We start from the raw sequence: 57,671 nt of genomic DNA on the forward strand, positions 1-57,671 counted from the left end.
GAGAAGTTAAGCCCGCCTGCGCAGATGGTACTGCAGTTATGTGGGAGAGTATGTCGTCGCCTTTCTTTTGAAAAACCCTATCCAAATCGGATGGGGTTTTTTGTTTTTGGACCTTTTCTGTTTTTTCAGATGCAAACCCATCATAACACTTCTTTAATTTGATTGGCTTCGTTTAAAGAAGTTGTTTTTTATTCTGAGGCTCTTGCTTTTCTTTTTGCAAACAAGGCTTTAAAGCGCTTGAAATGTATCGTAAAACATAGATTGGGTTGTGGTTTGTTTGCTGGATTTAGTTTATGTCTTAATTAAGTTTTATTTTTGGTTCATTAAGAAATTAGAAAGTAAATGAAACAGCTAATTCAGATTATAAATGGTTTTCAAGAATTAGATTTGGAAACGGAACTTGCTATTAAGAAAAGCTTTGTTGAAGAGACTTTCAGGAAAGATGAATTTCTTATAGAAGAAAGAAAAATTTGCGATAAAATATATTTTATAAAATCTGGCGCAATTAGAAGATTTTGTATTGAAGATGGAGAAGAGGTTACAAAGTGGATTTACACCGATAACCAATTTGTAACTTCAATGAGTAGTTTTTTTGAACAGAAACCATCTTTTGAGAATTTTCAAACTTGTGAAGAAACAATTGTGTATTCTTTGTCTTATTCAGGCGAACAAAAGTTATTGGAATATCCAATATTTGTACAGTTTCATATCAAGCAACTTCGATATTATCTTTCTAAAATAAATGAGTTCAATCATTTATTTCGTTTAATGACTGCAGAGAAAAAATACCTATTCCTTTTAGAATCATTTCCTCAAATTATTAGAAAAGCTAAACTAAAACATATTGCCTCATTAATTGGTGTAACTCAAGAAACTTTAAGCAGGATTCGAGCATCAATTATTTGATATTAGGTCAATAAAAAGAATGTAAAGTTTTTCAATTTTTGCAGTTAATTAAAAAAAGTCAAAATTGAAAGATACTTTTATTCATAAGAATGCTGTTTTAGGTAATAACATTTTTGTAGGAAACAATGTTGCTATTGCCGAGGATGTCGTTATTGGTGATAATTCACAAATAGGAAATAATGTTACGATTTTAAGTGGAACAAGAATTGGTGAAAATTGCCAGATTCATTCAAATGCTGTTCTGGGTGGTGTGCCTCAAGATTTAAAATATAAAGGTGAATATGCTCTTCTAGAAATTGGAAATAATAATATAATCAGAGAGTTTGTCACTATTAACAAAGGAACAGTTTCTAAAGGGAAAACAGGTATTGGAAATTCTAATCTCATAATGTCAAATGCTCATATTGGGCATGATTGTATAATAGGAAATAATTCTATTATAGGATTTATTGTCGGAATGGCTGGCGAAGTAATTGTTGAAGATTGGGTAAACATAAGCGGGCTAACTGCTATACATCAGTTTTCGGTTATTGGAGAACATGCTATGATTAGTGGTTTAAGTCGAGTAGTTAAAGATGTTCCGCCTTATATAATTGCTGCTCATGAGCCTTTGCGATTTGCTGGAGTTAATACTGTCGGTTTAAAACGTAGAGGATTTACTTCTGATAAAATTGACGAGCTTCGATTAATCTATCGGGTTTTATTTCAGGAAAAAAGAAATACTAAATTTGCTTTAGAATTAATTGCCGAAAAATTCTCAGAAACTATAGAGCGCGATAAGATTCTAAATTTTGTCAAACAATCGAAAAGAGGAATTGTAAAAGGTTACGAGTATTAAGTCTCTAAATGCCTATATTTATAATAAAATTTAAATGAGTTTAATATGACAGCTTATAGCGCAAATTCTAAGGTTGATTTTTATTTTGAAAAGGCTGAAAAGTGGAAAGAAGAATTAGAGCAAATGCGTGAAATTGCTTTAGATTGCCAGTTGGTTGAAGATTAAAATGGGGAAGTCCGTGTTATACTTTTGACGGAGCAAACATTGTTTTGATTCATGCGTTTAAAGAATATTGTGCTTTTTTGTTCTTTAAAGGTGCTTTAATGAAAGATCCAGATAAAATATTAATTCAGCAGTCAGAAAATGTGCAGGCGGCACGACAAGTTCGATTTACAAATGTTCAAGATGTTTTGGGTATAAAAGAAATCCTGAAAAAATATATTTTTGAAGCGGCCGAAATTGAACAATCGGGTCAAAAACTAGAACTGAAAAAAGTTTCTGAATTTGAAATCGCAGCAGAACTTCAAAATAAATTTGATAGCGATTCTCATTTTAAAAAAGCATTTTATGGCTTAACACCCGGAAGACAGCGCGCTTATTTGCTTCATTTTTCTCAACCAAAACAATCTAAAACAAGAGAAGCAAGAATAGAAAAAAATATTCCGCGAATTTTGGATGGAAAAGGATTGAACGATTAAAATATTTTAGCGATAAAAAGAAAAACTCCTTTTATAGAAAAGGAGTTTTTTGTTTTGTGATATTAAGAAATTTGCTGTTCGAGCGTATTTTTCTTTCGGATAGAAATTATTGAGTGGAGTAAGACCGAAGTCATAACCAGGGTAATTCCGATATAAAAAGAAAAATTGACCGACTGTCCTTCATTAAAAAACAAAAAGGCTAATATTATAGAATATATTGGTTCTAAGTTGAATGTTAGATTTATGGTAAATGCTGGAATCTTTTTTAGTGATTCTGCAAACATTACATAAAGCGCAACGGTACAACAAGAAGCTAAAATTAATAGATAGAAAATGTCAGTAAGGTTTGGAATAAAAGTTTGGTCCGGAAAGTTGTAAAAATAGAATGGCAGAGCAAGTCCTAATACCAAAGTTCCTCCGAGCATTTGATAGAAGTTGATTAGTTTACTATCGTAAAATTGAACTAATCTTTCGTTGTAAATTGTATATAAAGCTGCAAATGCTGAAGAAATTACACCTAGTAAAATTCCAAGCTGATAAGAAGAATCAAAATGAAAAATGAGACTTATACCTAACAAAGTCAGCATACTTAATAAAACTTGAACGAGATTGAATCTTTTTTTATTGAGAAGAGGTTCAAAAAAAGCAGTAAAAAAACTCGTTAAGCAATAACATACAACTCCAATTGAGATGTTAGAATATTTAATGCTGGCATAAAAGAAGATCCAGTGAATGGTAATTAATACTCCGGCTTTAGAGATTTTTGCTATTTCAGAAAATGACTTTAGCATTTTAAGCTTGTATATTTTTAGAATAAAAAATAGAATAATAGAAGCAAATAAAACTCTGTACCAAACTAAGGTAATTTCGTTAAGAGAAATAAGTTTTCCGAAAACGCCAGTAAAACCAGCAAGTAAAACTGCAGTGTGCAGTATCAAATAAGATTTTTTCATATAAAGTTGTCTGTCCTTTTTTTGAAGGATATATTTTGAATTTTAATAATTGAATTGAGGTATCAACATAATAAATCGGACTGAGAATATTCAGTCAAGTTGTCAATACTAAAGACGTATTATTTAATTCAAGGAGGAGGAAGACAACCTTTTAAACTCATGATAAAATTTAGTTTTTGCAAACTTATAAAAAGGCTAGGAGTTGAAAAAGTTTAAAAAGTTATTTAAATGTGAAAATCGATACATTTTGTGGAAGAATGAAAGGAATCTGATTTTGATTTGAATATTTATTTATAGAAATTGCATCGTTACCAAATCGCCTAGTAAATAATATTATAATGAATACGAATCAATCGCCTACAGGAGTTCTTGAAACAAAACAACATTTTGAAATTTTAGACGGATTACGTGGTGTGGCAGCTTTTGCTGTCGTAATATTTCATTTTATGGAATGGATTTTTACAGATCCAAGTCAAAATTTTATTGGACACGGATTTCTAGCGGTCGATTTTTTCTTTTGTCTTTCTGGATTTGTAATTGGATATGCTTATGATGACCGTATTACAAAAATGGGGCTTCGAAAGTTTTTTATGGCAAGAATTATAAGATTACATCCTTTGGTCATTGCAGGATCGATTTTAGGATTATTGGCATTTTTATTCGATCCCTTTGGAGGTCATTTGGAATTATACAGCACAGGAAAAATTATTTTGACATTTATTTGTTCCTTATTTCTTATTCCGTTTCCAGTTATTGCCGACCGCGGATTTAATTTATTTAGTTTTAATGCACCGGCTTGGTCGCTGTTTTGGGAATACATTGCCAACATTGCCTATGCATTTGTACTTTGTAGAACTCGTAAAAACGTATTGATTGTTCTTACTTTACTTTCTGCTGGAGGAATCTGTTATGTAGGTTATAGTTCTGGAAATTTATTAGGAGGTTGGAGTGGTCCAACATTTTGGGATGGTTGTGCTAGAATATCGTATTCTTTTTTAGCAGGATTACTTATTTATCGTTCAAATTGGATAATTAAGAACAAACTTGGCTTTGGCGGATTAATTGTTTTGTTGCTTTTGGCTTTCATCATGCCATTTTCAGAATGGAATTGGATCTCAGAACCTTTGGTTGTATTGTTATATTTTCCGCTACTAATTTCTTTGGGAGCTGGAGCAGTCTTAAAGCCAGGGCTGAAAAAGGCATGTATTTTCTCTGGAAAAATATCTTATCCCTTATATATGACGCATTATGCGGTTTTATGGATGTTTGGTAATTATTTGACCAATTATAAGCCAGACACAATGCAACTGACTTTTGTTGTAATCACCTCTGTGGTTTTGCTTGTTGGTTTTGCTTATTTGGTCATGGTGGTTTATGATATTCCGTTAAGAAATTATTTGAACATCAAAAGAAAAGAAACATTGGCAAAGCAATAATTATAAACTCGAAATAATAAAAAAACTCTGTTAGAAATAATAGAATTTTTTTATTTGTTCAAATTGATCTCGATTTAGAACAAGAACGATTCAGTATAAATAAACGACAATTCAGTCAATAAGAATTGATTCTTTTGTGCGAGAAAAATACTTTTACATCAAAATAAATATAACCAGAACTATGAAGAAAATTTTAAAAATCGCCAAAATTACATTTATTGCCCTTTTTGCTATTGTTTTAGTTTTTATTGCTTATTTATACATTAGTAGTAAAATATTTTTAGAATCTAAAAACGAATCTAATGTTAGTTATTTGTCAAAGAATAATGTTCAAGTTTCGGGTTCAATAGATGAAAAATTGTTTGATGCCGATTTTTATAAATCACAAGTTTTCTTGTTGGGAGAAATTCATGGTTACGCAGATAATCAAACTATAGATAAAGAAATGCTTTTCTTTTTGAATAAGAAAGCAGGAGTGAAATACTATATTGCAGAAATGGATAGCTTGGTAGCTAAAAGATTAAATTCCTTTTTGCTTGGAAAACAAAAAAATGAGACAGCTTTAAAAGAAGTTGTCGAAACTATCAAGCAGAGAATTCCGCAGCAATCTAGCCAAGAATTATTTGATAAATGGAATTCAGTTTATGATTACAATCAAAACTTGGCAGATTCTTTAAAGATTACAGTTATCGGAGTTGATAAAAACTTTGATGATGAATCTAAAGGTTCGAGAGATGTTGCAATGGTTGCTAACTTTAAAAATGCTATCAATAAAATGAATATTGAAAACGAAAAGTTTTACGGACTTTTTGGATTTTTTCATGCTCTTCAAAAGAAAACAGAATCTGGGAGAGAAACTTTTGCACAAGGATTAAAAGAATCTGGAACTAAAGTTACAAGTTTTGTGAGTTACACGATTGACAGTGAAATGTATCTTCCTAAAAATCCTCAATTTCCAACTCCAGAAGATGAAAAAGTGGATTGGCTAAATGCAGACGGACCATTAATGCTGGTAAAAGGAATTAATGATTTGAAAGAAGTGAGCAAACCAAATGCGATTACGCTTTTTAAACTTGGTGCTAAGAATTCACCATATTTGAAATCGCAAAACTTAGTGACCGTAAAATCTAGAGCTTTTGGTGAAAACATTGTTCCTTTGAAAGATGCCTCGGCAAATGATTATTTCCAATACGTATTTTTATTAAGAAATTCTAAGGCGCTAACAAAATTGAAATAGTTTTGTAAATGAAAAATAGAAAAACCTTCAATATTTATTTTTGGAGATTTTTTGTTTTTCTCAAAGTTAATAAGGTTCTTCTTGTGTGAAAACATAGTAAATTAGCTTCTTAATCTTACAAAATATAAAAGAACTTGAAAATTAATAGTGTACTTAAGTATTTGTTTCTCTTTTTAACTGTTCATGCATTTGCGCAAAATCCATCTTTTAAAATTAAATATTCTGAGCAATTGGCGGTTTTTGTTTTCTTAGAAAATTTATCTGATTATTATCCAGATAATGTTTTTAAGACAGAATTTCAAAAATCAAAATACAATGTTGAAAAGTACAAAAGTTTGATTTCAAAATTTGATCAATTGTCTATTTCGTATAGTTTTCGGTTTGAAGATTTTCCGTATGGTTCAAAGAAAACCATGCAGACTCAGGATATGCTGAAAAAGAATTTGATTGAAACAGATCATTTAAATGATTTCAAGCTTCGGTCTGTCGGAATGATTTCTAATAAAACTTTAAGTGATTTGGGAGAATGCATTTCAGAATTTACCCCAATTTATAACGAGCTGATTTACAATCCGAACAAAGAACAATTTGAAAAACAGCTAAATGAGATTATCAAATATTCTCATGAGCATCACATTGAAGATTACTTTAAAACAGGATTAATATTTTATGATTCTAGTTGGGATAATTCAATTCCGTTTGAAGCGGCTTTTTATCCGTTGCCTAATTCGAAAGGATTTACGGCTTCTGCATTTTGCAATAATTTTGTTAGCGCCATTCAAACCGATTTAAAATCGCATAAAGATTTGTTTAGTGTAATGATGCACGAAACCTATCATATTGTATACGACGAACAATCTCTTGAAGTTAAAAAAGCAATTGATACTTATTTTAAAGAAAACAAGTCGAAGTGCAGTAACTACGCTTATCAGCTTATGAATGAGGTTTTGGCTACCGTTTTGGGAAATGGTTATGTTTACGAAAAATTGGATGGCAAAATTGATGAAGGCGAGTGGTATAATAATAAATATATCAATTTGATGGCAAAAAAGATTTATCCATTAACCAAAGAGTATATTGAAAAGAATAAGCCGATTGATAAGAATTTTATAGACCAGTACATTCAGCTTTATGAAACCAATTTTCCAGATTGGATTAATGAATTGAATAATATAATGACGTATCGCTATGTGATTACGGAAAATGGAAAAGATTTCAATACAATAAATAAGGTGTTTCGCTATCGTTCGAGAACGGAGTACGAAGATCAAATTACAGAAAGCAGTATCGAAAAAATACAGAATACACCGTTGACCAAAGTGGTAATTATTTCAAAAGAGAGCAAAGAAAAAATAAAGCTCTTAAAAGAGAGGTTTAAAGAATTGAAAAATTGGAAGACAAATCCAGATAAAGAATTTGCAGAGAAAATTTTTCTAGACGATAAAAGCCAGTTGATAATTATAAACCAGAAGGAATCTGATTTGGAAACGTTAATTAAGTTGGTAAAGTAAAGTAAAAAAAATTCGTATATTTGCAACAATAAAGTATTTACTATGCTCTATACTTTGTTGTTTTTTTAATAAAAATAAGAATTATGCTTATAAACGAACTATCAAAAAAAACAGGACTGTCAATTCATACTATTAGATACTATGAAAATTTAGGAATGATAAAAGGATTGACTGATGAAAATGTAAAATCTAACAATTACAAGCATTACGACGGTAATACTATCGAACGTTTAGAAATTATTATGGAGGCAAGAGAAGTTGGTTTTTCTTTGGCAGAAATAAAAAAAATATTGACCAGTTGGTTTGAAAGTACGGAATCCAAACCAGAAACATTGGAACTTTTTCAAGCCAAAATAAAAGAGATTGATAATAAAATGAGATATTTTAAGCAGACTAAGAATCTTCTTGAGAAAATATGTGATAAAATACAAAATGATGATTTGTAGTGAATTATAGATTGTTGAAAATGAAAATCTATAGAAAACTCCTTAAGGAATTAAGGAGTTTTTTTTATGCCTTTATAGAATGAAAGTAAAGAATATAGTTATAAGGTTTAAAAAAAAATAAAACGGGAATGTTATTTTTTTGTGTAGAATATAAGAAAATAATAGAAGGTTGTACAAATAGTCCTATATTCGCTTTTAGATCTAAAGCTGGGTTCTAGAGAAAAAATCAGTTGTGTTTATTTAGATAATAGATTGGTTTTAGGATTCATTTGATTAGATAATGTACAGAATAAAAAAACAAATAATAACCAAAATTCAAATTAGAAAACTAAATTATGCAAGAAGAAATAACCAAACATTCAACCAAAATTTATAAAGCTGTGAAAAAATCAGAACACACATTGGGTGAGAAAGTAAAAGAAATCATTATAGAAATATGTATAATCGTTTTTGCTGTGACGCTTTCAATATCGCTACATGGTTGGAGTGAGCATAAACATCAGCAAAAAGAAGTGGATGCATTTCTTGCTAATTTAAAGAATGATTTGAAGAGTGATGTAGAAAGTATTGGTACTGAAGTAGGAGCATACCAAAAGACAAATTTGGAATATGAAAAAATTTTAGGATTAACGACTTCTCAATTAGACAGTATTTATAAGTCTAAAAATAAAGTAAATTTTCCGATTCATTCACATGGACAATCATTGCATATTGGTAATTATGAGGGTTTTAAATCAAGTGGTAAACTGGGTTACATTGAAAATGAAGAATTGAAACAGAAAATCTTAAACTATTACCAGATATTTGTGCCAGCAGCTAACGAAGTTGATAAATTGTACAACGATTTTCTGTTTAAGTGTTTTGATAAAGAAATAGAAAATGCAGATAAGCCAGAAAAAGAATTGTATTCAGATCCAAAGTACAAAAAGACACTAGCCTATCTTGTTAAACTAGGTAAGAATAATATAAGAGTTTATAACGAAAACACTAAACCGCTCGCAGTTGAACTTATTAAGGAAATTGAAAAAGAGTTGGGTAAATAAAAAATACTATTAACCTGAATGTAGAATTTTAAAAAAAAAAACTCTTTAAGAAATTAAGGAGTTTTTTGTTACTCGATATTTTGTGAAGGTTTCAATTTATGAGAGTATGCTTGGGTAAAAATATCTTTCAACTTAAATTAATTATGCTTAATGAAAAGAGTGACTCTTTTAATAATTCCTTTATTTCTTCAGAGCTGTTTTTGTCCTAAAAAACATCAAATGGAATTTGATACTATTGATAAAACCATCAGAGTTATTTCTAAGGGGTATTATATAGAGAATATAAAGATTGTGGAATATATTCCGAAAGAAGGATATATCGAATTGATTGATTCAAATTATATTGAAATCAATAAAAGTGGAAAAATTATAAACGATAAAATTGAATTGCTAAACAGTAATAAGAATTATAAAATTACTGGAAAGCCAATAAGTGAAATTTTGTCAAAAAGAAACATTGCCTTTTACATTTGGATTGTGAATCCGAAACTTAAAAAGAATGACACTAATTATGGTGCACTTGCTGAATTTATTATCGATAGTACAAGTAAGAAAAGTATTGTTTTTGAATCAAATGGTGGTTGTAAATAGGAATTATAAAGTTTGATTTTTAGAATTATAATTTTTCACGGTGAATATAAAGCATAAAAAAACTCCTTAATTTCTTAAGGAGTTTTTTTGTGGGCGATGAGGGGTTCGAACCCCCGACCCCCTCGGTGTAAACGAGGTGCTCTGAACCAGCTGAGCTAATCGCCCTATTTTACTAGGTTGCTATCATTTCTGATTGCGAACGCAAATATACGTTTGTTTTTGAGTTCTGCAAAGAATTTTTAACTTTTATGAGTTTTAATATTCTTTATAGCCTTCATATTTAAAAGAAAACTCCTTAATTTCTTAAGGAGTTTTTTGTGGGCGATGAGGGGTTCGAACCCCCGACCCCCTCGGTGTAAACGAGGTGCTCTGAACCAGCTGAGCTAATCGCCCTATTTTACTAGGTTGTTATCATTTCGTGATTGCGAGTGCAAATATACGCTAGTTTTCGATTTCTGCAAAGAAAAATGAATAAAAAATAAAACTTTTTAGAAAATAACTTATATCTATTTGTTTATGAATTTGTTATTAAAAGGATTTTTTTAAGTTTTTTTCTAAATCAAAAGTATATTTTAGTCCAAAGGCAATTCGGCAACGACAAAAGTGCTACCGCCAGCGTAAATAAAATCATTTTCTGAAGCATTTTTCTTTGCTTCCGCGAAAGCGATTTCCACAGAATCGTATTTTTCTCCTTTTAAATCGAAAGTTACGGCTGCATTTTTTAGAGTTTCGGCAGGAAGACCTCTCGACGAATTCGGACTGCAGAAATAATATTGTGCTTCTTTAGGAAATAATGGCAAAATAGAATCCAGATCTTTGTCATTTACAACACCCAAAACAATATGAAGATTATCGAATTTTTCATTTTTCAACTGATTCATCACAACCGATAATCCGTGTTTGTTATGTGCCGTGTCGCATATAATTTTTGGGTTTTCTCCCAATTGTTGCCATCTTCCTTGTAAACCCGTATTTTTTACAACATGCAACAAACCTTCTTTCAATTGCTCAATCGAAACTTTAAAATCGGTTTCATTATTTAAGATTGAAATTGTCTGTTGAACCGTTTTTTTATTGTGAAACTGATAATCTCCAATTAAATCAGATAGATAAATCTGATCAATTAAATCGGATGCAAAAGAAATCGGTGCGTTGTTTTCTTCGGCTTTAGCCAAAAAAACCGGTTTCGTTTCATCATTATATTCACCAATAACAACTGGAACATTTTGTTTAATAATACCAGCTTTTTCGCCTGCAATGGCTTCCAATGTATTTCCTAAAAACTGAGTGTGGTCTAAACCAATATTGGTAATTACCGAAACCAGTGGCGTAATAATATTTGTTGCGTCTAGTCTTCCGCCTAAACCAACTTCGATAATAAAAATATCTACTTTTTCAGAAGCAAAATAATCAAAAGCCAAACCAACCGACATTTCGAAGAAACTCATATCATTGGCTTCAAAAAACGATTTGTGTTTTGCTATAAAATCGATGACAAATTCTTCTGAGATTTCCTTTCCGTCGATTTTAATTCTTTCTCTAAAATCTTTCAGATGCGGCGAAGTGTATAAGCCTACTTTGTAACCCGCTTCTTGTAGCACCGAAGAAAGCATATGCGAAGTAGAACCTTTTCCGTTTGTTCCCGCAACGTGAATGCATTTCAGCTCATTTTGCGGATTGTCAAGATGAGCAGCCAATATTCTAATATTCGTTAAATCTTCTTTGTACGCAGATGCACCTTGCAATTGGTACATTGGAAGCTGATTAAACATCCAATTGGTGGTCTCTTGATAGTTCATTTATTTTATATAAAATGGTTGTTGATTGAAATAAATTTCGATTTTTGTAGTTTAATATTACAGCGAAAATTATCTTTATTGCAAATTTCAAATATTTTTTAGAATTAATTATTAAAAACCAGAATTAATATATGTTTAGTTTTATTCAATTACAAACAGATACAATCGCAAATGCTTCAAATGTAGTGGTCGAAAAGATTGCGGCACCGCAAAATGAAATTTCAATGTTTGGCTTCATCATGAAAGGGGGAGTTTTTTTAATTCCGATCGCGATTTTATTGTTTTACACTATTTACCTGATTTTCGAACGTTATATGTACATCAGCCGAGCGTCAAAAATTGACGGTAGATTAATGCAAGATATTGGAGATAAATTACATTCTGGAAATATTGAATTGGCTAGAACAATTGTAGAAAGAAATAATACTGCAGCTGGAAATATTTTAAAGGAAGGCGTTTTGGTAATTGGAAGACCAATTGCCGAAATTGAATCTAATATGGATCGCGCAGCCGACATTGAGATTGGTGAAATGGAAAGACATTTAGGACATCTTGGACTTATTGCCGGTATTGCGCCAACCTTAGGTTTCATCGGAACAATTTCTGGGGTAATTAAAATTTTCTATAGCATTTCGGTTACAGAAAATATTAGTATTGGAAACATCTCAGGAGGTTTGTATGAAAAAATGATCAGTTCTGGATCTGGATTAATTGTGGGAATTATTGCTTATAGCGCTTACCACTTATTGAACGGGAAGATTGATAATTTTGCTTTAAAAATTCAGAAACAGATTTTAGAATTTGTCAATATAATTCAAAGAGCATAAGTTATGTCTATTAAAAGAAAAAGAAGATTTCACGCCGAAGTAGCGACTTCATCTTTGAGTGACATTATGTTTTTCCTGTTGTTGTTTTTCTTAATTATTTCAACACTGGCAAATCCAAATGTAATTAAGATGACGTTGCCAAAAGCTAAAGCGAATGAAAAAACCAATAAACAGTTAATCAGTTTATCGGTTACAGAAGATAAGAAGTTCTACATCGACAAAGAACAGGTTGATTTTGAAAACCTGGAAACAAGTTTAATGTCAAAAATAGGAACAGATAAAGAACAAACTGTAGTCGTGCGAATTCCGTTTAATCTGCAAGTACAAGATCTAGTAGATGTTTTGCAAATAGGAGTGAAGAACAACTTAAAATTTGTAATTGCTACAAGTCCGAAATAGATTTAATGATTAATAAAGAAAGACTAAATTACTTATTAGAGAAAAAGAAATTTGCTGATTCAGAATGGGAAAAGAGAGGTTTAAATCCTTCAGATAATGAATTGTGCGAATTAATGGAATCTAAATTTAATGAATGTTTGCATTCTCTGATTTTGTTGATAGAAAATAATGCTTTTCAAAGTAAACTGAAATTAGAATTAAAAAGATCTTTAAAGAGTTTTGATAAATCTATTTTTGATACTGAAGAAAGAGAATTTATCTGTGATTATTTTGATGAAATAGCTAAAATCATTGAAACAGATTTTAAAAATGAATTGAATAAGTGGCTTTATGGTTCATTGTTAAATTCTTTTATTAAACTATCAAGTTTTATAAAAGGTAAGGAAAAAGTTGTTGATATTTTATCGCAAGAATGCACCAAATGCCATGCAAGTTTAGAAACCTTTATTTTACAAAAAGAAGAGGGAATTCCAGATTCTGATTTTTTTATTGTTAGATGTAAATCCTGCAGGGAGTTTAATTTAATTGATATAGGTTCAAATATCAAACAATTAAGATTTGGTGAATACGAATTAGAAGAACAACTTTCCAGAAATCAATATGATTTAGATGGAGCAAAAATAAGGTTAAAACAATTGCAGTTTTTTAGAAAATAAAATAATAAAAAAGGCTTTCAGATTTCTGAAAGCCTTTTTTATATAAACAGATTTTAGTGTAAATCCGTGAAATTCGTGTTTTAATCCAAACTGAAATTATAAATAATTTTCCCAACTTGTTTGGCAGGAGCATCACTATCAGATTCCCATTTGGTATTCATTGCAGCAATTCTCGCTTGATCCAGTAAGCATTTTGCAGTATTTGTAGTTCCTTTTATTCCAGGTGTTGCGCTTATTGTTTTCCCGTTTTGGTCAACGCTTACTTCAACCACTACTTTTCCTTCTTCATTACAAGTGTATTTTGGTGCAGGTTTAGAAAGCGCTTTTCTGTTTCCTAAAGAATATCCAGATCCACCGCCAGAACCACCGCCGCTTCCGGCTCCGTAACCGCTTCCAGTTCCAATTCCATTTCCGGTTCCGTTACCGCCTCCAGTTCCTCCACCTGAACCTCCAGATCCGTAATATCCGTTTGAGTTCAAACTTCCGCCAGCTTTTCCTTTGTTTCCAGCAACTTTATCGTCTCCGTCTCCTCCTTTGTTAGAACCTTTCATAATGCTAGCTAAAGCATCGTTTGTAGAGTTTGAAACTTTCGGCTTTTCAGGAACAGGTTTTGTTTCTGGTTTTACAGGAGTTGGTTTCTTTGGTTTTTCTTTTGTTGGAATAACTACGTCATTTTCTGCCGTTGTGTTTTCCTGAGTAATAACCGCATCGTCTGGATCTGCTTTTGCTGGAGCAGTTTTCGCATTGTTTTTTACTTCCAGAACTTCACTTTTATAATTAGCTCCTCTTCCTAAATCGCTATCTCCAAAGTTTACCGTTACGCCTCCGCCACCACTGCCACCATCAGCTAATGCAACGTTGTTTTCTGGATTATAAGGAGGCCAAAAACGTATAAAAAACAGCAATGCAATGATCACCACATATATTGCAGTAGTAATTAATAAAGATTTCTTTTTGTCTGAAGAAATAGTGAAACTCATTGAATTCTGAATTTTGAAATGTATTATTTTAAAAACGTTTAAAAGTAGTAAAAATTGTTTAGAATGAAAGTGCTGCGGGTAATTTAACCGCAAAGTTCGCTAAGGTTTACGCAAAGAAACGCAAAGTTTTTTTTGAGCAAATCTTCGATTGAAGTCCGCAAAGTAATCTGTACAAAGCTTTGCGAACTTAATATATAGATCTAGCTTGCGCTTTAATAAAAATAACTTAGCGTGCTTTGCGGTAAAAAAGCTTGGAATGGTAACGCTAAGTTCGCAAAGATTTACGCAAGGTTCGCAAAAAGTTTTGTTTTTAAATCTCGCAAAGTCACAAAGTCACAAAGTCACAAAGTCACAAAGTTTTTCTTTTTTAAGTTTCTTTGCGACTTCGCGACTTTGCGAGAAATAAACCAGCGTTCTTTGCGTAAATCTTTGCGTGCTTTGTGGTTAAAAAAAAAACGAGCCAACAATAATGTGGCTCGTTTAGATTGAAATATAAATAAATTTACACCAACTGTTTCAAAGCAATTTCAAAAGCAGTTGCGCTAATATTTGTTTTTGATGCGCTTAAAGCGTGAGCTTTTACAATAGCATTTTTAATTGTTTCTGATGTATCATTAAAAATAGCCTCGTCTGTCATTTGCACTTTTTTCTCCATGAAGTAAGCAAAAACTCTCGCCATTCCGCAGTTTGAAATAAAGTCAGGAATCAAACTTACTTTTTGGTCTACTTGTTCCATGATAGAACCAAAGAAAATTTCTTTGTCAGCAAAAGGAACATTCGCACCGCATGAAATTACTTCCAATCCGTTTGCGATTAAGTTGTCAATTTGAGCCTGAGTTACCAATCGTGAAGCTGCACAAGGAGTGAAGATTTCAGCACCAATTATCCAAATTTTAGAATTGATTTCCTCAAACGGAATCATATTATCGGCAACTAATTTGTTTCCGTCTTTATTTAAAAATAACGTTTTAATTTCCTCAAAAGAAAAACCTTCTTCTTTAATTAATCCGCCATCGCGATCAATGATTCCGATAACTTTTGCGCCCATTTCAGCCAAATAAAAAGCTGCGGCAGAACCTACGTTTCCAAAACCTTGAACGATTGCTTTTTTACCTTTTATTTCTCCGCCATAAGTCGCGTAAAAATGACGAACAGCTTCAGCAACGCCAAAACCAGTAATCATGTCGGCAACGGTATATTTTCTGGTTACGTCTGGTGAAAATTTAGGATTCTCAATTACTTTAATTACACCTTGACGTAATTGTCCAATTCTATTGATTTTATCTGCTTCTGTAGGTTTGAAATGTCCATTGAAAACACCTTCTTGAGGATGCCAAACGCCACATTCTTCTGTCATTGGAATAACTTCGTGAATCTCATCAACATTCAAATCTCCTCCAGTTCCGTAGTAGCTTTTTAATAACGGAGAAACCGCTTTGTACCAACGCTGTAAAACACCTTTTTTGCGAGGATCGTTCGGATCAAAATTTATTCCAGATTTAGCACCACCGATTGCAGGTCCAGAAACTGAGAATTTAACTTCCATTGTTTTTGCCAAAGATAAAACTTCGTTCATGTCTAGGCCTTTTCTCATTCTAGTTCCTCCACCAGCAGCTCCTCCGCGAAGTGAATTAATTACTGTCCACCCTTCGGCTTCTGTTTCTGAATCTTTCCAATTGAAAACAATTTCAGGTGCCTTGTTTTCAAATTGTTGTAATAAATCTTTCATTTTGTTGAGATATGTTTATTTTGCGTAAATGTATAAAATAGAATAATGCGAATAATGTATTTTGCATCAAATTTATAAAACAAAAAAGAAAAGCCGAAAACTATTCCGTTTTCGGCTTTGAGATTATTCAAAAAATTAAGACTTATTGTCCTAATAAGTGTTTTCTAAGTGTTTCGTCAACTGGTTTGTCAGAAAGCCAGATTCCGAATAATGCTTTTTTGAAATCAAATCCTGGAATTTTTCCTTTTAGAACTTCATTTTTAGAAACATAAACATTTTGATCTAAAGGATTGTAGGCTAAGATAAAAACGTCTTTTTCTGTAATCGCATCACTTAAAAAGCTTTTCAACTGCTCAATTCTTGGACGTAATTGTTCTAATTGTGGTCCGGCAGATTTTTCGAAACCGGTGTTCATGGCTTTCGTTAGTTTATTAGAAGAAACCATCGAAGAAGTAATTTCTATTCGAATAGCCATTTCGGTCTCACTGTCAATGATGAATTGAGGATCTTGACTTAGTTGAGATAAATACAATGCTTGCACGTAAACTTCCATCCACATTTTTGATCGTCCACCTGCGCCATTAAGTTGTAATTGTTTGCCTTGAAATTCTATTTTTCTAGGCACACTTACACCATTAACTTCGATCTGAGTTTGTGCCGAAACGGTCGAAAATTGTATGCTTAAAAGGAGTGTAAGGAATAGTAAAATCTTTTTCATGTTCTGTCAATTATTTATTTTTTGGGTAAAAATAATGTTAATTTATCAATATTTAAGTGTTGTTTTGAATGTTTTTTTTTGAAAAAATTTATGTTTAATTTTTGTATTACATTAAAAATCAAATTAGTAAGACTAGTTTTACGTACTTTTACGTGTTTTAAGAATTGTTTAACTGTTGGTCCTTAAAAATTAGTCAAATTTTCGTGATTTTCGTTACATCATAACATTTTCAGATTTTAGAAATTTCTTGCATAATTAGAGTTGATTCGCTTTAAAACATAAATAATTACGAAAACGTTATCGTAATCATTGCTGATCTATTAATTTTGTATGCATGCATTGTAAATTACACTTTTAAAAAGTATCTTTGGAAGCCTTTGCTTTGAAAAATCGGCACCGAAAAAAACAAGAAAAACATAAAAAACCATCAACTAAATTGATTTTTGAAATTGGGTTGAAAAAACATTTAAAGTATACTACTATGGATTTTAATCTTACCGAAGAACATTTAATGATTCAACAGGCAGCAAGAGATTTTGCTCAAAATGAATTATTGCCTGGAGTTATTGAACGTGACGAAAAACAAATCTTTCCGACAGAGCAAGTCAAAAAAATGGGCGAACTTGGATTTATGGGAATGATGGTAGATCCGAAATATGGAGGAAGTGGCCTTGATGCCATTTCGTATGTTATTGCAATGGAAGAAATTTCTAAAGTAGATGCATCTGCTTCTGTAGTTATGTCTGTAAATAATTCTTTAGTTTGTTGGGGATTGCAGGAATATGGAACAGAAGAACAAAAACAAAAATATTTGCCAGGTTTGGCATCTGGAGAAATTCACGGAGCATTTTGCTTAAGTGAGCCAGAGGCAGGAAGTGATGCAACTTCTCAGAAAACTACAGCGATTGATATGGGAGATCATTATTTGGTTAATGGTACCAAAAACTGGATTACAAACGGAAATACTGCTTCTGTATATTTAGTAATTGCACAAACACATCCAGAATTAAAGCATAAAGGAATCAATGCTTTGATTATGACGAAAGATATGCCAGGTTTCTCAGTTGGTCCAAAAGAGCAAAAAATGGGGATTCGTGGTTCTGATACTCATTCATTAATGTTTTCTGACGTAAAAGTTCCAAAAGAAAACAGAATTGGAGAAGATGGTTTCGGATTCAAGTTTGCAATGAAAACACTAGCAGGAGGTAGAATCGGAATTGCTTCTCAGGCTTTAGGAATTGCTTCTGGAGCGTATGAATTGGCTTTAAAATATTCTAAAGAGCGTAAAGCGTTTGGAACTGAAATTTGCAATCATCAGGCAATTGCTTTTAAATTGGCAGATATGGCTGTAAATATTGAAGCAGCGCGTCATTTATGTATGAAAGCGGCTTGGGATAAAGATCAGCACAAAAATTATGATGTGAGTGGGGCAATGGCAAAATTATTCGCTTCGCAAGTTGCAATGGATACTTCGGTAGAAGCCGTTCAAATTCATGGAGGAAACGGATATGTAAAAGAATATCATGTAGAACGTTTAATGCGTGATGCAAAAATCACTCAAATTTACGAAGGAACTTCTGAAATTCAGAAAATCGTAATTTCAAGAGCCGTTATTGCTGGATAAAATTAGGTTATCAATAGATTTGAAACCCTTTCGGCTTTTAGTTTGGAAGGGTTTTTTTATGAATATTCTATTACTTTTCATAAGTTTATACCTTTAAGAGATTTTTATTCTCATTTCATTACTAAAATCAATCATTATGAAAAAACTGTACTTTCTAATTCCCGTTGTTTTCTTAGCTTGTAAATCGAGTACTTCTAGTTTACCAGTAAAAGATTCAAGCTCAAAGCCAATTGAAATAACTTATAAAGTAAATGAAACTGAGATTTCCAATTTCTTAAAAACACTTTCATCAGATGAAATGGAAGGCCGCGAAACAGGTACAAAAGGAATAGAAAAGGCAGCTGTTTTTTTGGAAGATTTTCTAAAGAAAAACAACATCAAACCTTATTTCAAAACCTATCGTGACACCTTAACAAATTTCAAAACACCAGCTTTTAATATTGTAGGAGTGATAGAAGGAACAGATCCTGAATTGAAAAAAGAGTTTGTAGTGCTAAGTGCGCATTATGATCATATCGGAATTGAAAAGAAGGATCAAGCAGATAAAATTAATAATGGTGCAAATGATGATGCTTCGGGAGTAACTTCTGTCGCGGCAATGGCTAAATATTTTAGTGAAACTAAAGCAAACAAGCGCAGTATCTTAATTGTATTTTTTGCTGGAGAAGAAAAAGGTTTGTTGGGTTCAAAAAGTTTAGTTCAGAAATTGAAAGACCAAAATTTTAATCTTTATACACAGCTTAATATCGAAATGATTGGAGTACCCATGAAAAGAGATTATCTAGCTTACATTACTGGTTTTGATAAATCGAATATGGCATCTAAAATAAATGAATACACAGGAAAAAACACAATCGGATTTTTGCCTAAAGAAGCAGAATATCAATTGTTTTACAGATCAGATAATTATTCGTTTTACGATGTTTTCAAAAAACCGTGTCAATCAATAAGTACATTTGACTTTGAAAATTTTGATTTTTATCACCATGTTTCAGACGAATTTAAATTAATGGATATTCCGCATATTACAGCATTTACTCAAGAATTGCTGCCTGCTGTAACCAAAATTGCAGTTTCGCCAACACAGGAAATTACCATGAATAAATAAGAGGTCTTTTTACCGCATTTGATTATTTTTGTTGCATGAAAAATATTATCGTTACAGGAACAAGCAGAGGAATAGGTTATGAATTAGCTTTGAAATTTGCTGAAGCCGGCCATCAGGTTTTGGCTATTTCCAGAAAAATTCCACAAACATTATTACAACATCAAAACATTACTTGTCTTTCAATTGATTTGGCATATGAAAATGCTTTACAAGAAGTAGATCAGTTTATTTCTTCTACCTGGAAAAAAGTAGATGCTGTTGTGCATAATGCTGGTGCATTACTTTTGAAACCTTTTGCAGAAACCACCCAAGCAGATTTTGAAAGTATTTATAAAGTGAATGTTTTTGCTGTTGCTAACCTAACCCGTATTTGTATTCCGTATTTGGAAAAAGGAAGCCATGTTGTGACAATCAGTTCGATTGGAGGAGTTCGCGGAAGTTTGAAATTTGCAGGATTGGCAGCTTATAGTTCCAGTAAAGGAGCAGTAATTACATTGACAGAATTATTGGCCGAAGAATACAAGGAAAAAGGGGTATCATTTAATGTTTTGGCATTAGGTTCAGTTCAGACCGAAATGCTGAATGAAGCTTTCCCAGGATATCAGGCACCAATTTCTGCTGAAGGAATGGCAACCTATATTTATGATTTTACTCTTAATGGAAATAAATATTTTAACGGAAAAGTATTAGAGGTCTCATCGACCAATCCATAATACAGCTACTATTTCAAACCCAAATCAATAACCTAAATTTATGAAAAGAAAAATTACTCTTCTCTTAGTTGCTTTATTTTTTGTTTCCTTTAGTGTGAAGATTACTGCCCAATCTTATAAATCTGAGGTGGTAAGTTTTTACAATTACATGTATCCAGAAAACTATCTACCTACAGGATACCATAGTTATAGTGTAAAATTGCATCTCTCTCCTGATTTAATTGTGGTATTTGTTGATGGTGAAAAAAAAGGTACCCGTCCGCCATTAGCTTTTAATGCGCTTTTTACAGAAAAAGATTTAATGAGATCTATTGTAGGTACAGATACAGAACCAGATGTGAAAGGATATCATATTCCGACCATAATAGAATTGGGCTACACCACTAGAGATGCAGAATCTAAAGATCATTTTATTATAGATATATCGATAAAGAATGTTGCTTACACGGCAACTATCACCGAAACTAAAAATGTAGATCCGCCTTTTTCTTATCAGATATTTTATAGATATGATGCAGTCTATAAAATTATAAATAGTGCTACAAAAGAAGTTGTGATGGAAAAATCTTTTAATATTAAAGAGCCAACAACTATATTGGGCGGTTTTGAAGGGTACAAAGTTGGAGGAAAAACTCGAGCTGAAGTAGCAAGTTATTTAACCGTGAATATTGATAGAGATTTGCTTTTTAATCAAGTAGTTAAAAATCTTCAAAGCAACTTGAGATCAAGATTGGTTTCTTGGATTGATGTCGCTTATTATCAAGAAGGTTATTATTTTTCAAGAATTTCGAAAGAAGATAAAAATCCAATATTTGCCAAGTTGAATCAAAATGTTGATGTTATTGAAAAATGGGCAAAAGGAAAGGAAGAGCCTGTTTTGGATGACGCTCTGATTGCTGCAAATACCGAATTTATCGAAAAAAATAATTTAGTTATTAAAGACGAATCAAAACTTTTTCAGGATGAAGTACGTTTAAAGAATTATCAGAACGTTCTAAAAAAGAAAAAAGTCCTTACCGATTTTATCTTAAAAATGGATCAATACAGCAAAGAGTTGGATCAAAAAGATAAAGGACAAAAAGTGGCTTTGTGGGCTTGTTACGTTAATATGGCTTCTAGTTTTGAACTTTTGAATAATTCGAAAAGTAGTTTAGAATATATTCAAAAAGCCTATGATTTAAAATATCAAGAAGGCAAGGTGAGAAACATTGAAGAAGAAGTAAAAGCAAGAGAAGCAAAAAGGAATGTCTTTTTTGATGCCAATGGTGAGATTAAAAAAGATGTAAATGAGAGATATTTTAAATATTTAACTTTATAAAAATATATTTAGAAGTATTTTTGGTTTCCATAAAATAACATCATCTTGAGCGATACATTAGCTAAATACATTCCAGAGCATGCGGTAAAACCCGTTTTTGATTTGATAGTGACCAATCAGGTTCATCTGAAAATTGTAAACGAACGTCAGACGCGTCATGGTGATTACAGGCGTGGGCCAAGTGGAAAACACGAAATCACAGTCAACGCCAGTTTGAATAAATATCGTTTCTTGATTACATTAATTCATGAAATTGCTCATTTGGTTGCTTTCGAGAAGTTCGGAAGAAACATCAAACCACATGGAAATGAATGGAAATATACTTTTCAGCGTTTGATGGTACCTTTTATAAGACCGGAAATATTTCCAGGGCAGATTTTGCCTTTGTTGGCAAGACATTTTAAGAATCCGTCTGCAAGTAGTGATACAGATACTACTTTGTCTTTGGCTTTAAAACAATATGATAAGGATAATGATAAAAGTTATGTTTTTGAAATTCCGTATGGAAGTATTTTCAGAATCAAAAACGGAAAAGTATTCAAGAAACTGGCCGTTCGAACCAAACGTTTTGAATGCATAGAAATAAGCTCAGGAAAAACGTATCTTTTCAATCCAAATGCAGAAGTGGAATTGATAAATGTTCAATAGAAAAAAAACAAATTCCAATACTTGGAAAAACCAATAAAAAAATCCCAAATTCCAAGTTTTACAATTGGAATTTGGGATTTTAAATATTTTGGAATTTAAAAGTTTTAGCCTTTCAAATAAGCTTCTCTTACTTTCTTAAACAGGTTAGAAGAATAAACGAATTTCACAATATCTTTGTTTTCCGTTCTAAAGATTTCCTCTTTATTTCCCTGCCATGCTTTGATTCCTTTTTTTAGAAAAACAATATTCTCACCAATTTCCATAACAGAGTTCATGTCATGCGTATTAATTACGGTTGTAATATTGTATTCTTTTGTAATTTCCTGAATCAAATTGTCAATCAGAGTAGAAGTGTTTGGATCAAGACCTGAGTTTGGTTCATCACAAAACAAATACTTCGGATTGTTTACAATTGCACGTGCGATCGCTACACGTTTCTGCATACCTCCTGAGATTTCCGAAGGGAGTTTTTTATGTGCTTCAACCAAGTTTACTCTTTCTAAAACAAAATCAACACGTTCTTTGATTTGTGCCTTTGTATTATTAGTAAACATTCTCAATGGAAAAGCTACATTTTCTTCAACCGTCATCGAATCAAACAATGCACTTCCCTGAAATACCATTCCGATTTCGGTTCTCAGTTCACGTTTCTCATCTTTATCCAAATCAGAATAAACTCTTCCATCAAATTCAATTGATCCTGAATCGGGTGTGTGAATTCCTAAAAGTGTTTTTAATAAAACTGTTTTTCCAGATCCACTTTGCCCTATGATTAAATTGGTTTTTCCAGTTTCAAAAACCGTCGAAACACCTTTTAAAACTTTACTATCACCAAATGATTTTTCTATGTTTTTTACTTCTATCATTATCCTAATAATAATTGAGTTAATATATAATTAAAAAGAATGATACAAACTGATGTCCATACAAATGAGACTGTACTTGCTTTACCAACTTCTAGTGCTCCACCTTTCATGTAATATCCGTGAAAAGAAGGAATTGTTGCCAATAACATCGCAAAAATTAAAGTTTTGATGAATGCGTACGTAATGTGAAAAGGAATAAATTCCATTTGGGCTCCAGCAATAAAATCCTGACTAGTTGAAAATCCGCCATAAGCAGAAGCAAGCCATCCTCCAAAAATACCCAAAAACATACTAATGCAAATTACAAAAGGATACATTAGTAAAGCTATAATTTTAGGGAAAACAAGATAGTTTAGTGAATTAACTCCCATAACTTCCAAAGCGTCGATTTGTTCCGTAACACGCATTGTACCGATACTTGAAGTAATGTAAGATCCCATTTTTCCGGCCATAATTACCGAAATAAAAGTAGGGGCAAACTCCAAAATTACAGATTGACGTGTAGCAAAACCAATTAAATATTTTGGGATTAAAGGATTTGTTAAGTTTAAAGCTGTTTGAATCGCCACAACTCCTCCGATAAAGAATGAGATGAAGCAAACAATTCCAAGAGAGTCGATAATAAGATCATCGATTTCTTTTAGGATTAGGCTTTTCATAACAGGCCATTTAGTCTGTTTGTTGAAAATTTCCTTCAGCATTAAAAAATATCTCCCGATTTGGGATAAATAACGAATTAGCATCATAATTTTTAAATATTGGCTAAATTAAGGATTAGTTTACAGTTTATCGTTTCGCTTTAAAGTTTTTTAATTTTTTTTAAGATTAAAAAAGCTTTTGTTTCATTTTCTGAAAACGATAATTTCTAATAAATTTAGCTTGTTCGGGGTTAACCAATAAAGGAGTTTTGGCTTTTTTTGCTTTCCAAAATCCTCTGATATAGTCTAAAAATAGAAATGGTTTTTTCTTCATCATAGCCAATTTTGCCGAAGCAATTGCCGTAATCCAAAAACCATATCCTAAAGTATAAAAAGCTTCGCCTTGTTTGTATCGAGCTGTTTTATTATAGTTAGCTCCAGTCGGTTTTAGATGTTTTACATGTAAAGATTGGTCTGTAACAATTTTCCAATCGTAAAATTTACATAGCAATTCATCAACTGTGTCCCAGCCCATTGCTGGACGTAGACCTCCAATTTGTTGGTAGGTTTCTTTTCTGTATGCTTTTAAAGCACCGCGAATATGGTCTTTATCAGTAAGATTTTCTAAAACCCATTCTCCGTTTTTATCGATATAACAAAATCCGCCAGCCATTCCGACTCTTGAATCTGATTCGAAATGTTTGATTATGGTTTCGAAATAGTTTGGAGGAAAAATTAAATCGCCGTCTATTTTTACAATGATATCGTAATTAGAATCTAAAGTTTCAAAACCTTTCTGAAAAGCCTGAATTACTTTGCTTCCCGGCATATGTATCGCATCTGAAGTTTTGTTTACAACAGAGATGTACGGATTCTCTTTTGCAAAACCCAAAACAACTTCTTCTGTTTTATCGGTCGAATTATCATTTACAACCACAATTTTTGATGGCAAAACCGTTTGAGTTACCAATGATTGTAAAGTCAGACCAATAAGATCTTGCTCGTTGTGTGCGGGTATAACAATGTAATACTTCATAAATTTTCAATTTAAAATTCCAATTTTTAAAATTCCAAATTCCAATCAAACTGGGTTCAATTGGAATTTGGGATTTTTTTTATTGGAATTTGCCGTTAGGCTCTCTCAGCCACAACAATATAATATCTTGGAGTGAAATATCTTAATAATGGTCTAATTCCAATCTTTTTTACTGGATGTGTAAATTGTAAACGGTCTGTTATTTTCCAGCCTGTTTTTTCTAAAAGCCAGTCCAATTGCCAGTCTTCAAATTCGTGATAATGTCTGTCCCACATATCCGTTTTAGAACGATATGCTGGCGAAAACCATAAACGTAATGGAATTGAAATTAGTAATTTATCACATTTAACGTTTTGTAAAATAGTATAAGGATTTAATAAATGTTCGAAAATTTCAAACGCTGTAAAAACTGTATAATCTTCTGTTTGTAAAGCGGTATGATCGTTGTCTAAATCTTCTCCTTTTGTGTTTTTTACCGTATAACCATTTTCTTCCATTATTTTAGAAAACGGATTTGGAACTCCAAAATCAAAAATGGTTTCTGATGTGCTAACATGCTTTTGTAAAAACTCTAAGGTAAGCTTGAATCTTTTATTCGGAAACGTTTTTTCGTACATAGTCGGTGCGAACGAATTAATCTCTCGTTCTTGATTTTAATTAGGTCGCAAATATACTAAAAAAGTCCGCACCTTTTGGTACGGACTTTTTTAGTTTTCAGTATTCAGTCGCAGTATTCAGCTAGCAAAAACTGATTACTGTGACTGTAAACTGCGACTAATATCGGTAAACAAAAGCATTAATATTCATTCCCGCTCCAACTGAAGCAAAAATGACAACATCGCCTTTGTTGATTTCGTGATTTTCTATTTTTCCTTGTAAAATCAAATCGTATAAAGTAGGAACGGTTGCTACACTGCTGTTTCCTAAATCGTGAATACTCATTGGCATGATATCTTTAGGAGGCGTTTGTCCGTATAATTTGTAGAAACGTTCGATGATAGCTTCGTCCATTTTTTCATTAGCTTGGTGGATCAAGATTTTTTTAACCTCGCTAATGTCAATTCCGCTTTCGTCTAAACAGCTTTTCATGGCACACGGAACATTGCTTAAAGCAAATTCGTAGATTTTACGTCCGTACATTTTAATGTATTTAATGTCTGGATCTAAATCTGGATTGTATGATTTTCCGAAGAAAAGATAATTCGCTTCGTCATTGGCAAAGGTAGCGCTTTCGTAAGATAATAATCCTGATTCGTCTGTAGATGCTTCTAAGATAGAAACTCCAGCTCCATCAGAATAAATCATTGAATCACGATCGTGATCGTCTACAACTCTAGATAAAGTTTCGGCTCCAATTACCATTACTCTTTTTGCCATTCCAGATTTGATGAAAGCATTGGCTTGTAAAACACCTTCGATCCATCCTGGACATCCAAAAAGAATATCGTAAGCCACACACTTAGGGTTTTTGATTCCTAATTTGTTTTTTACGCGAGTTGCTAAACTTGGTAAAATATCAGTTCGATGTGTTCCTACTTTTACATCGCCAAAATTGTGGGCGAAAATAATGTAGTCTAAAGTTTCTGCATCGATTCCAGCATTTGCGATTGCTTTTTGAGCAGCAAAAAATGCTAAATCTGAGGCTGTATATTGAGGTTCGGCATAACGACGGTTTTCAATTCCGGTAATGCCTTTAAATTTTTTAATTACGACTTCGTTCGGGTAACCAAATGGAGTTCCATCTTCATTTAAAAAAATATGTTTGTCAAAATCTGTATTCTTAACTTCTAGGTTAGGAATGTAACTTCCAATACCAATTATCTTTATTTTCATTTTTCCCTTTAATTATCCGATAAATTTAGCGCTAATGTATAAATAATATTATGATAACTATCATAAAAAATAGTATGCATGCATATAATTATGAAATAACAATTTTTTTCAAGATATATTGTGTTTCTTCTAATGATTTTTTAATATTTCCTAGATTTCAAACGATTGAAGCGAATTTTTTAATCTAGATTTTTTGGAAATTTTATTATTTTCTAGAATTAATTTCACAAAAATCTAACAAAAAGTTATGTTTTTATAAATCCGAATCTTCTTTATAGTTTTGATTGCGTGAGGGATAGGAGCTGGCTACCGAAGTTTTAAAAAAGTTTCAAGTTTCAGGTTTCATGTTGCCTACATAACGTGAAACCTGAAACTTGAAACAAAAACAAAACCCGACAGGTTTAAAAAACCTGTCGGGTTTGACAATCTATATTTTATAAAAAACTAATTCTTAGCTTTCCATGTAAGCTTCGATAGGTGCACAGCTGCAAACTAAATTTCTGTCACCGTAAGCATCGTCTACACGACGAACGGATGGCCAGAATTTATTTTCAGCGATGTAATCTAATGGATACGCTGCTTTTTCTCTTGTATAAGGGAAATCCCAGTTGTCCGTAGTTAACATTGCTAATGTATGAGGTGCATTTTTCAATACGTTGTTTTTGTCATCAGCTGTTGCAGCTTCAATCTCTTTTCTGATTGAGATAAGCGCATCACAAAAACGATCTAATTCTGCTAAATCTTCAGATTCAGTTGGCTCGATCATTAAAGTTCCTGCAACTGGGAAAGAAACCGTTGGAGCGTGGAAACCGTAATCCATTAAACGTTTTGCGATATCACCCACTTCGATTCCGTTTTCTTTGAATGCACGGCAATCTAAAATCATTTCGTGAGCTGCTCTTCCGCATTCTCCAGTGTAAAGAATTGGGTAGTGACCTTCGAAACGAGATTTCATGTAGTTTGCATTCAAGATCGCGTGCTCGGTAGCACTTTTTAATCCTTCTGCTCCCATCATTGTGATGTAACCGTAAGAAATTAAACATACTAAAGCAGATCCGTAAGGTGCAGATGAAATAGCAGTGATTGCTTGCTCACCACCAACTTTTAAGATTGGGTTTGTTGGCAAGAACGGAACTAATTTTTCGTTCACACAAATTGGTCCAACACCAGGTCCACCACCACCGTGAGGAATAGCGAAAGTTTTGTGTAAGTTTAAGTGGCAAACGTCAGCGCCAATTGTAGCAGGATTTGTTAATCCAACTTGCGCGTTCATGTTTGCACCATCCATATATACTAATCCGCCATTATCGTGGATTAATTTTGTGATTTCAATAATTGAAGATTCGAAAACTCCGTGAGTAGAAGGATACGTTACCATTAAACAAGATAAATCATCTTTATGCTCAATCGCTTTTTCTCTTAAATCTTCTACGTCAATATTTCCTTCTGGAGTCGTTTTCGTAACAATGATTTTCATTCCAGCCATCGCAGCAGAAGCAGGATTTGTTCCGTGAGCAGAAGATGGAATCAAACATACATTACGGTGACCTTCGTTTCTTGACATATGGTAAGCACGAATCGCCATTAAACCAGCATATTCTCCTTGCGCTCCAGAGTTTGGCTGTAAAGTTGTTCCAGCAAAACCAGTAATTACATTCAATTGCTGCTCTAATCTTTTCAACATTATAAGGTAACCTTCAACTTGGTCAACAGGTGCAAAAGGGTGAATGCTGTTCCAGTTTGGCATTGATAAAGGCAACATTTCAGAAGCTGCGTTTAATTTCATCGTACAAGAACCTAACGAAATCATCGAGTGGTTCAATGATAAATCTTTACGCTCTAATTTTTTGATGTAACGCATCAATTGACTTTCTGAATGATGATTGTTGAAAACATCATGCGTTAAGAAAGAAGATGTTCTTTCTAATGAAGCTGGTAATTGACTAGCTTCACTTAATTCAGAAACAGAAACCGTTTCTTTTCCTAAAGCTTCAGCAAAAATCGCAACGATTTGGTTGATGTCTGCAATTGAAGTTGTTTCGTTTAACGAAATAGAAATCGTATCAGCATCAGGATAGAAGAAGTTTACTTTGTTTTTCTCTGCAGCAGCTTTAACTTTTTGAGCATCTGCTTTTACCAAAATAGTATCAAAGTAAGCTGAGTTAACTTGAGAAACTCCAATTTTATTTAAAGCCTCAGCAGTAGTAACCGCCGATGCATGAACTTTGTTTGCAATATATTTCAAACCTTCTGGTCCGTGGTAAACCGCGTACATTCCGGCCATAACCGCTAGTAAAACCTGAGCAGTACAAATGTTTGAAGTCGCTTTCTCACGTTTAATGTGTTGTTCACGAGTTCCTAACGCCATACGTAAAGCACGGTTTCCGTTTACGTCAACAGAAACTCCGATGATACGACCCGGCATAGATCTTTTGTATTCGTCTTTAGTTGCAAAATAAGCAGCGTGAGGACCACCGTAACCCATTGGCACACCAAAACGTTGTGTAGTTCCAACAACAACAGCAGCTCCCATTTCTCCTGGAGAAGTTAAAGTTGCTAATGATAAAATATCAGCAGCAAAAGCTACTTTAATTTCATTTTCTTTTGCTTTAGCAACAAAAGCGCTGTAATCGTTTACCTGACCGTATTTTCCTGGGTATTGTAAAATAGCTCCGAAAAATTCATTTGAAAAATCAAATGTTTCATGGTTTCCAACAACTAATTCAATTCCGATTGGAGTTGAACGTGTTTGAAGTACAGATAACGTTTGTGGTAAAATTTCTTCAGAAACGAAGAATTTATGTGTATTGTTTTTCTTTTGATCACGAGTACGAACGTCAAATAATAACGCCATAGCTTCAGCAGCTGCAGTTCCTTCGTCAAGTAAAGATGCGTTGGCAATTTCCATTCCAGTCAACTCAATAACGGTAGTTTGGAAATTCAAAATAGCTTCTAAACGACCTTGTGCAATTTCTGCTTGGTAAGGCGTGTAAGCTGTATACCATCCTGGGTTTTCAAAAATATTTCTCTGAATCGGCGCAGGAACGATAGTTGGGTGGTAACCCAAACCAATATATGATTTATATGTTTTGTTTTTCTTCCCTAATTCGCGAATGTGATTTGCAAATTCAAATTCTGTCATTGCAGGATCTAAATTCAACGGCGCTTTTAGACGAATATCATCTGGAAGTGTTTCATAAACAAGTTGTTCAATAGAATCAACTCCAATAGTTTTCAGCATGTGCTGAAGATCAGTTTCTCTTGGACCAATGTGTCTTAAAGCAAAAGCATCTGTTTTCATGTAGCTATTTAATGTTTTTAAATGAATGTGACTCGGCACTTTATGGGGCGAATAACATTTAAAAGTAAATGTGTTGTTTTTTTGTGGCGCAAAATTAAGTATTATTAATAATTTAATAGGTATTTTTAACTTCAATTTTTATCAAATTTATAACTAAAGAGTTGATTTGTTACCAATTGATTAGATTTGAGCTATGAAACTACTAAAACAAATATTCGATTTTTATTTAAACAGCAGTATTCACGTGGCTTTGTCATGTTATGCTTTGGTACGAATTACTTTTCATGTATTTCATATTCAGTATGATGAACCGATGGCACTTTTTGTTTTCTTCGGAACAATTGTAGGATATAATTTCGTAAAATATGATGCGTTAGTTCGTGTCAAGAAAAATCCGATTGGAACACAACTAAAAATTATCGCAGTTTTGAGTTTTATTTCGGTGATTTTAGTCGGTTATTATTTCTTCCATTTGAAAAGAATTACACAGATTGTATCCGTTGGAATTTTTGCTATAACGGCACTTTATACTTTGCCGTTTTTCCCAAATAGAAGAAACGCCAGAAACTGGGCAGGCGTAAAAATTTACATTGTAGCACTTTGTTGGGTTGGCGCGACTTTGGTTTTGCCTTTAATAAATGCTGAAATTCCGTTTACAACAGATTTCTTTATCAAATGTATTCAGCGTTTTATTCTGGTTTTTGTGCTGATTTTGGTTTTCGAGATTTTAGATTTAGCAAATGACGATCCGCATTTGCAAACCGTTCCGCAGACAATAGGAGTAAAGAAGACCAAGCTTTTAGGGTTTCTGTTATTGATTCCGTTTTGGTTTTTAGAGATTTTTGTTTCAACATTTAATATTCATGATGCCATTATAAACTTAATAATGGTCACAATGCTAATGTTATTTATTGCTTTCGCAAATACCAATCGTTCCAAATATTATACTTCTTTTTGGGTAGAAGCCGTGCCAGTTTTTTGGTGGCTGATGGTGGTTTTTCTCTAAGCTGAAAATATTTTGGGCGTGACCCCATTTAAGAAAAGGCCTTCACAATCTTTGCGCTCATTAGGCCTTTCCTTAAATGGCGTCGGGCTATCCGCGCTACTTCGGTAGCTAGCTTCTATCCCTCACGCAAACCTAAAACGAGAAGATTCATTTTTAAAAGATATAAAAACACAATATTTGAAGAAACATAGCCAATGGTTTCAACCATTGGGACGCAATGTTTCGCTTCGTATTTCGTATGGATTTTGAAAACGTTTCCCACGGTTGAAACCGTGGGCTATGTTTTAAATCGATTGTTTAAAAAATTGATTTTTTTGAGTTGCCTCCAGCTTTAGCTGAAGTTTAAAGAGATGCTTCCAATCTGGCTTTAGCCAAAACTCAAGTTTGGCTAAAGCCCAAGACATTCGATTAAATTTCTCCTCCAGCTAAAGCTGGAGGCAATTCAAAAATCAATATTGTATTTTTGAAACCTCTTTTAAAACTTTATTTCTTTCCAAAAGAAAATTTGTCAAATGTTTTTTCAAAAACAAAACATCAAATAATTTCCCGAAGATTCCAAACGGAGTTTCATATTGTAGTTTATCTTTCATGATCGTAATTCCATTTTCTTCTTCAAAAAAATGTTCATGTTTGAAAGATTTGAATTTGCCTTTTTCCATTTCATCCACAAAATAATCGTAAAGATTCATTGCGGTAATTCGGCTTTTGTGAGTTAGGTAAAATCCAAAATGTTTACCGCGCCAAGTTACTGTTTCGTTTAAATTGATCAAACCAGAAGTTATTCCTGCAATTGCTTTTTCTTTTGAATCACTTGCAGATTTTTGATGAATGTCGATGTTTCTTGAGGCATCGAAAACAGTTTGTTTTGGTGCATTTATTTTTGTGGTTAAATTTATTTCTGTCATTTTTCACTTAGTTAAACCCGACAGGTTTTTAAAACCTGTCGGGTTTCGTTACGAATCGTAGAGTTTAACTTTGACAAAGTTTTTACGCAATCTTGTCATTTCGACTGAAAGGAGAAATCACATTAGAAACTCTGCAAAGATTGGCAATTTACTTTACAGAATTCCGCGTGTGATTTGCTTCGCCTATTCGCTATCGCTCGGGTCTCGTTCCTCGAAATGACAAAAAGGAGTCAAATTAAATCTTTAAAAGCCTCATCAATATCTCCAAACTTAAATTGAAACCCATTTTCCAAAAGTCGTTTCGGAATCACATTTCTACTTTTCAAAACCAATTCGGTTTCAGTTCTGATAAAAAAGGAGCCAATTTCCAGTAAGAATTTATTCAGTGGAATTCCAAAAGGAAAACCAACAGCTTTTCTAAGTTTTTGCATAAAATTGACATTTCGAATTGGTTCAGGAGAAACCACATTTACAACACCAGTCATTTCTTTTTCAATAATAAAATCAACTGTATTTGCAAAATCTTCTTCGTGAATCCAACTCACAAACTGATTTCCATTTCCCTGTTTTCCTCCAAAACCAATTTTTGCCAAGGCTTTTAACGGAATCAAAGCACCACCGTTTTTTCCTAAAACAATAGAAGTCCGTAAAGCCGTTTTTAAAGTTCGCGGAGTTTCAGTTTTAAAAAAAGCTTTTTCCCAAGAAAGCGCCACATTGATAGAAAAGTCATTTCCAATTTCTCCGTCAACTTCATCCATTTGTTTGTCTAAAGAAAAACGATAAATAGTTGCTGTTGATGAATTCAGCCAGTGTTTTGGTGGATTCTGGCAATTTAAAACTGCTTTGTTGAGAACTTTTGTGCTGTCAATTCTAGACCATAGAATCCTCTTTTTGTTCTCCTTGGTATAACGGCAATCAACCGATTTTCCTGCGAGATTAATTAAAACTGTTGCGTTTTCTAATTCTTTTTCCCAGCCAGAAAATGTCTTGGCATTCCAGTTTACATATTTAATTCCGTCTTCAGTTTTTGAATTCCCACGGGTAAGAATTACAATTTCATCAAATTTATTTTTGAAATGATTTACTAAAACTTGTCCTAAAAAACCAGTTCCTGATGCTATAATGAGTTTAGTCATGTTGTGCGATTTTTTTTTGCCACAAATTGCACGAATTGGCACTAATTTTTATTTTCTAAAAGTGAAAAATCAATTCGTGAAAATTAGTGCAATTTGTGGCAAAATTTAATTAATTTAAAATTAAAAACAGAGCAATAATTCTATACAAAATCCAAGTGAAAGATAAATAAAAAGGAAGTTTTAAAAGTTTCACTCTTCTAAAATGTTCCAAAAACATAATGAAAACCGTTACTCCAAACCAACCTAAAATGATCATCTGTGGAAGTTGAAAAAATTGACCCAAAAGTAAAAGCGGCGTTAGAATTAAACTTCCCATTAAAGAAACCGTCATTAAATTTCCTGCATAATTGATAACAGTTTGTTTCTCCAATTTTAGAAGAAATAAAGCTTGAAAAACAATTTGTCCAAAAGCTAAAATTAATTCTCTTGTAATGGTACTTTTTGGAAAATTCAAAATCAAATTAGAATATCCGAATAAAACGAAAGTTGTTATGGTCAGAGCAAATCCGATAAATAGAAATCGGTATTTGTAATTGAAATCAGGTGTACATTCCAATTTGTTTTCTTCTTTTAGATTTCCTGGAATAATTACTTTTCGATTATAAGAAACAAAAGAATAGAGCTTTTTCAGAATAAAATGAATCGGTTTTATTGTTGCAATTTTTTCAATTAATGGAAAAGAAAAACCAACGACTTTTATCAAACTATCAATTCCGTAAATTACAGTTTGCGTTTTGTTATCAACTAAAGCTATTTCGTTTGGAGCACGTTTTAAATCCACAAAATTCTGCTCTTCTTCAGATAACTGGCAATAAGATTTTCTTCCGTTTTGATCTAACATGCCACTTTTTACAAATCCAGTAGTATATAAACTGCAAAGCGGACAATCTTCATCATAAAGCAAAGTTTGATTTTCGAGCGTTTTCATAATTTTAGGTTTTAAGATTGATGTTTTTAACACATAGAAACATAGCTTTTAGAAGATTAAAAAAGGCGTTTCACTAATTTTAATTCACATAGTTTATCTATGTGTGGAAACTAGTTTCTTTTATTCTCTTTTTGAGATAACAATCTATGTTTCTATGTGTTGAATTTTTTATGCGTTAAGCGTATAATTCTTCTTCAGCTGAAAACAATTGAAGCTTTCTTTTATTTTTAACCGTAATTTCAGATCCTTTTGCTAAGAACACAGAAACCGGTTTTTGATCTTGAAGAAATTTAAAATCACTTCCATAATTTTTTCCGAAATCAATATCAACTCGATGATTTAAAACTTCAAATTGTTCCCATCTCGGATGTGTCACTTCATATTCAAAAGTGGTTTCTTCATTGATTTTTGTATAACCAAAATAATGTTCGGTAATAAACTCAGCTTCAGAATCAATTTCTATTCGGCTCACATTTTTTTTGGTTTCAATTTCAATTGTATTCCATTCTTGATTGTTTTTCCATTGATAGATGAAAGTGTTTGTATCTTCATTTTCTACAATTTCATGTCGCATTTTTTGAGTTTCATAATGTTCTTGATACAAAGTATTCGCGATAAAAGTGATCGCTTTTTTCGGAACAATTTCTTTAATGAAAACAACACCGCGTTTCCATTCGCCGTTTTCAAAACGTTTGACATAAAATCTCAAATTCACTTCTTCAAAATTCACATGAAACGGAACTTTCAATCCTAAAACTTTCGTGTTTTTAAACATAAAGCCAACTAAGCTGACATAACATTTGTTATTCCAAATATCAATCTCAGTTCCAACGGGAACATATTTTTCTAAAACCTCACGGTCAATTTCATAATTGAATAAGGCTAAATTTTTCCATTCTGCTTTTAAGAAATTCATTTGTGTGCTTTTTTATAAGTTATCATAGAAAAGAAGATTGCAAGTACAATTGGAATTGGAACTAAAATATAGTAGATAATCTCAAAATTTAGAACTGTACCGTTTATAAGCCATAGTGCAAAAAAGAAACCAACTCCTTTTATGTAATGTTGTAGGTTTGTGTCTTTAGGATCGTCCATTAGCATTTTTATACCAAAAATAACTTGAAATAAGCCTGTTAGTATTAAGAATAATAAACCGCTTCCAATAAGATTTCCACTGCTTTCATTAGTTAATATTCCACATGCAACTAAAAATATTGGCACACCAACAAAAAAGTAATTGAGATAGTTAATGTTTTTCATAGTTATTGATTGTTTTAAACTTTCAGAAAAAAATGAAAGTTTGAATTAAATTTTTTTTATTTAAGTAATTTGATAACCATACGTCCCAGCCAGTTTTCGTTCATTTCTGTTATTTTGTCCAACATATTATCCACTTTTAAAACGAAATCATACAATTTTTCAGTTTGATCAACAAAGTGTTTTTCTTCTGCCGAATCCTTTACATCAATAGAGGAAACTTCTTTTAAAATTTTAAGAGTAGGTTTGATTTCTCTTTTGCTTCTTTCTCGCGAAATTTTTACGGCTAATTCGTCCAAATCTTTTTCGGCTGTAAAAAACTCTTTTCTTTCTCCGGCTTTAAATTCTTTGTAAACAATTCCCCAATCCATAAGCGCTCTGATGTTCATGCTTGCATTACCACGCGAGATTTGCAATTCTTCCATAATGTCTTCCATCGAAACTGGTTCATTCGAGACCATCAATAAAGCATGAATTTGTGCCATGGTTTTATTAATGCCCCATTGAGAACCTAATGCTCCCCAAGACTGAACGAATTTATTTTTTGCTTCTTTGAATTCCATGTGTCAAATGTAAGTAAAAGTTTTTAAACTTTCAAAAATATTTGAAACATATTTAACAAATAATAAAGTTATGTTAATTCGACCCGTCAAATTTTTGATTAAATAATGATACAGCTATTTTTGTAAAAATCACATTTTATGGAATTATACTACACATTTTCGGTACTAATCGTACTGGCTTCTTTCTTCGCCTATTTGAATTTAAGATTTTTAAAACTTCCAGGAACCATCGGAATTATGATTATTGCGATGCTAGTTTCTGTCGGAATTCGCCTTTTGGGAGATTCATATTTCCCTGCAACAACCAAACATTTTTTTGATTTAATCAAACAATTTGACTTCAATGAAATTTTAATGGGAGCCATGTTGAATTTCTTGTTATTCGCGGGAGCGCTTCATGTCAATATTTCGGATCTGAAAGAACAAAAAGTGCCCATAATGATTTATTCTACGATAAGCGTAGTCTTATCAGCTTTGATTATTTCAATGCTTCTTTTTTATATCGCTCCACTTTTGGGAATAAAAATACCATACATATTTTGCCTTGTTTTTGGAACCTTAATTTCTCCAACCGATCCAATCGTGGTTTTAGGAGTTTTAAAAGAAGCGAAAGTTCCAAAAAGAATCGAAACCAAAATTGTTGGAGAATCTCTTTTTAATGATGGAGTAGCGGTAGTAATGTTTGCTGTTGTTTTAAAAATGGCAACCGATCCAACTTTTGATGCGACTTTTGGCTCAATCTCTTTATTATTTATAGAAGAAGGAATCGGTGGACTTTTATTAGGTGCGGTTTTTGGATTTACTGCTTCAAGAGTTATGAAGAAAATCGACGATTATAAAGTTTCGGTTTTAATCACACTTTCTATCGTAACAGGAGGATTCTTAGTTGCCCAAGCATTGCACGTTTCTAGTCCGCTTGCGATGGTTGTTGCCGGATTAATTATCGGAAATTATGGTAAAAAAGTAGCGATGAGTGAAGTTACGAAAGACTATCTAGGAAAGTTTTGGGAACTAATCGATGAAATCTTAAATGCTGTTTTGTTCCTTTTTATTGGTTTTGAATTACTATTACTTCCAGATTTGAACAAACAATTACTAACAGGTTTTGTAGCGATTTTTATTGTACTGTTTTCAAGATTAACCTCAATAGTTTTGCCCTGGAAATTCTTCGACATCTTTAAGTTCTTCGGAATAAAATCAGCTTATAATAAAGGTTCATTGATGGTTTTGGTTTGGGGAGGAATTCGCGGTGGAGTTTCTATTGCGTTAGTTCTTTCTATGCCTGAAGGAGAATATAAAAACTTATTGCTTGAGGTAACTTATATTGTTGTTTTATTCTCGATTGTCGTTCAAGGATTGACTGTTGGGAAATTAGCGAAACGAGTTTTAGAGAAAGAGTAAAGAATATAGAGAAAAGAGCAAAGAAGAAAGATTTCTATTCTTTGTCTTAAAGTTACAACTGAAAACCCTGCAAGTTCTTTTGCAGGGTTTTGTTTTTTATCTCTTATCGTCTTTAGAATAATTAGATTCTCCATTAATATTAATTTCGCCGCCTAAATACTTCGGCTCGCGATTTCTTAAAACATCAAAAAAAGATTTACATCTCGAAAGACATTCTCTAAATTGAACATAATTATAACCTAAATATTCTCCTTGATTTGCAGAATAACCAACAGATTTTATACCTAATTTATTTCCGATGTAAATCGCTCGGTTTAAATGGTATTTCTGAGAAATTAAAGTGGCTCTTTTTATTTTAAAAATATGTTTTGCTCGGTACATTGTTGAATATGTATCGAAACCAGCATAATCAATAAAAATCTTTGTGGTGTCAACCCCGTGAGAATAACAGTAATTTTTCATTACCGTTAATTCATCATATTCTTCACGGCCATTATCTCCTGAAAGCAGAATTTTATTGATTCGTTTTGCTTTCCAAAGCATGATTCCTGCATCAAGACGATCTTTTAAATATTTGCTTGGTTGGTTTCCATTAATTCCAGCGCCAAAAATAATTCCAACATCATTTTTTGGGAATTTTTTTGCTGAATAATAAATCTTGGTTTTAGTAGAAGAGGTTACATTATAATTGATAGAAACAATTGTAACCAATCCGATAAGAATAAGATATAACGCTATTTTAAAGTATTTTTTCAAGATAATTTTTTGTAAGATTTGGATTTAAAAAATGCTAAGATAGTTAGACAAAATCAAATAAAAAAACCGAAGCATTTTTGCTTCGGTTTTAGTTTTAAGGTTTAAGACACTTAGCAACTTAGAAGCTCAGTATCTTAGAAACTTTTATAATAATCCCGCTCTCTTCAACAAAGCTTCAGGTTTTGGTTCTTGACCTCTGAAACGTTTGTATAGAGTCATAGGATGTTCTGTTCCTCCTTTAGAAAGTACATTATCTTTGAATTTTTTAGCGATTTCTTCATTGAAAATACCATTTTCATGGAAATATTCAAAAGCATCAGCATCTAAAACTTCAGCCCATTTATAGCTGTAATATCCAGAAGAATATCCACCTTGGAAAATATGCGAAAAAGCAGTACTCATTGCATTTTCTTTTACATCTGGATACAATTGCGTGTTTGCAAATTGTTCTGTTTCGAAAGTCTTCAAATCTGTAATGTTAGTTGGATCTTGTCCATGCCATGCCATGTCTAACAATCCAAAACTTAATTGGCGTAACGTAGCCAAACCTTCTTGAAAACTTGCACTTTCTTTAATTTTCTGAACATACTCAATCGGAATAATTTCTCCCGTTTCGTAATGATTCGCAAACAAAGCCAAAGCTTCTGGTTCGTAACACCAATTCTCCATAATCTGACTTGGTAATTCTACAAAATCCCAATAAACAGAAGTTCCTGATAAACTCGGATAAACCGTATCGGCCAACATTCCGTGTAATCCGTGACCGAATTCATGGAATAAAGTTGTTACTTCATTAAAAGTCAATAACGAAGGTTTTGTTTCTGTTGGTTTTGTAAAATTGCAAACGTTCGAAATGTGTGGTCTTTCGTTTACGCCGTCTTTTACATATTGTGATTTGAATGAAGTCATCCAAGCGCCGTTTCTTTTTCCTTTTCTTGGGAAGAAATCAGCGTAGAAAATCGAAACTAAATCATTTTTAGCATCTCGAACTTCATAAGTTGTTACTTCTTCGTGATACTTGTCGATGTCAAAAACTTCGGTAAAAGTTAAACCGTAAAGTTTTTTAGCAACGGTAAAAGCTCCGTCCAAAACTTTCTCTAATTGGAAATAAGGTTTTAGTTTTTCATCATCTAAATTAAAAAGCTGTTGTTTTAATTTTTCAGAATAATAAGCGCCGTCCCATTTTTCCAATTGTTGGATTCCGTCCAATTCTTTTGCGAAAGCAGTTAATTCTGCAAACTCTTTTTGAGCTGCAGGTTTTGCTTTTGCTAATAAATCATTCAAGAAAGAAAATACTTTTTCTGGACTTTCAGCCATTCTTTCTTCCAAAACAAAATGAGAGTGCGTTTTATAGCCTAATAAATTGGCTCTTTCATGACGAAGTTTAGCAATCTTTAAAACATTTTCTTGATTGTCAAATTCATTGTTTTGAAAACCTTTTGCACCAAAAGCGATTGCCATTTTTTTACGCAATTCGCGATTATCAGCATAAGTCAAAAACGGAACATAACTTGGATGATCTAAAGTGAAAATCCATCCCTCTTTTTCCTGATTTTTTGCTAATAATCTAGCCGCTTCGATTGTTCCTTCTGGTAAACCCGAAAGATCTTTTTCATCCGTTAAATGCAATTCGAAGTTGTTGGTTTCTGCCAAAACATTTTCGCCAAATTGTAAACTCAATTTCGATAATTCTTTGTCGATTTCTCTTAACTGATTTTTCTTGTCTTCTGGCAAATTCGCTCCGTTTCTAGAAAAGCTTTTATATTTTTTATCTAATAAAGTAGTTTGTTCCGGGTTGAGGTTCAAACTTTCTTTTTGATCGTAAACAGCTTTCACACGTGCAAACAATTCAGCATTTAAGCGAATGTCATTTCCGAATTCTGAAAGCCAAGGCGAAACTTCCTGAGCAATTTTCTGCATTTCGTCATTCGTTTCAGCCGAATTCAAATTGAAGAAAACGCTCGAAAGACGATCTAAAATATCGCCAGAATAATCCATCGCCACAATTGTGTTTTCAAAAGTTGGTGCTTCTGGATTGTTTGTAATCGCATCAATTTCGGCTTTAGCCAATTTAATTCCTTCCTGAAAAGCAGGAACATAATCTTCGATTTTAATCTGCGAAAAAGGTGCGGTGTTATGTTTGGTATTGAAATATTGTGTTAATACGCTCATTTTAAAATATAATGTTTAAAAATACTATTTAGAAAATCATAGTTTGAATTTCTCCGGACTCTGAAAATTATTCCAAAAACGAAGTAATTCTAGATTGTTGTTTTCGATTCTGTAAAAAAAGTGAAATGTGTTTGGTGATGACAATTTTGTAAACGTTCCTGTAATTCGTTTTGATAAATAAAACATTGTCATTTTGTAAAAGTGTAATTGTGGTATTTACTTTCTGAATAAAATTAAAAGCGACTTTTTCAGACCATTCTGCTTCCAAATAATCAATATTGTTCCAAAAGTCTTTTTTAGCTTGTGGAGCCCAAATTACATTCATTATTTAAAGTATTTAGAATAACGATTTTTAGTTTCCTCCATTACAACATCGTGTTGGATTCCTTCATTGTTTTCTAAAGAATAAATAGCCTCGTTAATCTTAGTTTTCTGCTCTTCTGAAAGGTTTTCTTTGGATTGGATAAAATCAACAATTTCCTGAATCAAGTCAGGATTATCAATGTCTAAAACAATTTTAGCCAACTCTATTTTAGAAGTTTGAATGTTCATTTCGCTTTTTTCTCAAAGTTAAGTTTTTCTTTTAGAAATTTTTATAAGGAATAGTTAATAATTCTGAGGCGGACTATTTCGCAAAGGCTCACAAAGAAAAAACACAGAGATTCACAAAATTTTGTGTACCTCTGTGCTTCTTCGTGTATCTCTGTGAAATTAATTTTTACTTCTTTAAACCTTCAGCCGCTTTATTAACCGCAGCTTTCAATTCTTCTTTATAAGTAATAATCGTGTCCAAAACTTTTTTGTCATGGCTTCCGATGATTTGTGCAGCTAAAATTCCAGCATTTTTTGCTCCGTTTAAAGCTACAGTTGCAACAGGAACTCCGCCTGGCATTTGTAAAATAGATAAAACTGAATCCCAACCATCAATTGAATTGCTTGATTTTACTGGAACTCCAATTACAGGAAGCGGAGACATTGATGCTACCATCCCTGGTAAATGTGCCGCACCGCCTGCGCCGGCAATAATTACCGAAATACCGCGATTGTGTGCATTTTTGCTGAAATCGAATAATTTCTCCGGCGTTCTGTGCGCCGAAACGATATCTACTTCAACTTCAACATTGAATTGTTTTAATATGTCGATTGCATCTTGCATAACTGGCATGTCTGAGATGCTTCCCATTATAATAGCTACTTTGCTCATTTTTTTTTATTTGTTTCAAGTTTTAAGTTTCAAGTTGTTACTGAGACTTAAAAATATATTTTAGTTTTAACTGATTACTGTGACTGCGACTGTGACTAAAACTGATCACTAAAATTACTGACCACTGATCACTCTAATTGTGTTCTTAACTTCTTGTGCAATTCTTCTCGCTTCTTGCATATTCTCATTTACGATCGTCACGTGCCCCATTTTTCTAAAAGGACGTGTTTGTTTTTTACCGTAAATATGTGGCGTAACGCCGTTCCATCCTAAAATGGTTTCGATGTTTTCATACACAACATTTCCAGAATATCCTTCGGCACCAACTAAATTTACCATAATTCCGGCCACTTTACTGTCTGTGTTTCCTAACGGAAGATCTAAAATAGCACGTAAATGATTTTCGAATTGTGAAGTATAACTTGCTTCAATAGAATAATGACCAGAGTTGTGCGGACGCGGAGCAACTTCGTTTACCAAAATTTCGTCTTCGTTGGTTTGGAACATTTCAACTGCTAAAAGTCCAACGTGATTGAATTTTTCAGAAACGTTTAAAGCAATTGTTCTTGCTTTTTCAGCTACTTTTTCGTCGATTCTTGCTGGGCAGATTACGTATTCCACTTGATTGGCTTCTGGGTGAAATTCCATTTCTACAACTGGATAGGTTTTAATTTCTCCTGATGGATTTCTACAGACAATTACTGCCAATTCGTTTTTGAACGGAACCATTGTTTCGGCAATACATTCCACATTTGGAAGATTATCCAAATCTGAAATCTGGCGAATTACTTTTACACCATTTCCATCATAACCAAATTCGGTGCATTTCCATACAAATGGAATTGTGATTTCATTATTTCCAACTGATTTTTGCAATTGCGCTGGATTTTCAAAACGTAAATAAGACGCAGTTGGGATATTACTTTCTGTATAAAAGTCTTTTTGAGTTCCTTTATTCTGAATTCCTTTTAAGGTTTTTGGAGATGGATATACTTTTACGCCTTCGTTTTCTAATTGCGTTAAAGCCTCAAGGTTTACCAATTCGATTTCGAAAGTCAAAACATCGACTTGTTTTCCGAAATTGTAAACTGTATCATAATCCATTAAATCACCTTGAAAAAATTTGTTGCAAGCAAATTTACTAGGCGCTTCGTCGCTCGGATCTAGCACGTAAGTTTGTATATCAAATTTTCTAGTGTCGAACAAAAGCATTTTGCCTAATTGTCCGCCACCTAATATTCCTAATTTAAAATCAGAAGAAAAATAATTCATTTTGAGTTGTGTTTTTGCAAAGATACTTTTTAATCTTTTTTCCGCCAAAAATTCATTATGAGCTAGTTTTTTTCGCCACGAATTCACGAATTATATTTTTACACACAAAGCGAAAAAGAAAATTCGTGAATTCGTGGCGATAAAAAATCTATTTTATTTTCTTCAAAACTTCTTTGGCGACGGCTTTGTACGCTGCTGAATGATCTCCGAAATCTTTGTCAATTATTACTTTTAATTCGGGATGAATCCAGTCGTAGTAATTCCCTAGAATGTATAAAGTTCTTATAGAATAAGCTTTTGTGGCGACTTTGGTGTCATTTATAAGCCAATCAAAAGACGCTTCAATGCAATCTTGAAGATTTTCTTCGGAGAGTTTGATGCAGTTTTCGTTTTTCTTATAATGCGATTTTACGAGAAGCTGCGTCACTTTTGCAATTGGACGAAGCGAACTTTCATCTTTTAGAACCTTTAAATTTGAACAGAAAAAATCAAGATGAGGTTGCAGCCAAAGCAATTCTTCGTAAGAAACAAATTCTAAAATCCAACAGGCTTTATGATTGTTTTTGTCTGAAGGTGTAAAACAGATTGAAACTAATTCGCTAAAAAGCGATGGATTTTCCAAAACATCTTGTGCAGCTTTTAGACGGTTTTCTCTATAAGCATTGACGTAATCCAGTTTTTTTTGTAATTCAGACGGCATCGTTCAGCAAGGTTTAAATACTTAAGCTAAAATACATAATTTAATGAGATAATTCCGTAATAATTTATAGGTAACCCTGGATAATAAAATCTTGGTTGAGCATTTCCGACTCCAGTTGCATTGGTTAGAATCATGGATGCATATTTTTCGTTAGTGACATTGTTTATTCCTGCGTCAAAATGTGCTTTTAATCCTGATAAGATTTCAAATTGATAACCTGTTTTTAAATTTAATAACGAATAAGAATCTGAAAAATTGGCATTTGAATCATTCATCGGAATTTTATCTGTGAATTGAAAATCAGCTGAAAAGTAAAATCCTGAATTGGTATTCAAATTAAAACCTGCGCTGGCTGTATTCGCTGGAACTCCAGTTAATTTATTTCCAGAATAATCATTTCCGTTGTCGACAAATTCTTTGAATTCATAATTTCCTATGGAAGTGCCAACATGAGAATTCAAATTAAAAGTTCGATTGATGGTCCAATTGTGTTTTAATGCAATTTCGATTCCTTCATGAAAAGTTTTTCCAGCATTTACACCTTCGTATTGATCGTCTCCGATTCTTTTGGCAACCAATAAATCTTTAATTTCCATTCTGTAAACCGCAATTTCAGCATACAGTTTTTTACTGAAAAGATGGAGTTTGCTTCCTAATTCAAAATTGTAACCCGTTTCCGGTTTTATGTCTTGATTAATATTTCCTGTGCTAGTTAAAGTTTCTTCGGTTGCAGGAAGAGAGAATCCGCGGCTTGCAGAAAAGTAGAAAGTCTGAATTTCATTTGGCTTAAATAAAAATGAAAGTTGTGGCGAAAAAATACCATCATAACTATAATGTTCCGTCGGATTATTCGCGGAAGCGGGAAAATCATTCTGAAGTTCAAACTTGGTTTTGTTATAATTTAAACCTGCTTGGATTTCAAATCGGTCAGAAAGTAAAGTTCTGATTTGCGAAAAAATATTGTAAAAATGCCTTTTCTGATTGGTTGCTGTAAGCTGATTGCCTTGTAAACTGCCGTTTCCATTATTCTGTTGATACAGATTTTGAAAAGTATTTCCGCTATAACTGTCTGCGAAATATTCGATTCCGCCAATAAATTGATTATTGATTTTTCCGATTTTAAAATCTCCCGCAAATTGTGTTCTTGCGCCCGAAGCAAAAGTATATTGACGCAAAATATCAAAAGGACGCGGTTCGTTGCTGTTTTTATAATTTATGAAAACCGAAGTCGAATTATTCAAATGATCATTAATTTTAAAATCATAAGCCAATCCGCCCAAAGTCGATTTGTATTCTTTAAAACCTTGAGAAGCGACCCAAGTCGGTGCGCCCGCCTGCGGATTATTTTCGAAAGTGGTTTTGTTAATTGAACTCGGAATGTACGCTTTCAGATATGTATAATTTGAAAAGTAAGTCAGTTTGCTGTTTTTCTTTCTGAATAATTCTCCGCCAAGCGTAATTCCTTCGCGATTATATGCGCTGTTTTCTCGCCAACCATCTGTTTTTAAATTGTGATAACTCAAATTTAGAGAAGCATTTTTTTCATTCATATCAAAACTTATTCTGTTTTTCAATAATCCGTAGGAACCAAAAACAGAACTGACTTCTGCTTGATAATTCCCTTTTTTTAAAGATTGAGGCGAAATCAAAATCGCACCACCCAAACCAGCGCCGTAAACACTAGAAAGTGGCCCTTTTATAACTTCTATCTGATTGATGTTTTGAAGATCAATATCGTCAATTACGGTTTCGCTGTTTCCAGAAGTTAGCGGAATACTTCCGTAAAAAGCTCGAATTTTATTGGTTCCGTATGGAGTTCTTGCGCCAATTCCGCGAATCGAAATTCGGGTTGTTGTAATATTAGACGATTGCATAAAAATGCCGGGAATTGTATTGATGACATTGCTAATGTCGGTAGTATTATTTTGAAGTAATTCTTTTTCGGATAAAATGCCAATAGATGCGGGACTGTTTTGCAAATCACGATTAATGTGAAGCGGACTTATTAAAACTTCATTTAGTTTTTGTGTTTTAACCGAATCAATATTTTTGACTTCTTTTTCTTGTGCAATTAGATTTTGGAAAACAATGAATGCAAAAAGAAGAAGAAAATATTTTTTGAAAAGCATAAATGTAGTTAGAGGTTTTGGGGTTTGGAATTTTATTTTAACACATAGAAACATAGCATTGATTGAGGCAAAAAAGGCGTTTCAAATTGTATAGTAACTTCTTTTTAACAAAAATCTATGTCTCTATGTGTTTAAAATATTTAGTTTGTTCAGATAGTCCATCGGATTAAAAATTGAAAATATTTTTAACCGCAAATTGCGCAAATTCACACAAATTAATTTTGCGAAAATTTGTGTAATTTGTGGTTAAAACAATCTCAACTATTTATTCGCAGTCACTTTCCAAATTGTATTTCCGCTATCATCATTTACCAAAAGCGATCCGTCGTTCATAACCGTTACGGCAACCGGACGTCCGAAAACTTCGGCTTTTTCATCATTTGAAATAAAACCAGTTAAAAAATCTTCTGGTTTTCCTGAAGGTTTTCCATCTTTAAAAGGAACAAACAGTACTTTATAACCCGAAATTTTAGAACGGTTCCAAGAACCATGCTGACCTACAAAAGCACCATTTTTGTATTTTGCTGGAAATGCGTTTTTCGTATAAAAAGCCAATCCTAAAGAAGCGGTATGAGCACCAACTGGAACATCTGGAACAATCGCTTTTTGGACTAAATCTTTAGGTCCGTCTTTCCATCTTGGATCTGGAATGCTTCCAAAATAAGAATACGGCCATCCATAAAAACCGCCTCTTTTTAAACTCGTAATATAATCGGGAACTAAGTCATCACCAAGTTCATCTCTTTCATTAACTGCGGTCCAAAGTTCATTTTTAATAGCAGGATTCCAATCCATTCCCATCGGGTTTCTTAATCCTTCTGCATAAATTTTTTCATCAGTTCCGTCAGGATTAATTTCTAGAATTGCGGCGCGACGAACTTCTTTATCCATGCCATTTTCGCCGACATTACTTCCTGAGCCAACTCCAATATAAATCTTCGTTCCTTCAGGATTTGCGAGCAAACTTCTTGTCCAGTGATTGTTGTATCCGCCAGCAGGAAGTTCGACAATTTTTGTTCCTTGAGTTTCTAATTTTAAAGGGGCATTTTTATAAGGATATCTGTAAAGTCCATCAGTATTTGCAATATAAAAGAAGTCTTTAAGAATAAGCATTCCCAAAGGTCTGTTGAGGCCACTTATAAAAACTTCACGAGTTTCAAAAACGCCATCTTTGTCGTTATCGCGTAAAACGATTATTTGGTTTTTGCTTGTTCTTGTTCCACTTTCCACAACAAAAATATCATTGTTCGGACCAATATAACTCCAACGCGGATTTTCGAAACCATCTGCAAATTTAGTTACTGTAAAGCCTTCCGGAGCTTTTGGTGTTTTGCCAGCAGGCCAGCCAATTACTTTACTATTCTTGGTTTTAGATTCGGTTGCGTATGGAGGAGGCAATGTTATGTTTCCAATAGCGGTTTTTACCACATTGCTTGGTTGTTTGGCTAAGGCTTCTTTTTCTTCTTTTTTTACTTGTCCATTGCAGGCAGTCATTATCGCTAGTAAAGGTAGGGCAAATAATGGTAAGGATTTTTTCATTGGTTTTTTGGAGTTAAATAATTATATCATAACAATTTAGTCAAAATTCAAATAGTGTTATAAAAATATTAATAAACATTAACTGATATTTAACATTAAGAAAAAATATCCAGATACAGTCCATTTTGATAGAAGCTGTTAAGTTCTAATTCTTTATCTTTGTCCATTATTTTAAAAAGAAAAATAATGATACAAATTCACGATAAACAATTTGTTCCGTTTATTTCGGCTAAAGAAATTGATTTTGCTTTAACTAAAATGGTGGCTCAGGTAGAAGATGATTTTGGAGATGATACGCCAATTTTTATTGGAGTTCTAAATGGTTCTTTTATGGTGGTGTCAGATTTTCTAAAAAAATATAAAAAGCCATGCGAAGTTTCATTTATAAAAATGGCATCGTATGAAGGAACTGAATCGACAAATACAGTAAAAGAATTAATAGGAATCAATCAAGATCTTTCGGGGAGAACGGTTGTAATTATTGAAGATATCATCGATACAGGAAATACGATTGAAGAATTAAAGCACTTGTTTAAAGCACAAAATGTAAGTCATTTTAAAATTGCAACATTGTTCTTTAAACCAGAAGCGTATAAAAAAGACATTAAAATAGATTATGTCGGAATTCGTATTCCGAACAAATTTATTGTAGGTTACGGTTTGGACTACGATGGTTTAGGACGAAACCTGACTGAAGTTTACAAATTAGCAGAATAAACAAAACACAACTAAATATTCATTTAAAAACTTCTGAAAGACAGAAGTAACAACACTCATTTCAATTATGATTAACATCGTTTTATTTGGAAAGCCTGGTGCAGGAAAAGGAACTCAGGCAGAATTTTTAAAAGAAAAATACAATTTAACACACCTTTCAACTGGAGATATTTTTCGTTTCAATTTAAAAAATGATACTGAACTAGGAAAAAAAGCAAGAGTTTTTATGGACAACGGAGAATTGGTTCCTTGCGAAGTAACAACTGCAATGTTAATTGATGAGGTAAAAAAACACCCAGATACAGCAGGGTTTTTGTTCGACGGTTACCCAAGAACAATCAACCAAGCTGAGGCTTTAGATAAATTTTTACCAACAATCGGATCTAGCGTAACAGCAACAATCGCTTTAGAAGCAGACGACGAGATTTTGGTAGCACGTTTATTAGAAAGAGGAAAAACAAGCGGAAGAGCTGATGATCAAGACGAAGAAAAAATTCGTGTAAGATATCAAGAATACAATGAGAAAACAGCTCCTCTTATTGGATATTATAAAGAACAAGGTAAGTTTTATGCCGTAGACGGTATCGGAACTATCGAACAAATTACAGAGCGATTAACGTCAGTTATAGATAATTTGTAGAAGCTTTTTCCAGCTGTACGTTACAAGTCCTCGCTAAAAAAACTATTTTTCCAAACCATAAAACGAGCTTCCTTCGGTCGCTGTTTTCTGGCAGGAAAAATTAGTTTTTTTAGCTCCGGGCTTTTCACTTCCATCTGGGCTAAAAATCAAGATTGCGAATTATTTTTTAACAAGACCATTTTATAACGAATCCCCTATCAATTGGAAATACTAATTATATTTTTTCTAATTTTATTAAACGGAGTTTTCTCCATGTCTGAAATCGCTTTGATTTCAGCCCGTAAGAACAGGTTGGAAACTGCAGCGAAAAAAGGCAATAAAAGTGCTAAAACAGCACTGGATTTAGCCAACTCTCCAAACAAGTTTTTATCGACAGTTCAAATCGGAATTACCCTGATCGGAATTTTGACGGGTATTTATTCTGGAGACAAAATCACGGCAGATGTCGAACTTTTTGTGGCAGGATTTGCAGCATTAAAACCTTACGCACATTCCATCGCGGTTGGAATTGTAGTTGTAGTTTTAACTTTTTTCTCATTGGTTTTGGGAGAATTGCTTCCAAAACGAATTGGATTAAATTATCCAGAAGCAATTGCAAAAATGGTTGCGATGCCAATGAAAGTGATTTCGATTATTACTGCTCCATTTATTTGGTTGTTAACTTCTTCAACAGATTTTTTATTGAATGTTTTTCAGATAAAACCAACTGCTGATGGAAAAGTAACCGAGGAAGAAATTAAAGCCATCATAAAAGAGGGAACAGAAGTTGGAGAAGTTCAGGAAATTGAACAAGATATCGTGGAGCGTGTTTTCCATATTGGAGATAGAAAAGTAAATTCTTTAATGACGCATAGAAAGTCGGTTGACATGCTACCATTAAAAGAGGACAAAGCCAAAATCAAAGAATTAGTTGTTCAGGATTTACATGCCGTTTATCCGGTTTACAATGAGAATTACGATGACATTGTCGGTGTTGTAACGCTTAAGAACATCTTCGCGACAATTGAAAACGATAATTTCGATTTATCAACAATAATGTCTGATGCTCCTTATTTAATGGAACAAACTACGGCTTACAAGGCTTTAGAAAATTTCAAAAAAACAGGTGTTCATTACGCTTTGGTTTCAGATGAATATGGTGTTTTTCAAGGATTAATTACTTTGAATGATATTCTAGAAGCTTTAGTTGGAGATGCTGCAGAATTTTATAAAGACGAATTTCAATTGATCGAAAGAGAAGATGGATCATGGCTAGTTGACGGACATTATTCGTTACACGATTTCTTAACATATTTCGAATTAGACGAATTGACAAACGATTACGAAGTAAACACCGTAAGCGGTATGATTATGACCGAGCTTTCTCATATTCCAAAAGAAGGTGAAAAGTTAGTTTGGCAGAAATTTGTTCTTGAGGTTGTCGATATGGACGGCGTTAAGATTGATAAAGTGCTTGTAAAAGCGCTTAAAGAGTAGAGAGAATTTTGTTTCATGTTTAAAGTTTAAAGTTTCAAGTTATTGCGTTGTGCAGACTTGGAACCTGAAACCTGAAACCTGAAACTTTTACATAAACAAAAACAATGACAGAAGGGAATTTTGTAGATTACGTTAAGATATATGTTTCTTCCGGAAAAGGAGGAAAGGGATCTACGCATTTACATAGAGAGAAATTTATTGAAAAAGGTGGTCCTGATGGAGGTGACGGTGGTCGCGGTGGACATGTATATTTAGTTGGGAATAAAGGACTCTGGACATTATTTCATTTAAAATTTGCAAGACACGTAAAAGCAGGACATGGTGGAGACGGAGGTTCTGATAGAAGTACCGGTGCAGATGGAGAAGATAAAATTATTGAAGTGCCGCTAGGAACTGTTGTAAAAGACAAAGAAACGGGTGAAACACTTTTTGAAATTACCGAAGACGGAGAAAAAAGAATTCTTGCAAAAGGAGGAAAGGGAGGTTTAGGAAACTGGCATTTTAGAAGTTCTACAAACCAAACACCTCGTTATGCACAGCCAGGTTTGCTTGGTATAGAAATGGATGTGATTCTTGAACTTAAAGTTTTGGCAGATGTTGGTTTAGTTGGTTTTCCAAATGCAGGAAAATCTACTTTATTGTCTGTATTAACTTCAGCAAAACCAAAAATTGCCGATTATCCGTTTACGACTTTAAAACCAAATTTAGGAATTGTAGCGTATAGAGATTTTCAATCTTTTGTAATTGCCGATATTCCTGGAATTATTGAAGGTGCTGCAGAAGGAAAAGGTTTAGGACATTATTTCTTGCGTCATATTGAACGTAATTCAACTTTGTTGTTTTTGGTTCCTGTTGATACGCCAGACATTAAAGCAGAATATGATATTTTGGTTAATGAATTAACGAAATACAATCCTGAAATGTTAGACAAAGAACGTCTAGTTGTCATTTCAAAATGCGATATGCTGGACGATGAATTGAAAGCCGAACTGAAAGCCGAATTAGATGTTTCTTTCAAAGATGTTCCATATATGTTTATTTCATCTGTTGCGCAACAAGGTTTAACAGATCTAAAAGATAAGCTCTGGAAAATGCTTAATGAATAAAATGCTTAGCCTCTAAGTTACTAATCTAAGTTCAAAGAAAAAACTTAGACTCTTAGAAACTTAGCAGCTTAGTAACTTTTAAAAAAAGGTGTTCTATTTTTAGAATGCCTTTTTTGTTATTAGAATGTTAAATTCGTAATAAACGGTTAAAAACGCGTTGTCAAATTGAATTTTAAAGTTGTTTGGGATGAAATAATTGTTGAAATGGCTTATATTCGCATCACTTAAACAAAATAACATGAAAAAAGTAATTTTATTCTTGACCATGTGTCTTATGGCTTTCCCAATGAGAGCTGATGAAGGAATGTGGTTTTTGATGTTTATCGAAAGATTGAACCATAGAGATATGGAAAAAATGGGCTTGCAATTGACAGCCGAAGAAATTTACAGCATCAACCATCATAGTTTAAAAGATGCGATTGTACAATTCAATGGAGGTTGTACTGCCGAAATCGTTTCTAAAAATGGATTGGTTTTAACGAATCACCACTGTGGTTATAATGCAATTGCAGAACTTTCTACTGCAGAACAAAACTATTTAAAAAACGGGTTTTGGGCTAAAGATAAAAGTGCCGAAATGAAACCAAAATCTTTGTACGTTCGTTTCTTCGTTCGTATGGATGATGTTTCTAAGAGAATTTTGTCAAAAGTAAATGATACGATGACAGAAACAGAAAGAAACAAAATCATTCAGCAAGAAATCGCTTTAATTGAAAAAGAAAATAGCGAAAACGGAAAATACACTGTTTCTGTTCGTCCTTTCTTTCAAGGAAATGAATATTACTATTTTGTTTACCAAGATTACACAGATGTTCGTTTAGTAGGAACTCCTCCTGAAAGCGTTGGTAAATTTGGTGGAGATACAGACAACTGGGAGTGGCCTCGTCAAACGGGAGATTTCTCTATGTTTAGAGTTTATGCTGATAAAGACGGAAATCCTGCAGCTTATTCTAAAGACAATGTGCCATTGCAGCCAAAACACTATTTGCCTGTAAGTATTAAAGGGGTAAAAGAAAATGATTTCGCAATGATTTTAGGATATCCAGGTAGAACAAACCGTTGGATGCCAGCAGGAGGAATCGAACAAAACATTAAATATGCTTATCCTGCGTGGGTTGAAGGTGCAAAAACCGGAATGGACGTAATGAAAAAGTATATGGATAAAGACGATACAGTTCGTTTACAATATGCTTCTAAATATGCTTCTACAGCTAACTACTGGAAAAACCGTCAAGGTATGATTGATGCTTTAACAAAAGCGGGAACTGTAGATACAAAAGCAGCACAAGAAGATAAATTCTATGAGTGGGCAAGCAAACCTGCTAATAAAGAAAAGTATGAGAATGTAATTCCGACTATCAACGATTATTACAGAGAAACAAACGAAAAAGCGCGTCACGATAATTATCTAATTCAACTTTTACGTACTTCTAGTTATGCAAGCGGACCAGCAAGTTTAGGAAACGCATTAATAGCATATTACAAAGAAAACGATGCGAAGAAAGCAGAAATGCTTCCAAAAATCAATGCAATGGTAGAATCTATCTATGGTGAATTTTATGCTCCATTAGAGAAAGATGTTTTAGCAGCACAATTGAATTTATATGCTTCAAAAGCTGCTGAATATGGAATCGCTCCCGAAATTGCAAAAATGAAAACATCAAACAAAGGTGATTTTACTGCAGATGTAGCAAAAGCAACTGAGGTTAGTTATTTTACAAATAAGGAGAAAGTATTAGCATTTTTAGCTGATCCAAAACCGTTGGCAATTGTACACGATCCGTTGTATATTATTTCTAACGATTTAATGACAAAATACCGTGCTAAAACTGACGATCAGGCTAAAGCGGATGATGGTTTTGCAACTGCTTACCGTAAATTGGTTGAAGGTTTAAGAGAATCAAAATTAAATGCAATTCAATATCCAGATGCAAACTCTACTTTGAGATTGACTTACGGAAAAGTTCGCGCTTTACCTGCAGATCCTCGTAATGATGCAAAAATCAACAACTATACTACAATGGAAAGTATGGTGAAAAAATACAAAAAAGGAGATCAGGAATTTGACTTGCCAGCTCGTTTGTTAGAGTTAAATAAGAAAAAAGATTACGGACAATATGCTGATAAAGCAGGTTATATGCCAGTAAATTTCTTGACAGATAACGATATTACTGGAGGAAACTCTGGTTCGCCGGTTCTTAACGGAAAAGGAGAATTAATCGGTATCGCTTTTGACGGAAACATCGAAGCAATGGCTGGAGACGTTATTTTCGATTCTAACTTACAAAGAACAATTAACGTAGATATTCGTTATGTACTTTGGATTATCGATAAATACGCTGGTGCTAAAAACATTATCGACGAATTGACGATTGCTAAATAATCTCAATTTCTTTATAAAATTAAACCCGATAGTTTTAACTATCGGGTTTTTTGTTTTTTTCCGCCACGAATTCACGAATTTTATTTTCAAAGATTGTAAAAAAATAATTCGTGAATTGCTTCGTCAGTCGCTATCGCTCGAGTCGTGGCGGAAAAACTTAATTTACTTTTACACGAATTCCTTTTGTGTGACTTGCAAATTCTGGTGCATACATACTTTGAATTGTTGTAATTCCGTTGGAGAATTCTCCGCTGTTATTTACTCGAATATCATATTCCAAAACATAAGTTCCTTTGTTTATTTTATCAAAGAAGAAATGCGTCGCGGCATCTTTTGTACTCATGTAATAACCCAATCGATCTTTGTATTGATATTGCGAAAGCACATTTACAGGTTCAAAACAAGAAGCACGCATATCTTTCAAATGAATGTATTCAGTATCTTCTTTCGAAGTAATAATTAATCTTACCGTAACTAAATCTCCAGTTTTTAAAGGATCTTTGGTTGTAATTTTTTGTAATTCGTCACCTTTCAAAGTGCTTTTCTTTAAAAACAATTCTTTTGAAACTGATAAAACAGCTCCAGTATTGTTTTTAATTTTATCCAAATCTTCAAAATATTGCCAATATGCTCCACCAAATCCCGGCACTTTAGATTTGTTTTCGATTTTAATAGAAGCCATTTCTTTTTTTATTTCTTCGGCTTTCCAGTTTAATTTGATGTAACCTGTTTCGGCCTCTTTTTCATTTTCGGCTAATTTTTTAGTGATGATTTTCTCGTCACCCAATTTAATTACAGTATTATCTTTTACCGAAAGCCAATCTGTTCCCTGCATCAATAAGGCATAAATTGCTTCGGTTGTCGATTTTGTTGTTGGCCAGTTTTTGGTTTGTTTGTTTTTTAATAACCAAACTTTCATGGCATCTACAGATTTAGTGTCGTTTGTTATTTCGGCGAAAGCCTCAATCAATAAAGCCTGAGTTTCTATTGGCGCTTGATACCAATACCAACCCGATTTATTAGCAATCCAATACATTCCCCAATCTTCATTATTGGATGCCGTTTCTTTTAAACTTTCAATGATTTTTTTAGCGCTATCTTTTTCTCCAAAACGATTTAAAGTCAATGCAGCCAAACCTTTTTCATAAATAGAATAATTCAGCCAGTCTTTTTTAGCCGTTTCCAGGTATAATTTTGTTACTTTTTTTAAGGTGTCAGAAAGAGGATATTTATTTAGATAAAAACTTCTGGTATACAAGTAATGTAAGTCTGAATAGGGATTTAGCCAAATTAACTTATCGTTTGCTTTTATGTTTTTTGTTCTTTCTTTATGATATTCTAAAAATTTATTGTCTAAAAATGGAATTCCCCTTTTTGTAATTTCATCAATTTTAGCAGTGCTGTCTTTGCTTAGTTTTTCCAGATGTCCTAAACCTGCCAAAATATGTCTGGTTATGTATTCATTTTCATAGTCTCCATCAAACCATACAAAACCACCAGATGATCTTTGTTTTTGTTTCAATTTCTCAAAAGTGGCCTGCTGTGAGGTTTTCATCTTTTCTAAATCAAATAAAAGAGAGAGGTTTTTTTTCTTTTCATTTTCAGTTTGCGCATCATTGAACCAAGGAGTTTCGGCTAGAATTAGTGATTTTAATTCTTCATTGTCCTCTAATTTAGAATTTAGTTTGCCACTTTTTCTCCAATTCTCAAAAACAGTTGCGATTTTTGGATTGCTGGAAATAATTTCTGAAGCCAAAGCATTTGCATAATAACGTGCAAAAGTTTGTTCTGCACATTCATGTTCATATTCCATTAAATAAGGCAAAGATTGAATTGCAAGCCAAGTTGGATTTGAAGTATATTCAAAAGTAAATTGATGGTTTTTTAATGTTGTTGAAGTATTGTTTTTCAAATTCTCAAACGTATATTCTTTGGTCGAATTCTCACGAATCCAAATCGGAATACTTTCTGTAACCAACATATTGTTGGTTAGAACAGGAAGAATACTTTCTTCACCATCCGAAAAATTACCTGATTTTGCTACAATTCGATATTGAATTCCTTGCAAACCTTCTGGAATTGTAATCGTCCAATTTGAAGTTGTATTTCCGTATGGTGCAATTGTAAAGTTTTTAATGTTTTTTGCATTCAGCATTTTAGTATCAATTGGTTGCATGGTTACGGCATCAAAAAACTGTAAACTTGCGATGCCTGTTTTCGCTTCAGCAGTAACATTTGAAATTTTTGCACTAATTACGATGGTGTCTTTTTCTCTAAAGAAACGTGGGAAATTTGGAATTATCATCAACTCTTTCTGCGTAATTACACTTTTTTCTAAATAACTTGAAATAGCATCTTTGTTATGCCCAAACAAGCGAAATTTCCAAGCTGTTAGAGCTTCAGGAGAAGTAAAATTGAAACTTACTTTTCCTTTAGCATCTGTTCTAAGATTAGGCAAAAAGAATGCTGTTTCAGAAAGGTTTTTTCTGGCTTTTACTTGCGATGTAAGCTCCATTGCTTTTTTAGTAGTGACAACGATAACTCCGTTTGCAGCTCTAGAACCGTAGATTGCTGTAGCATTTTTATCTTTGAGAACGGCAATATCTATTACGTCACCTGGACTTATGTTTTTAAAATCATTTTCCGTAGCGTTGTCACCATCGATTATGTATAATGGTTCTTGCCCTTTTTTTGTTACTAAGCCCCTAATTTTATATTCTGGTGAAGAATTAAATGATAAGGGATTTTCTATTCCAGCAGTATTGTATACGGTATTATCTTCTTGTATAGTCTCTTCTGGATAGCTTATTTTTTTTGATTTTATAGACTCATAACCTACCAAATCAACTTTGTGAAATTCATTGCTGTCTGAAAATAATTTTACGTTTATATTTTTCTTGTCAGCTGGTAGAATATTTTGATTTACATAACCAATTGCACTAAAAACAAGTTCTTCGCTTGCTCCGGCTTCAATCTCATAATAACCATTTCTATCTGTACTGACAGCTCTTTGAGTTCCTTTTACTCGAACTGAAGCTCTTTGAATTGGTAAGTCAGATTCGTCTGTAATAAGTCCGAAAACCATTTTGGCATTAGACGGTTTGTTAAGTTTTTTATTTAATTGCTTTTGATATTCTCTGTATTGATATGCCGTAAAGGAATCGTTGAAGTCAAAACCAAACCACATTAATTGAATGTTATTTTCATTGTTTAGTTCTAAACGACCATAATTTTGATCTAGAATATGAAAATAACACGATTTAATTGCAGAACCAATGTTGGTTTTAAAAGTACCATTATTATAATCATAATTATAAAATTCTAAATTTTGCCATTTAGTTTGATGGAACATATCGAGAGAACTATCGTACATGGAAGCCAAAAACTCGGCATCGCTTTTAGTATTCAAAGCATTTAATTTGAAAGACCAATTTTCATTTTTTCCTGGTTCTATTTTGTTTCTAAAAGTTTCAACTTCTATTTCAAGTTGTTTTTCTTTAGTTTCTAAAGGAATTTGAAGCTGATAATTAAAGTGTGAATTTTCGAAATAACTTTCATAACTAATATTCATGTTATTTTCAAAGTCATTTTTTAGTGGGATTTTTACAAGAGCTTCACCATTTTTAATATAAATGCTTTTTTCAAAATAAGGCTTACTTCTGTAATTCCCGTAAAGATTTACAAAAATATCAGGAACAACTGAATGTAATTTTACCAAAACAAAACCATCTTTTTTAGGATTTTCATTGATTTGTTTTAATGAAATTAATTGCGAAGACCTGAACTTGTCTTTGCTTTGTGAAATGACAAATTTAGACTTAGTTTCTATAGTATTTTCAAAACTGTCTTTTGCCGTTAAGACAATGGTATAATTTCCAGATTTGTAATCTGAGATAAAATCTAAAGCTATTTTTTTGTCTTTTTCGGTTTTGATTTTTTTTGTGTAAACCAATTTTCCAACTTGATCTGTTATAGTTTTTTCGTTATTCTCATACGGAAATAATTTTTCAAAGTCTTCTTTCGAGATTCCTTCAATTTCTGGTTTTGTAAAAGTTCTCGGTTTGAATTTATTAGAAATTTCAGTATCAAAGTACACTTTTAGTTCAGCATCGACAGCACTAAATTGTCCATTTAGATTAGTGCTAGAAATACTGATCTCGTTTTTGTTTTTAGTCTGTAAATATTGCGGCATGATAATATTTAAAACGAGATCATGATAACCTATTTTTACGGAAGAATTGGAGGTATGTGTTTCTCCATTAATATCAGTTACAGTTGCTGAAACTAGATATTCGAAGATTGGTAAATCTTTTTTTGAAAGATATTCCAATGATTTTGCAATAAAATTTATTTCAAATTTTCCGGCTTCATTAGTTTGAGTCTCTCCTTCGGCAATGGTCTCGATTTTTACGTTTTTGAAATAATATTCGCCGCGTTCATAAACATAAGGTTTACACTTTACGGTATATTTCACTTGTGCACCCGTTATAGAACTTCCTGTAAAAGCTTTTGCCATTCCAGTAATTTTTACTTCTTTGTCCAGTTGTTGCGTTCCCTTAATCGGATCAAAAGTAATTTCAAATTTGGGT

50 protein-coding genes, 2 tRNA genes and 1 pseudogene (1 of these 53 running past the window's edge) are annotated in these 57,671 nt (G+C 32.9%); 24 read left to right on the forward strand and 29 right to left on the reverse strand.

Annotated features, from left to right (window positions below; translation table 11 throughout):
* Positions 1 to 342 precede the first annotated feature (342 nt).
* The 3 genes and pseudogenes from K6T82_RS16755 to K6T82_RS16765 all read left to right on the forward strand — a co-directional run bounded on the left by K6T82_RS16755 (position 343) and on the right by K6T82_RS16765 (position 2,382).
* Positions 343 to 906 carry a Crp/Fnr family transcriptional regulator gene (locus tag K6T82_RS16755; protein WP_223707924.1) on the forward strand — a complete coding sequence of 188 codons (564 nt, stop codon included), beginning with the start codon at positions 343 to 345 and terminating at the stop codon, positions 904 to 906.
* A gap of 64 nt (positions 907 to 970) precedes the next feature.
* Positions 971 to 1,744 (forward strand): acyl-ACP--UDP-N-acetylglucosamine O-acyltransferase, encoded by a 774-nt coding sequence (lpxA, locus tag K6T82_RS16760; protein WP_223707927.1) that lies wholly within the window; start codon positions 971 to 973, stop codon positions 1,742 to 1,744.
* Positions 1,745 to 1,789: 45 nt separating this feature from the next.
* Positions 1,790 to 2,382 (forward strand): annotated as a pseudogene (locus K6T82_RS16765) (YdeI/OmpD-associated family protein).
* Positions 2,383 to 2,444: 62 nt separating this feature from the next.
* Here K6T82_RS16765 and K6T82_RS16770 read toward each other — a convergent pair.
* Complete coding sequence (locus tag K6T82_RS16770) at positions 2,445 to 3,335, reverse strand: DMT family transporter (RefSeq protein WP_223707929.1); 891 nt, start codon at positions 3,333 to 3,335, stop codon at positions 2,445 to 2,447.
* Positions 3,336 to 3,673: 338 nt separating this feature from the next.
* Between K6T82_RS16770 and K6T82_RS16775 the strand changes: the two genes are divergently transcribed.
* The 6 genes from K6T82_RS16775 to K6T82_RS16800 all read left to right on the forward strand — a co-directional run bounded on the left by K6T82_RS16775 (position 3,674) and on the right by K6T82_RS16800 (position 9,599).
* Complete coding sequence (locus K6T82_RS16775) at positions 3,674 to 4,771, forward strand: acyltransferase family protein (RefSeq protein WP_223707931.1); 1,098 nt, start codon at positions 3,674 to 3,676, stop codon at positions 4,769 to 4,771.
* A 181-nt stretch (positions 4,772 to 4,952) separates the two neighbouring features.
* Complete coding sequence (locus tag K6T82_RS16780; RefSeq protein ID WP_223707940.1) at positions 4,953 to 6,008, forward strand: hypothetical protein; 1,056 nt, start codon at positions 4,953 to 4,955, stop codon at positions 6,006 to 6,008.
* 134 nt (positions 6,009 to 6,142) lie between these two features.
* Entirely contained in the window at positions 6,143 to 7,519 is a 1,377-nt protein-coding gene (locus K6T82_RS16785) for a hypothetical protein (protein WP_223707942.1), read from the forward strand.
* A gap of 83 nt (positions 7,520 to 7,602) precedes the next feature.
* Positions 7,603 to 7,965, forward strand: a complete 363-nt coding sequence (locus K6T82_RS16790) for a MerR family transcriptional regulator (RefSeq protein WP_223707945.1) — start codon at positions 7,603 to 7,605, stop codon at positions 7,963 to 7,965.
* Between the two features lie 335 nt (positions 7,966 to 8,300).
* Entirely contained in the window at positions 8,301 to 9,008 is a 708-nt protein-coding gene (locus K6T82_RS16795) for a DUF6090 family protein (RefSeq protein WP_223707947.1), read from the forward strand.
* 219 nt (positions 9,009 to 9,227) lie between these two features.
* Positions 9,228 to 9,599 (forward strand): hypothetical protein, encoded by a 372-nt coding sequence (locus K6T82_RS16800; protein WP_223707949.1) that lies wholly within the window; start codon positions 9,228 to 9,230, stop codon positions 9,597 to 9,599.
* A gap of 90 nt (positions 9,600 to 9,689) precedes the next feature.
* On the opposite strand, the gene K6T82_RS16805 is transcribed toward K6T82_RS16800, so the two are convergent.
* The 3 genes from K6T82_RS16805 to K6T82_RS16815 all read right to left on the reverse strand — a co-directional run bounded on the left by K6T82_RS16805 (position 9,690) and on the right by K6T82_RS16815 (position 11,398).
* A tRNA-Val gene (locus K6T82_RS16805) sits at positions 9,690 to 9,764 on the reverse strand.
* A 153-nt stretch (positions 9,765 to 9,917) separates the two neighbouring features.
* Positions 9,918 to 9,992 (reverse strand) — tRNA-Val (locus K6T82_RS16810).
* A 179-nt stretch (positions 9,993 to 10,171) separates the two neighbouring features.
* Positions 10,172 to 11,398 carry a bifunctional folylpolyglutamate synthase/dihydrofolate synthase gene (locus K6T82_RS16815; RefSeq protein ID WP_223707952.1) on the reverse strand — a complete coding sequence of 409 codons (1,227 nt, stop codon included), beginning with the start codon at positions 11,396 to 11,398 and terminating at the stop codon, positions 10,172 to 10,174.
* 131 nt (positions 11,399 to 11,529) lie between these two features.
* Between K6T82_RS16815 and K6T82_RS16820 the strand changes: the two genes are divergently transcribed.
* Genes K6T82_RS16820 through K6T82_RS16830 form a run of 3 tightly spaced genes read left to right on the forward strand, consistent with a single transcriptional unit; the run spans position 11,530 to position 13,280 of the window.
* The gene (locus tag K6T82_RS16820; protein WP_223707954.1) at positions 11,530 to 12,225 is read left to right on the forward strand and encodes a MotA/TolQ/ExbB proton channel family protein; all 696 of its coding nucleotides are present in this window, start codon (positions 11,530 to 11,532) and stop codon (positions 12,223 to 12,225) included.
* Positions 12,226 to 12,228: 3 nt separating this feature from the next.
* On the forward strand, positions 12,229 to 12,624 hold the full coding sequence (locus K6T82_RS16825) for an ExbD/TolR family protein (protein ID WP_125723780.1): 396 nt from the start codon (positions 12,229 to 12,231) through the stop codon (positions 12,622 to 12,624).
* Between the two features lie 5 nt (positions 12,625 to 12,629).
* Positions 12,630 to 13,280: a DUF4844 domain-containing protein gene (locus K6T82_RS16830; RefSeq protein WP_223707956.1), complete on the forward strand. Its 651-nt coding sequence runs from the start codon at positions 12,630 to 12,632 to the stop codon at positions 13,278 to 13,280.
* Between the two features lie 80 nt (positions 13,281 to 13,360).
* On the opposite strand, the gene K6T82_RS16835 is transcribed toward K6T82_RS16830, so the two are convergent.
* From K6T82_RS16835 to K6T82_RS16845, 3 genes are all read right to left on the reverse strand, one after another.
* Complete coding sequence (locus K6T82_RS16835; protein WP_223707958.1) at positions 13,361 to 14,260, reverse strand: energy transducer TonB; 900 nt, start codon at positions 14,258 to 14,260, stop codon at positions 13,361 to 13,363.
* Positions 14,261 to 14,762: 502 nt separating this feature from the next.
* The gene (locus K6T82_RS16840) at positions 14,763 to 15,989 is read right to left on the reverse strand and encodes a Glu/Leu/Phe/Val dehydrogenase dimerization domain-containing protein (protein WP_223707960.1); all 1,227 of its coding nucleotides are present in this window, start codon (positions 15,987 to 15,989) and stop codon (positions 14,763 to 14,765) included.
* A gap of 142 nt (positions 15,990 to 16,131) precedes the next feature.
* The gene (locus tag K6T82_RS16845; protein ID WP_223707962.1) at positions 16,132 to 16,707 is read right to left on the reverse strand and encodes a chalcone isomerase family protein; all 576 of its coding nucleotides are present in this window, start codon (positions 16,705 to 16,707) and stop codon (positions 16,132 to 16,134) included.
* Positions 16,708 to 17,188: 481 nt separating this feature from the next.
* On the opposite strand from K6T82_RS16845, the gene K6T82_RS16850 reads away from it, so the two are divergent.
* The 5 genes from K6T82_RS16850 (at position 17,189) to K6T82_RS16870 (ending at position 22,118) form a co-directional block, all read left to right on the forward strand.
* Positions 17,189 to 18,331 (forward strand): acyl-CoA dehydrogenase, encoded by a 1,143-nt coding sequence (locus K6T82_RS16850; RefSeq protein ID WP_223707964.1) that lies wholly within the window; start codon positions 17,189 to 17,191, stop codon positions 18,329 to 18,331.
* Positions 18,332 to 18,467: 136 nt separating this feature from the next.
* Positions 18,468 to 19,439, forward strand: a complete 972-nt coding sequence (locus K6T82_RS16855; RefSeq protein ID WP_223707966.1) for a M28 family peptidase — start codon at positions 18,468 to 18,470, stop codon at positions 19,437 to 19,439.
* Positions 19,440 to 19,474: 35 nt separating this feature from the next.
* Positions 19,475 to 20,152 (forward strand): SDR family NAD(P)-dependent oxidoreductase, encoded by a 678-nt coding sequence (locus K6T82_RS16860; protein ID WP_223707976.1) that lies wholly within the window; start codon positions 19,475 to 19,477, stop codon positions 20,150 to 20,152.
* A 40-nt stretch (positions 20,153 to 20,192) separates the two neighbouring features.
* Positions 20,193 to 21,470 carry a hypothetical protein gene (locus tag K6T82_RS16865; protein ID WP_223707985.1) on the forward strand — a complete coding sequence of 426 codons (1,278 nt, stop codon included), beginning with the start codon at positions 20,193 to 20,195 and terminating at the stop codon, positions 21,468 to 21,470.
* Between the two features lie 45 nt (positions 21,471 to 21,515).
* Positions 21,516 to 22,118, forward strand: coding sequence for a SprT-like domain-containing protein (locus K6T82_RS16870; RefSeq protein WP_223707987.1), 603 nt, complete (start codon positions 21,516 to 21,518; stop codon positions 22,116 to 22,118).
* A 104-nt stretch (positions 22,119 to 22,222) separates the two neighbouring features.
* Here the strand turns inward: K6T82_RS16870 and K6T82_RS16875 are convergent, their stop codons facing one another.
* The 6 genes from K6T82_RS16875 to gcvP form a co-directional block, all read right to left on the reverse strand.
* Positions 22,223 to 22,984, reverse strand: a complete 762-nt coding sequence (locus tag K6T82_RS16875) for an ABC transporter ATP-binding protein (protein WP_223707989.1) — start codon at positions 22,982 to 22,984, stop codon at positions 22,223 to 22,225.
* Positions 22,984 to 23,730: an MlaE family ABC transporter permease gene (locus K6T82_RS16880; RefSeq protein ID WP_223707991.1), complete on the reverse strand. Its 747-nt coding sequence runs from the start codon at positions 23,728 to 23,730 to the stop codon at positions 22,984 to 22,986. Before K6T82_RS16880 ends, K6T82_RS16875 begins: the two co-directional genes overlap by 1 nt.
* A gap of 79 nt (positions 23,731 to 23,809) precedes the next feature.
* Positions 23,810 to 24,658 (reverse strand): glycosyltransferase family 2 protein, encoded by an 849-nt coding sequence (locus K6T82_RS16885; RefSeq protein ID WP_223707994.1) that lies wholly within the window; start codon positions 24,656 to 24,658, stop codon positions 23,810 to 23,812.
* A 95-nt stretch (positions 24,659 to 24,753) separates the two neighbouring features.
* Positions 24,754 to 25,275 (reverse strand): methyltransferase, encoded by a 522-nt coding sequence (locus K6T82_RS16890; protein ID WP_223707996.1) that lies wholly within the window; start codon positions 25,273 to 25,275, stop codon positions 24,754 to 24,756.
* A 157-nt stretch (positions 25,276 to 25,432) separates the two neighbouring features.
* Entirely contained in the window at positions 25,433 to 26,491 is a 1,059-nt protein-coding gene (locus K6T82_RS16895; RefSeq protein ID WP_223707998.1) for a 3-oxoacyl-ACP synthase III family protein, read from the reverse strand.
* Between the two features lie 451 nt (positions 26,492 to 26,942).
* Positions 26,943 to 29,792, reverse strand: coding sequence for an aminomethyl-transferring glycine dehydrogenase (gene gcvP, locus K6T82_RS16900; protein WP_223708000.1), 2,850 nt, complete (start codon positions 29,790 to 29,792; stop codon positions 26,943 to 26,945).
* Positions 29,793 to 29,985: 193 nt separating this feature from the next.
* Here gcvP and K6T82_RS16905 point away from each other — a divergent pair, with 193 nt between their 5' ends.
* Positions 29,986 to 30,798, forward strand: coding sequence for a UbiA prenyltransferase family protein (locus tag K6T82_RS16905; protein WP_223708003.1), 813 nt, complete (start codon positions 29,986 to 29,988; stop codon positions 30,796 to 30,798).
* A 449-nt stretch (positions 30,799 to 31,247) separates the two neighbouring features.
* On the opposite strand, the gene K6T82_RS16910 is transcribed toward K6T82_RS16905, so the two are convergent.
* From K6T82_RS16910 to K6T82_RS16935, 6 genes are all read right to left on the reverse strand, one after another.
* Positions 31,248 to 31,703, reverse strand: coding sequence for an SRPBCC family protein (locus tag K6T82_RS16910; protein WP_223708005.1), 456 nt, complete (start codon positions 31,701 to 31,703; stop codon positions 31,248 to 31,250).
* A gap of 230 nt (positions 31,704 to 31,933) precedes the next feature.
* On the reverse strand, positions 31,934 to 32,839 hold the full coding sequence (locus K6T82_RS16915; protein ID WP_223708007.1) for a TIGR01777 family oxidoreductase: 906 nt from the start codon (positions 32,837 to 32,839) through the stop codon (positions 31,934 to 31,936).
* A 109-nt stretch (positions 32,840 to 32,948) separates the two neighbouring features.
* Positions 32,949 to 33,767 carry a thiol-disulfide oxidoreductase DCC family protein gene (locus tag K6T82_RS16920; protein WP_223708010.1) on the reverse strand — a complete coding sequence of 273 codons (819 nt, stop codon included), beginning with the start codon at positions 33,765 to 33,767 and terminating at the stop codon, positions 32,949 to 32,951.
* Between the two features lie 175 nt (positions 33,768 to 33,942).
* A complete protein-coding gene (locus K6T82_RS16925; RefSeq protein ID WP_223708019.1) occupies positions 33,943 to 34,683 on the reverse strand; it encodes a YqjF family protein in 741 nt (246 codons plus the stop codon).
* Positions 34,680 to 35,027, reverse strand: coding sequence for a hypothetical protein (locus tag K6T82_RS16930; RefSeq protein ID WP_223708023.1), 348 nt, complete (start codon positions 35,025 to 35,027; stop codon positions 34,680 to 34,682). The genes K6T82_RS16925 and K6T82_RS16930 overlap by 4 nt, the downstream gene beginning before the upstream one ends.
* Before the next feature lie 56 nt (positions 35,028 to 35,083).
* Positions 35,084 to 35,587, reverse strand: coding sequence for a GbsR/MarR family transcriptional regulator (locus K6T82_RS16935; protein ID WP_223708025.1), 504 nt, complete (start codon positions 35,585 to 35,587; stop codon positions 35,084 to 35,086).
* Between the two features lie 138 nt (positions 35,588 to 35,725).
* On the opposite strand from K6T82_RS16935, the gene K6T82_RS16940 reads away from it, so the two are divergent.
* Positions 35,726 to 36,988 carry a cation:proton antiporter gene (locus K6T82_RS16940; protein WP_223708027.1) on the forward strand — a complete coding sequence of 421 codons (1,263 nt, stop codon included), beginning with the start codon at positions 35,726 to 35,728 and terminating at the stop codon, positions 36,986 to 36,988.
* A 96-nt stretch (positions 36,989 to 37,084) separates the two neighbouring features.
* On the opposite strand, the gene K6T82_RS16945 is transcribed toward K6T82_RS16940, so the two are convergent.
* The 9 genes from K6T82_RS16945 to K6T82_RS16985 all read right to left on the reverse strand — a co-directional run bounded on the left by K6T82_RS16945 (position 37,085) and on the right by K6T82_RS16985 (position 46,760).
* Complete coding sequence (locus K6T82_RS16945) at positions 37,085 to 37,744, reverse strand: SanA/YdcF family protein (RefSeq protein ID WP_223708029.1); 660 nt, start codon at positions 37,742 to 37,744, stop codon at positions 37,085 to 37,087.
* 144 nt (positions 37,745 to 37,888) lie between these two features.
* Entirely contained in the window at positions 37,889 to 39,916 is a 2,028-nt protein-coding gene (locus K6T82_RS16950; RefSeq protein WP_223708037.1) for a M3 family metallopeptidase, read from the reverse strand.
* 67 nt (positions 39,917 to 39,983) lie between these two features.
* Positions 39,984 to 40,241, reverse strand: coding sequence for a type II toxin-antitoxin system RelE/ParE family toxin (locus K6T82_RS16955; protein WP_223708039.1), 258 nt, complete (start codon positions 40,239 to 40,241; stop codon positions 39,984 to 39,986).
* On the reverse strand, positions 40,241 to 40,468 hold the full coding sequence (locus K6T82_RS16960; protein ID WP_223708048.1) for a hypothetical protein: 228 nt from the start codon (positions 40,466 to 40,468) through the stop codon (positions 40,241 to 40,243). Before K6T82_RS16960 ends, K6T82_RS16955 begins: the two co-directional genes overlap by 1 nt.
* 166 nt (positions 40,469 to 40,634) lie before the next feature.
* Entirely contained in the window at positions 40,635 to 41,120 is a 486-nt protein-coding gene (gene purE / locus K6T82_RS16965) for a 5-(carboxyamino)imidazole ribonucleotide mutase (protein WP_223708050.1), read from the reverse strand.
* Positions 41,121 to 41,234: 114 nt separating this feature from the next.
* On the reverse strand, positions 41,235 to 42,392 hold the full coding sequence (locus tag K6T82_RS16970; protein WP_223708053.1) for a 5-(carboxyamino)imidazole ribonucleotide synthase: 1,158 nt from the start codon (positions 42,390 to 42,392) through the stop codon (positions 41,235 to 41,237).
* 148 nt (positions 42,393 to 42,540) lie between these two features.
* Complete coding sequence (locus tag K6T82_RS16975; RefSeq protein ID WP_223708055.1) at positions 42,541 to 43,092, reverse strand: hypothetical protein; 552 nt, start codon at positions 43,090 to 43,092, stop codon at positions 42,541 to 42,543.
* 26 nt (positions 43,093 to 43,118) lie between these two features.
* The gene (locus tag K6T82_RS16980; protein WP_223708058.1) at positions 43,119 to 45,221 is read right to left on the reverse strand and encodes a TonB-dependent receptor; all 2,103 of its coding nucleotides are present in this window, start codon (positions 45,219 to 45,221) and stop codon (positions 43,119 to 43,121) included.
* Positions 45,222 to 45,482: 261 nt separating this feature from the next.
* A complete protein-coding gene (locus K6T82_RS16985) occupies positions 45,483 to 46,760 on the reverse strand; it encodes a PQQ-dependent sugar dehydrogenase (RefSeq protein ID WP_223708060.1) in 1,278 nt (425 codons plus the stop codon).
* A 186-nt stretch (positions 46,761 to 46,946) separates the two neighbouring features.
* On the opposite strand from K6T82_RS16985, the gene hpt reads away from it, so the two are divergent.
* The 5 genes from hpt (at position 46,947) to K6T82_RS17010 (ending at position 53,082) form a co-directional block, all read left to right on the forward strand.
* On the forward strand, positions 46,947 to 47,477 hold the full coding sequence (gene hpt / locus K6T82_RS16990) for a hypoxanthine phosphoribosyltransferase (protein WP_223708063.1): 531 nt from the start codon (positions 46,947 to 46,949) through the stop codon (positions 47,475 to 47,477).
* 67 nt (positions 47,478 to 47,544) lie between these two features.
* The gene (locus tag K6T82_RS16995) at positions 47,545 to 48,117 is read left to right on the forward strand and encodes an adenylate kinase (RefSeq protein WP_223708065.1); all 573 of its coding nucleotides are present in this window, start codon (positions 47,545 to 47,547) and stop codon (positions 48,115 to 48,117) included.
* A 201-nt stretch (positions 48,118 to 48,318) separates the two neighbouring features.
* On the forward strand, positions 48,319 to 49,593 hold the full coding sequence (locus K6T82_RS17000) for a hemolysin family protein (RefSeq protein ID WP_223708067.1): 1,275 nt from the start codon (positions 48,319 to 48,321) through the stop codon (positions 49,591 to 49,593).
* 104 nt (positions 49,594 to 49,697) lie between these two features.
* The gene (gene obgE, locus K6T82_RS17005; RefSeq protein WP_144217554.1) at positions 49,698 to 50,699 is read left to right on the forward strand and encodes a GTPase ObgE; all 1,002 of its coding nucleotides are present in this window, start codon (positions 49,698 to 49,700) and stop codon (positions 50,697 to 50,699) included.
* 238 nt (positions 50,700 to 50,937) lie between these two features.
* Positions 50,938 to 53,082: a S46 family peptidase gene (locus K6T82_RS17010; protein ID WP_223708069.1), complete on the forward strand. Its 2,145-nt coding sequence runs from the start codon at positions 50,938 to 50,940 to the stop codon at positions 53,080 to 53,082.
* A 157-nt stretch (positions 53,083 to 53,239) separates the two neighbouring features.
* Here the strand turns inward: K6T82_RS17010 and K6T82_RS17015 are convergent, their stop codons facing one another.
* A protein-coding gene (locus K6T82_RS17015; protein ID WP_223708080.1) for an alpha-2-macroglobulin family protein crosses the window boundary here: on the reverse strand, positions 53,240 to 57,671 show its 3' portion. The gene runs 2,045 nt beyond the window's last position; only the last 4,432 of its 6,477 coding nucleotides appear in the window; the start codon falls outside the window, past its right edge — the gene reads right to left on this strand; its stop codon occupies positions 53,240 to 53,242.

The organism is Flavobacterium potami (assembly GCF_020026915.1).
In the GTDB taxonomy this organism is placed as follows: Bacteria; Bacteroidota; Bacteroidia; order Flavobacteriales; family Flavobacteriaceae; genus Flavobacterium; species Flavobacterium potami.

What these genes read in the sequence shown, in the direction of transcription:
- K6T82_RS16755 (WP_223707924.1), top strand. Translation starts at nt 343, where the DNA reads ATGAAACAGCTAATTCAGATTATAAATGGTTTTCAAGAATTAGATTTG.
- K6T82_RS16770 (WP_223707929.1), bottom strand. Translation starts at nt 3,335, where the DNA reads ATGAAAAAATCTTATTTGATACTGCACACTGCAGTTTTACTTGCTGGT.
- K6T82_RS16775 (WP_223707931.1), top strand. Translation starts at nt 3,674, where the DNA reads ATGAATACGAATCAATCGCCTACAGGAGTTCTTGAAACAAAACAACAT.
- K6T82_RS16780 (WP_223707940.1), top strand. Translation starts at nt 4,953, where the DNA reads ATGAAGAAAATTTTAAAAATCGCCAAAATTACATTTATTGCCCTTTTT.
- K6T82_RS16790 (WP_223707945.1), top strand. Translation starts at nt 7,603, where the DNA reads ATGCTTATAAACGAACTATCAAAAAAAACAGGACTGTCAATTCATACT.
- K6T82_RS16795 (WP_223707947.1), top strand. Translation starts at nt 8,301, where the DNA reads ATGCAAGAAGAAATAACCAAACATTCAACCAAAATTTATAAAGCTGTG.
- K6T82_RS16800 (WP_223707949.1), top strand. Translation starts at nt 9,228, where the DNA reads ATGGAATTTGATACTATTGATAAAACCATCAGAGTTATTTCTAAGGGG.
- K6T82_RS16815 (WP_223707952.1), bottom strand. Translation starts at nt 11,398, where the DNA reads ATGAACTATCAAGAGACCACCAATTGGATGTTTAATCAGCTTCCAATG.
- K6T82_RS16820 (WP_223707954.1), top strand. Translation starts at nt 11,530, where the DNA reads ATGTTTAGTTTTATTCAATTACAAACAGATACAATCGCAAATGCTTCA.
- K6T82_RS16825 (WP_125723780.1), top strand. Translation starts at nt 12,229, where the DNA reads ATGTCTATTAAAAGAAAAAGAAGATTTCACGCCGAAGTAGCGACTTCA.
- K6T82_RS16830 (WP_223707956.1), top strand. Translation starts at nt 12,630, where the DNA reads ATGATTAATAAAGAAAGACTAAATTACTTATTAGAGAAAAAGAAATTT.
- K6T82_RS16835 (WP_223707958.1), bottom strand. Translation starts at nt 14,260, where the DNA reads ATGAGTTTCACTATTTCTTCAGACAAAAAGAAATCTTTATTAATTACT.
- K6T82_RS16840 (WP_223707960.1), bottom strand. Translation starts at nt 15,989, where the DNA reads ATGAAAGATTTATTACAACAATTTGAAAACAAGGCACCTGAAATTGTT.
- K6T82_RS16845 (WP_223707962.1), bottom strand. Translation starts at nt 16,707, where the DNA reads ATGAAAAAGATTTTACTATTCCTTACACTCCTTTTAAGCATACAATTT.
- K6T82_RS16850 (WP_223707964.1), top strand. Translation starts at nt 17,189, where the DNA reads ATGGATTTTAATCTTACCGAAGAACATTTAATGATTCAACAGGCAGCA.
- K6T82_RS16855 (WP_223707966.1), top strand. Translation starts at nt 18,468, where the DNA reads ATGAAAAAACTGTACTTTCTAATTCCCGTTGTTTTCTTAGCTTGTAAA.
- K6T82_RS16860 (WP_223707976.1), top strand. Translation starts at nt 19,475, where the DNA reads ATGAAAAATATTATCGTTACAGGAACAAGCAGAGGAATAGGTTATGAA.
- K6T82_RS16865 (WP_223707985.1), top strand. Translation starts at nt 20,193, where the DNA reads ATGAAAAGAAAAATTACTCTTCTCTTAGTTGCTTTATTTTTTGTTTCC.
- K6T82_RS16875 (WP_223707989.1), bottom strand. Translation starts at nt 22,984, where the DNA reads ATGATAGAAGTAAAAAACATAGAAAAATCATTTGGTGATAGTAAAGTT.
- K6T82_RS16880 (WP_223707991.1), bottom strand. Translation starts at nt 23,730, where the DNA reads ATGATGCTAATTCGTTATTTATCCCAAATCGGGAGATATTTTTTAATG.
- K6T82_RS16885 (WP_223707994.1), bottom strand. Translation starts at nt 24,658, where the DNA reads ATGAAGTATTACATTGTTATACCCGCACACAACGAGCAAGATCTTATT.
- K6T82_RS16890 (WP_223707996.1), bottom strand. Translation starts at nt 25,275, where the DNA reads ATGTACGAAAAAACGTTTCCGAATAAAAGATTCAAGCTTACCTTAGAG.
- K6T82_RS16895 (WP_223707998.1), bottom strand. Translation starts at nt 26,491, where the DNA reads ATGAAAATAAAGATAATTGGTATTGGAAGTTACATTCCTAACCTAGAA.
- gcvP (WP_223708000.1), bottom strand. Translation starts at nt 29,792, where the DNA reads ATGAAAACAGATGCTTTTGCTTTAAGACACATTGGTCCAAGAGAAACT.
- K6T82_RS16905 (WP_223708003.1), top strand. Translation starts at nt 29,986, where the DNA reads ATGAAACTACTAAAACAAATATTCGATTTTTATTTAAACAGCAGTATT.
- K6T82_RS16910 (WP_223708005.1), bottom strand. Translation starts at nt 31,703, where the DNA reads ATGACAGAAATAAATTTAACCACAAAAATAAATGCACCAAAACAAACT.
- K6T82_RS16915 (WP_223708007.1), bottom strand. Translation starts at nt 32,839, where the DNA reads ATGACTAAACTCATTATAGCATCAGGAACTGGTTTTTTAGGACAAGTT.
- K6T82_RS16920 (WP_223708010.1), bottom strand. Translation starts at nt 33,767, where the DNA reads ATGAAAACGCTCGAAAATCAAACTTTGCTTTATGATGAAGATTGTCCG.
- K6T82_RS16925 (WP_223708019.1), bottom strand. Translation starts at nt 34,683, where the DNA reads ATGAATTTCTTAAAAGCAGAATGGAAAAATTTAGCCTTATTCAATTAT.
- K6T82_RS16930 (WP_223708023.1), bottom strand. Translation starts at nt 35,027, where the DNA reads ATGAAAAACATTAACTATCTCAATTACTTTTTTGTTGGTGTGCCAATA.
- K6T82_RS16935 (WP_223708025.1), bottom strand. Translation starts at nt 35,587, where the DNA reads ATGGAATTCAAAGAAGCAAAAAATAAATTCGTTCAGTCTTGGGGAGCA.
- K6T82_RS16940 (WP_223708027.1), top strand. Translation starts at nt 35,726, where the DNA reads ATGGAATTATACTACACATTTTCGGTACTAATCGTACTGGCTTCTTTC.
- K6T82_RS16950 (WP_223708037.1), bottom strand. Translation starts at nt 39,916, where the DNA reads ATGAGCGTATTAACACAATATTTCAATACCAAACATAACACCGCACCT.
- K6T82_RS16955 (WP_223708039.1), bottom strand. Translation starts at nt 40,241, where the DNA reads ATGAATGTAATTTGGGCTCCACAAGCTAAAAAAGACTTTTGGAACAAT.
- K6T82_RS16960 (WP_223708048.1), bottom strand. Translation starts at nt 40,468, where the DNA reads ATGAACATTCAAACTTCTAAAATAGAGTTGGCTAAAATTGTTTTAGAC.
- purE (WP_223708050.1), bottom strand. Translation starts at nt 41,120, where the DNA reads ATGAGCAAAGTAGCTATTATAATGGGAAGCATCTCAGACATGCCAGTT.
- K6T82_RS16970 (WP_223708053.1), bottom strand. Translation starts at nt 42,392, where the DNA reads ATGAATTATTTTTCTTCTGATTTTAAATTAGGAATATTAGGTGGCGGA.
- K6T82_RS16975 (WP_223708055.1), bottom strand. Translation starts at nt 43,092, where the DNA reads ATGCCGTCTGAATTACAAAAAAAACTGGATTACGTCAATGCTTATAGA.
- K6T82_RS16980 (WP_223708058.1), bottom strand. Translation starts at nt 45,221, where the DNA reads ATGCTTTTCAAAAAATATTTTCTTCTTCTTTTTGCATTCATTGTTTTC.
- K6T82_RS16985 (WP_223708060.1), bottom strand. Translation starts at nt 46,760, where the DNA reads ATGAAAAAATCCTTACCATTATTTGCCCTACCTTTACTAGCGATAATG.
- hpt (WP_223708063.1), top strand. Translation starts at nt 46,947, where the DNA reads ATGATACAAATTCACGATAAACAATTTGTTCCGTTTATTTCGGCTAAA.
- K6T82_RS16995 (WP_223708065.1), top strand. Translation starts at nt 47,545, where the DNA reads ATGATTAACATCGTTTTATTTGGAAAGCCTGGTGCAGGAAAAGGAACT.
- obgE (WP_144217554.1), top strand. Translation starts at nt 49,698, where the DNA reads ATGACAGAAGGGAATTTTGTAGATTACGTTAAGATATATGTTTCTTCC.
- K6T82_RS17010 (WP_223708069.1), top strand. Translation starts at nt 50,938, where the DNA reads ATGAAAAAAGTAATTTTATTCTTGACCATGTGTCTTATGGCTTTCCCA.